This window comes from Rhizobium sp. Leaf371, from assembly GCF_001424045.1.
Taxonomy (GTDB): Bacteria; Pseudomonadota; Alphaproteobacteria; order Rhizobiales; family Rhizobiaceae; genus Ferranicluibacter.
The window spans coordinates 686,754-742,965 of the sequence record NZ_LMQB01000001.1 but is presented as its reverse complement, the minus strand read 5'-3'; the positions used below and the strand labels follow the sequence as shown (position 1 = coordinate 742,965).

Here is a 56,212-nt window from a genome sequence, read left to right as displayed (position 1 = left end):
CTTCGGCCGCCGCCGGATCGATGTCCGCGCAGGCGCGGATCTCAATGCCCTTGAACAAGGGCGCGAGCCGGAAATAGGTGGTGGAAATATTGCCGCATCCGATGATGCCGACGCCGAGATCCTGTGTCATGACGTGTGTTCCCTTGAAAAGGTCGTGCTGTCAGAAGGTCTTGATGGAGGCGATGGAGCGTTCGGCAAGGCGGGCGAGATCGCTCGGATTGTCGTGCTCGACGATGTAGGTCTTGGCCGGCGTCGCGGCGAGACGGGCATAGAGGCCCTTCCAGTCGACCGTGCCGTGCCCGACATCCGCCCAGCCATCCTCGTTCGTGTTCTCGCCGGCCGGCGCGATGTCCTTGACGTGGACGGCGGTGATGCGGTCGGCATAGCGGTCGATCCAGGCGAGCGGATCGGCGCCGCCGCGGATGACCCAGGCGATGTCGGCTTCCCATTCGAGATCCGGGCCGCCTTCGAAGATCAGGTCCATCGGCACGGAGCCGTCCGGCAAGGCCACGAATTCGAAGTCGTGATTGTGCCAGCCGAAGCCGAGACCGGCCGCCCGGACCGGCTCGCCGGCCTTCTGCAGCCGGGCGCCGAACGCCTTCCAGCCCGCGGCGTCCGTCGGACGGTTCTCGGGCAGGACATAGGGGCAGTAGATCGTCTCGATGCCGAGCATCTTCGCCACCTCGATGGCGCGATCCGGCCTGGTCTCCAGCATGTCGAGGCTGAAATGGCCGGTCGGCATCGTCAGGCCGTTGCGGTCGAGATCCGCCTTCAGCGCCTTGACCGCGCTGTCGTCATGATCGCCATAGAGCGCGCCATAGCCCTCGACCTGGCTGTAGCCGGCCTTGGCCACGAGATGCAGGGCATCCGAGAGCGGCGGAAAATTGCGGGCGGTGTAGAGCTGGAAGCTGAGCGGTCTCATGGAACTGTCCTTTTCATGAATGCGGGTCGGTCTTCGCCCTGCTGGAGGCGTCAACCGGCCGAAGATTGCAGATCGTAGGCGGTAAAGACCGGCGTCGGGCCCTCGCCCGGCGTCGATGGCGTAAAGCGCACCGTGCGGCTTGTCCCCGCGGTCAGGTCGAAGGCGTTGTCGCTGAAGCGACCGGAAACGCCCGCCTCGACCATCACATGGAGGGCCAGACCCTTGGCGGAGACCGTGACGTCGATGCCACCGGCGGCATCGCCCGCAACGGCCGACGTGGCGATGGTGAGGCCCGACGGTTCGAGATCGAGCGCCTTGTAGGTTCCGGGAACGTGGTGCCCCTCGCCCCGCGCGCCATCGGACGCCTCGAAGGTCCAGAAGAGCAGCATGCCTTCCGGGATATCGGCGGCGGGAAGCTCGACCAGCGTCGCTGCGCGATCGGCCGGGCAGGTGCCGCTCGCCGCCACCAGCGGACGGCGGTCGCCGGCCAGGGTGACGAGAAACGTCTGGACCTCGATGCTGACCGGGGCGCGGGTGTCGTTGACCATCGATAGCGATAGCGTCTTCCCATCGTCGGACGGAATGGCGGCCACAGCGACCGGCTGGAAGAAGCGGCGCACCATATAGTGCATCGCCTTCCAGCTGCCGCCATAGTCGAGGCTCGACCAGGAAGCGACCGGCCAGGTGTCGTTCAGCTGCCAGTAGAGCGTGCCCATGCAATGGGGCTTCAGCGAGCGCCAGAACTCCACCGCCGTCTTGATGGCGAGGCCCTGCTGGATCTGGCTGAGATAGACGAAGCTCGCGAAATCCTTGGGAAAGCGAAAGTAGCGGAACATGGTGCCGGCGATCCGCTCGTTGCCGCCGGCATTCTTCTGGTGGCTCTCCATCACCGGCGAGGCGATGTTGAGATCCCTGGCCGCCGCGAAGTCGTGGATGACCGGCATCGACGTATAGGACTGGAAGCCGAATTCCGAGCAGAAGCGCGGCCGCACGGTCCGGTAATTGTCGAATGACTTGTTCTCGTGCCAGACCGACCAGTAGTGCATGTCGCCGGCCCCATCGGCGTGCCAGGCGTCGCCGAAGTTCAACGGCCCCACCGCCGGGCTCGACGGCCACCAGATCAGGTCCGGCGCGGCCTTCTTCATCGTCGTCTCGATGGTCCGGTTCAGGCGGTCGTAGGAGACGAGGTAGCGATCGCGATCCCGGCGGCTTTCCTCGAACCAGGTGAGCGCGCCGACCAGCTCGTTGTCGCCGCACCAGAGCGCGATCGAGGGATGCGACGACAGACGCCGCACCTGGTCGTCCACTTCGGCCGCGACATTGTCGAGGAAATCCTGCGTCGAGGGGTAGAGGTTGCAGGCGAACATGAAGTCCTGCCAGACCATGAGGCCGAGCCGGTCGCAGAGGTCGTAGAACCAGTCGGGCTCGTAGAAGCCGCCGCCCCAGACGCGGATCATGTTCATATGCGCATCGACCGCCGACTGCAGCAGATCCTCGACGCCGGCCTCGGTGACGCGGGAAAAGAGCGCGTCGGCCGGGATCCAGTTCGCCCCGCGGCAGAAGATCTCGACGCCGTTGACCCGGAACGCAAAACGGCTGCCCGCCGCGTCCGGATCGGTGAGAAGTTCGATCCGGCGAAAGCCGATGGTCTTGCGGACGCGGTCGCCGCCGACGGACACGACGAGACGCGAAAGCGCCTGCGCGCCGCTGCCGGCCGGCCACCAGAGGTTCGGTTGCCGCACTGGAAAGACATGCTCGACCGTGGTGATGCCCTTCAGGACGTCGACATCGATCGTCCCGACGACGCCATCGAGGTCGAAGGCGACGGACGCGTGTCCTGCCTCGGCGGCGAACAGCGCGGCGGAGACCACGAGATCGACCGAGCCGTCCGCATGCCAATCCTGACGCGTCGTCACATGCTCGATCCGGGCCGCCACGAGGCGCTTCAGCAGCGGCGGCTCGTAGACGCCGAGGGGGGCAATGGCGATGTTCCAGTCCCAGCCGAAATGGCACTGGACCTTGCGCAGCATGCTGCCGTTGGGAATGGGCGAATTGGCCGTGGAATAGGGAATGTAGAACGGTTGTTCGGCCTGCCGCTCGGCGCTCTCGCGGACGGAGGACTTGATGACGAGCTTCAGCCGGTTGGTGCCGGACACGAGTTTGCCCGTGACGTCGGGACGATAGCGGCGGAAGCTGTTGTCGGCTTCAAGCACGAGCGCATCGTTGAGGAAGACGTCGACCACCGTGTCGAGACCGGCAAGGTCGAGATACCAGCGGTCGGTCGAAGCGGTATCGTCGAGATCGAACGTCCGCTCCAGCACCCAGTCCTGCTCGGCCACCCACTGCACGTCGGCCTCGTTGCGCCCGACATAGGGGTCGGGAATGACGCCGGCCGACAGCAACGCGCTGTGGACGTCGCCGGGGACCGGCATGGTCAGCGCATGCGCCGCATCGAGGCTCGACAGGGTCCAGGTGCCGGAAAGATCGGTGGTGATGGTCGGGGTGGTATCGGGCATCTTGTCGTCTCTGTTCGGTCGGGTTTTCTCAGATCGTCGGGTCGCGGAGATCAGGGCCGCCCCTCATCCGGCTGCCGCCACCCTCTCCCCGCTTGCGGGGAGAGGGCCAGGGTGAAGGGCAGCGCTTCTCTCGAAACGTCACGGCACGGTCGTCTTCACAACCTCTGCTCCGTGCCGGCATCAAAGATCGAGGCCATGCTCATGTCGATGCCGAGGCGGACCTGCGATCCCGGGGCGTAGCGGCGCGCGCCGGCGATCCGGACCGACATGGTCTGGCCGGCGAGCTTCAGCCAGAGAAGATTGTCCGCACCCATCGGCTCCTCGATATCGACGACCGCCGCATGCGCGTCGCCGCCGGCGGGCACCTCGTCCACCGTCACGTGTTCCGGGCGGATGCCGAGGACGACGGAGGTGCCGGGGAGGATCGGGCTGCGGGCGGGATAGGCGTCGATGGCGAAATCCACGCCGGAGACGCTGACCACCTTGCGACCGGCCTTCTCCTCCACCGTGCCGCGGAAGAAGTTCATCGACGGCGAACCGATGAAGCCGGCGACGAAGAGGTTTTCCGGCGCGTTGTAGATCGTCATCGGATCGGCCAGCTGCTGGATGACCCCGCTCTTCATCACGGCGATGCGGTCGGCGAGCGTCAGTGCCTCGATCTGGTCGTGGGTGACGTAGATCATCGTGTTCTTCAGCGACTGGTGCAGCCGCTTGATCTCGACGCGCAGTTCGGACCGGAGCTTGGCGTCGAGGTTGGACAGCGGCTCGTCGAACAGGAAGACGTCGACATCCCGGACAAGGGCCCGGCCGATTGCCACACGCTGGCGCTGGCCGCCGGAAAGCTCCGCCGGCTTGCGCTTCAGGAGCGGCTGGATCTGCAGGATCTCGGCGGCACGGGCGACGCGCTTGTCGATCTCCGGCTGCGGCATCTTGGCGACCTTCAGGCCGAAGGACAGGTTCTTCTCGACGGTCATCTGGGGATAGAGCGCATAGGACTGGAACACCATGCCGATGCCGCGATCCTTGGGCTCTTCCCAGGTGACGTTCTTGCCCTTGATGAAGATCTGCCCGTCGGAGATTTCGAGGAGCCCGGCGATGCAGTTGAGCAAGGTCGATTTTCCGCAGCCGGACGAGCCGAGCAGCACGAGGAACTCGCCGTCGCGGATATCGAGATTGAGGTTTTCGAGAACGGTGACTGCGCCGAAGCTCAGCGACAGATCCTGGATGGAAACGCTTGACGTCATGAGGATCAGCCTTTCACGGCGCCGGCGGCGATGCCGCGCACGAACAGTCGCCCGGAGATGAAGTAGACGATGAGCGGCACCGCGCCGGTAAGCAGCGTTGCGGCCATGTTGACATTGTATTCCTTCACGCCCTGCACCGAATTGACAATGTTGTTGAGCTGGACGGTGATCGGATAGTATTCGGGCCGGGTGAACACGACGCCGAACAGGAAGTCGTTCCAGATGCCGGTGATCTGAAGGATCATCGCGACCACGAAGATCGGCAGCGACATCGGCAGCATGATCCGGAAATAGATCATCCAGAACCCGGCGCCGTCGATGCGGGCCGCCTTGAACAGTTCCTCCGGCAGCGAGACGAAATAGTTGCGGAAGAGCAGCGTCAGGATCGGCATGCCGAAGATGGAATGGACGATGATGAGGCCGCTCAGCGTGCCGTAGATGCCCATTTCGCGCAGGATGATGACGAGCGGGTAGATCATCACCTGATAGGGAATGAAGGCCCCGATGATCAGGATGATGAAGAACACCTCCGAACCCTTGAAGCGCCAGTTGGCGAGCGCATAGCCGTTGATCGAGGCAAGCGCGATCGAGGCGATGGTCGAGGGCACGGTGATGCGCACCGAATTCCAGAAGCCGCGCGACAGGCCGTCGCAATTCAGCCCCGTGCAGGCGCTCGACCAGGCTTTGACCCAAGGCTCGAAGGTGATCTCGACGGGGGGCGAGAAGATGTTGCCGAGCCGGATTTCCGGCATGCCCTTGAGCGAGGTCACGATCATCACGTAGAGCGGCAGCAGGTAATAGCAGGCAAAGACCAGCAGCGTGCCGTAGACCATGATGTTGGTGCCGGAGAAGGCACGCGCCGGACGCTTGCCGCGCGGACCGGCCGCCAGCTGTCGCTTGGACGCGTCGATGGCGACGGCCGTGGTGTTGAGGGAGGCGATATCAGCCACGCTTGCGTCCTCCGAATTCGAGATAGGCCCAGGGGATGATGATGATCGCGACGGTGAGCAGCATCATGGTGGAGGCGGCAAAGCCCTGGCCGAGATTCTGGGCCTGGAACATGTAGTCGTAGACGTATTTTGCCGGCACTTCGGAGGCGATGCCCGGACCGCCGCTCGTCTGCGCCACCACGAGGTCGTAGACCTTGACGATGCCGGAGGCGATGATCACGAGGGTGGTGATGAACACCGGGCGCATCATGGGGATGACGATGAAGAGGTAGGTCTTCCAGGCGGGAATGCCGTCGATCCGCGAGGCCTTCCAGATCTCCCCGTCGATGCCGCGCAATCCGGCGAGCATCAGGCACATGACGAGGCCCGTTCCCTGCCAGAGGGCGGCGATCAGGATGCCGTACATCACGAGGGCGGGATCGTAGAGCGGATCGAAGCGGAAGGAGGTCCAGCCGAGCGAGCGGATGACCGACTGGATGCCGAATTCCGGGTTCAGGATCCACTGCCAGACAAGGCCCGTGACGATGAAGGACAGAGCGAAGGGATAGAGAAAGATCGTGCGGAACGTGTTCTCGAAGCGGATCTTCTGGTCCATCAGCGCCGCCAGCAGGAAGCCGATGAGCAGGCTGAAGATCAGCGAGAAGATGCCGTAGATCCCCAGATTGATGATCGACATCGTCCAGCGCGGAGCGGCCCACAGGCGCTCGTACTGGTCGAAACCGACGAAGCTCATCCGCGGCAGCAGCCGGGAATTGGTAAACGAATAGAGCACCGTCCACAGCGTGCCACCTGCGAAGATGACGACCGCGGTCAGGATCATCGGGATCGACGCGATCTTGGCGCTCATATTGCGGAAATACTGGTTGGGCCGGGTGGATTTCCGGACCGGCGTGGCAACTGTCGTTGCTGGAACCGTCATCGGCAGGCGCCTCCTCTTGGCTCTCCCCGACAGGCAGAGCGCGACGAACATGGAGCAAGGGCGGGGCGGTCCCGGGCCTCATCGAGGTCCGGGCGCGGATGCCAAGCGTGATCTGCAGCGGGCATGCCGCCATCCCAGAGGACGGCGGCGACGGGGCGGCAAAGGCCGAAAGCCTTCACCCTCCCTTCGTCCCGCCTTTACTCGGCGGAGGCGATGATGCTGGCGAGGCGCTTCTGCCCGTCCTCGGGCGTCATGGTCGTGCTCGAGAAGAATTCGGAGAACAGGTCCTCCTTCTGCTTCTGGATGTCGGCCGAGAGAAGCTCGTCGGCGCTCTTGACCACATTGCCCTTGGCGAGGATGTCGATCCCCTTCTTCATGCAGTCATTGGTGGCCGACATATCGACGTCGCCACGAACCGGGAGCGAACCCTTCTTGAGGTTGAACGCGACCTGCGTCGCCGGATCGAGGATGGTCTTGGCGAGGACGCTCTGCGCCTCGGCCTTGGCTTCGTCCTTGAGCAGCGGGAAGTAGAACGCGTCGCCGCCGGTCGAGATCATGGCATTGACGCCGAGGCCCGGAAGGCAGGAATAGTCGGTGCCGGCCTTCTGGTTGGCGATCTGGAATTCGCCCTGCGCCCAGTCGCCCATGATCTGCCCGCCGGCCTTGCCGGTGATGACCAGATTGGTCGCCTGGTTCCAGTCCTGGACGTTCGAGCCCTTGGCCATGCGCCGCGCATCGTCGGCCGCCTTGAAGATCTTGGCCATATCCGGGCCGGTCAACGCCGCCTGGTCCTTGTCGCCATAGGCCTTGAGGTAGAAATCCTTGCCGCCGAGCGACAGGAGAAGCACATCGAACAGACCGGCGGACTGCCAGGCCTGACCGCCGAGCGCGAGCGGAACGATGCCGGCTTTCTCAAGCGCCGGGCCGGCCGCCACGAACTCGTCCCAGGTCTTGGGAACCTCGACGCCGGCCGTCTTGAAGGCCGCGTTGGAGAGCCACAGCCACTGCCAGGAGTGGATGTTGACGGGCGCGCAATAGATCTTGCCGTCGATCGTGCAGGCGTCGAGCAGGCTCGCGGGCCGGATGACCTCTTTCCACTTTTCGGCCGTCGCCACATCGGTCAGGTCGCGCATCAGGCCGGCCTGAACGAGCTCCTCGGCCTGACGGCCATGGTTGAACTGCGTGGCGCCCATCGGGTCGCCGCCGGTGATGCGGCTGATCATGATCGGACGCGCCGTGCCGCCCGAGCCGGCGATCGCGCCGTCCACCCATTTGTTGCCGGTGGCATCGAACGCCTTGGCCAGTTCCGCGACCGCCGCGGCCTCCCCGCCGGACGTCCACCAATGCGTCACCTCCAGATCGGTGGCATGAGCCGCACCCAGCGGCAGAACTACACTGGCAGCCAGAATTGCTGCGCGAAACCGTGTCATCATGAGTCTCCTCCCTCACTGTAACGTTGCCGTAAAAACCTAGCGGATGTCGGGAAAGCGCGCAACACGGCAGAGAGCAAATTTCTTGCGATCCACCAATTTCTACTTTAACGCGATCTATTCGCCCATGAGGAACCGCCCCTCCGACCCTTAGGTGCAGTGCACGATCCGCGCCTGAGGCAAAGAAGCCGTTGAAACGATGATGTCATTAGAATGACTGCCTAAAAGAACGTCTGACTGCCGCTCTGCAGTGCAGCAAACGGAAACGACGGGCGGACCGCTCGTGTGACGATTGCAACCGAGCGGGCGTCCCGTAAAATGAACATCGGATCAACTGTATCGTTGCAGATTTTTGGTGTAGGCACGACAGGAGCGAGTTTGGTCAAGCTGCATCGAAGTGGTAGGGATAGCCGGCTTCAAGGGCCGGAATGGAAGGGCAGGCAAGGATGGACGACACGAAACGAACCGGTGGTTCCGCGCCCGTAGCAGCCGAGACAGGCGCCCAGACCGGCAGTGCCCGCCCCGCATCGAGCCTGCCTGCCAACGATCGGCCGACGCTGAAGACGATCGCCTTCATGACGGGACTGGGTATCACCACCGTGTCGCGGGCGCTGAAGGATGCACCCGATATCGGCGCGGAAACCAAGGAGCGCGTCCGTCTCGTCGCGCGGCAGGTCGGCTACCAACCGAACCGCGCCGGCGTCCGGCTGCGGACCGGCAAGACCAATGTCATCAGCCTCGTCCTGTCGCTGGAAGAGGAGATCATGGGCCTGACCAGCCCGATCGTCGTCGGCATCTCCGAGGTGCTGGCGGCCACGCCCTACCATCTCGTGGTCACGCCCTACAGCCCCTCGCGGGACGCCCTCGCCCCGGTTCGCTACGTGCTGGACACGGGCGCGGCCGACGGCGTCATCATTTCGCGCACCGAGCCGAAGGACGCGCGCGTTGCGCTGATGCTGGAGCGCAACTTCCCCTTCGCCACGCATGGGCGCACCGAGATGGGGCTGGCACACCCCTATCACGACTATGACAATGAGGGCTTTGCCTATGCGGCGGTGCGGACGCTGGTGGAGCGCGGTCGCCGTCGGCTGACCCTACTGCAGCCGCCGCCCCACCTCACCTTCCACCGGCACATGCGCCATGGCTTCGAACGCGCGGTCCGCGACTTCGGCGTCGAGACCGTCCCGTTCGACGATGTCGATATCGATCACTCGCTGATCGATATCCGCGCCGCCTTCGAAACGCTGTTGCGCGGCGGCGTCGTGCCGGATGGCATCGTCTCGGGAAGCGGCGCCGGAACGATCGCCCTGATCGCCGCGATCGAGGCAACCGGCCGCAAGATCGGACAGGATCTCGATGTCGTCTCGAAGGTGCCGAGCGACTTTCTCGGCTGGCTGCGCCCCGAGGTGATCACCATGAAGGAGGACATCCGCCATGCCGGCCATGAACTCGCCAAGGCCGTTCTCGCCCGCATCGCCGGGAAACCGGCGGAAGAGCTGCAGAGCCTGAGCGGCGTCGACAGATAGGCCGGCGCTTCGTCAGCCTCGGATCGAGAGAAACCAGAACAGAAAGGGCCGCGCGAGAATGTCGCGCGGCCCTTTTGTTCGTGGAGACGCAGATCGCCGGCTTACGAGCGTTCGGCGACGAGGCCGCTGCCCCAGGGGCCGTGATGCGAATCCTTGCCGTCGGTGCGGTCATAGCCATGGGCGCCGAAATAGTCGCGCTGGGCCTGGATCATGTTCGCCGTGCCGCGGGCGCGACGATAGCTGTCGAAATAGCCGAGCGCCGAGGCGAGTGCCGGAACCGGAAGGCCGCCGAGCACCGCCGTGGAGACGACGCGACGCAGCGGGCCGTCGGTTTCCTTGACCATGGCCGCGAAGGCCGGGGTGACGATGAGGTTTGCGGCATCCGGCGATTCGGTAAACGCCTTGGTGATCTCGTCGAGGAACTGCGAGCGGATGATGCAGCCGGCACGCCAGATGCGGGCGATGGTCGGCATCGGCAGGTTCCAGCCGAACTCGCGCGACGCTGCCGCCATGACGGCGAAGCCCTGCGCATAGGCGCCGATCTTGGCCGCAAGCAGCGCGTTTTCGAGATCGGCCAGGAAGGCCGCCTTGTCGCCGATCGACAGCGGCGGCACGTCCGGCAGTCCGAGAATTTTTTCGGCAGCCTCGCGTTCGGCCTTCATCGACGACAGGCTGCGGGCGGCAACGGCGGCTTCGATGCCTGTGGCCGGCACGCCCATGTTCTGCGCCTCGATCACCGACCACTTGCCGGTGCCCTTCTGGCCGGCCTTGTCGAGAATGACATCGACCAGCGGACCGGAGCCGAGCTGGTCGCCGGCGCGCAGGACGATCTCGGAGATCTCGATCAGGAAGGAGTTGAGTCGGCCCTTGTTCCAGGTCGCAAAGACCTCGGCGATCTCGGCGGCGCTCATCTTCAGGCCGTCGCGCAGGATACCGTAGATCTCCGCGATCATCTGCATATCGGCATATTCGATGCCGTTATGGATCGTCTTGACGAAATGACCCGCACCGTTCTCGCCGAGCCAGGCAACGCAGGGATCGCCTTCGTAGCGCGCGGCGATCGAGGTCAAAACCTTCTCGACGCGCTTCCAGCTTTCCTCCAGACCGCCGACCATGATCGAGGGACCATGGCGCGCGCCTTCCTCGCCACCGGACACGCCCATGCCGATGAAGGTCAGGCCGCTGTCCTTCAGCGTGTCGAAGCGGCGCATCGTGTCGCGGAAATTGGCGTTGCCGGCATCGATCATGATGTCGTGCGCTTCCAGATGCGGCTTCAGGATTTCCATCTGCTGATCGACGGCATCGCCGGCCTTGATCATGATGATGATCGGCCGCGGCGGCTTGATCGCCGCAACGAAGTCCTCGATCGTTTCGCAGGGGATGATGCGATCCTTCAGATCGCCGGCCTCTTCGTAAAATTCTCTCGTGCGCTCCACCGTGCGGTTGAACACCGCGATCGTGTTGCCCTTTTCGGCAATGTTGAGCGCGAGGTTGGACCCCATGACGCCGAGCCCGATGAGGCCGATTTCCGCCTGTGCCACGTGTATGCCTCCGTTAGATCCTGGAACGCGGGGATGCCGGTGTCCGGCAGGCGCTCCATCCATGTGCCCTACCCGCAATGCCGACCGTCGCAGCCGGTTGCCCGATGGGTGAACGCCGCAAGTTTTGGCACCGGAAAGACGGAACCACAAGACATTGTTGAAGTCGCAAGCTACATTTCCGGCGCGACGCCGGGAGAGCGGCGGACGATCGGCAAGCCTGCGAAGACGGCCTCGGCCTGCGCCGGCGCGCAGGCGCATCGGGCCCTGGAGGAGAGCGGAAATGATCCGGAACGTTCAAACGGTCGATGTGGTCATCGCGCGCGACGCGGCTGCGGTCTATGCCTATGCAAGCCAGCCGGAGACCATGCCGCTCTGGGCCTCGGGGCTTGCAAGCGGCTTGCAACCGGCCGGCGATCACTGGATCGCGACCGGCCCTCTCGGCACGGCGAAGATCTTTTTCACCCCGACCAACAGCCTCGGCGTCATGGACCACACGGTGGTGCTGGAGACGGGCGAGACAACCTACAACGCTTTCCGCGTAACGCCGAACGGTGAAGGTGCGGTGGTCGTGTTTACTGTTCTGCAGCAGCCGGGCACCGACGCGCAGAGCTTTCGGCGCGATGTGGAATGGGTCCGCAAGGACCTGATGCAGCTCAAGCACATTCTGGAACCCGGTCTTTAACTCGGGCCCGTCGGGGATCCGGATTCGGCGTTTGACGACGCTCCGTGACGCAAGGCGCGCGGCTTCAGACTGCCGGTTCCCGCCGCGGCGTCAGGCTGCCGCCTCGGCTGCGACCGTGCGGCGGCGGTTGGCCAGTTCCTGATAGACGACGATGGCGCCGATGATCTCGCCCGCATCGCAACGGGCCGGCGTCATGCGGGAGCGGATCACGATCGTTCGCCCGTTCACCTCACGGGCATAGGTGGTGTCCACGATCTCGCCGCGGAAACAGCGCTCGAGACGCGGCTTCAGACTGTCCTCGAAGAATGGCTGCTGATCGGAACGCTCGACCACCGGCCGGCCGACGAGAGACAGGACCTTCGAATCGACCGCCCGCGCATGCAACGCATTCGTGTAGAGATAGCGGTAGTCGGTCGTGATGACGAAGACGTGGTCGGGAAGGCTGTCGAGGACATCCTCGTCCAAAGACGGCTCCTGCGCCTTTTCGGGCGGCGGCGAATCGCAGGTCAGGGAGATGCCCGGATCGCGGATCCGGAATCGCCCCGTTTCCGCCTCGACGAAGTAGCGCTCGGCAAGCCGGGACAAGGTATTGCTGTGCCGGATCACATGGGCGCGGTCGTCGGCTTCCTGCCGCAGGAGATCCAGAAGAAAGTCGAATTGAAGCCGGGCTTCCTCGGCGCTCCTGGCCTGCTTGTTCTCGATGGCCTTGACCAACGGTTTGATTTCACGATCGAGCCCGTCGATCAGCAAAGCATCGCCCTGGTCAACAGCCTCATACAGCTTGGAGTATTTCATCCAGAATAAATCGATCAGCGTCCTCACGCGTCATCTCCATATTCAAGCGTGCCCGGTAAGGGACTGTCGTCTCTCTGCAAGGGCATGAATCAGCATGTCTCATCAATTGCTCGAACCAGTGGGATACGACTTTACACCCGCGGCGACGCCTTTCAACCGATCCCTTACAGTATCGTGAATTTCACATGCCTTTTTTAGAGAGGACACACGCGCTCTGGCCGTTCCTGCACGTTTTTCGGGAGGAGGTCGAGGGACGCTCGCTTCGCTACATTTTCGTCTTGGTCTCGCGGGCAACTCTGCGCTTCACGTGCCAGCGATCATGGTACCAGAGCCATTGGCCGGGATATTCCCGCACCCAGCGCTCCACCGTGTCGTTGAGCAGCTGCGCCGTCGCCTCGACATCGACGCTGCCGCCTTCCTTGCGGGGAATGGTCACGGCGGGCTCGATCTCCAGGCGAAAGCGATTGCCGGGAAGCCGGATGCAGCGGGCGGGATAGACCTCGCAGCCGAACTGCCGAACGAGCTTGGCCAGAAGCGGATTGGTCTTCACCGGCTGCCCGAAGAAGGTCGTCTCCAGACCCTTGCGGAACTTCTGATCGACCAGCACACCGATCCCGTGTCCCTCGTCCAGCTTGCGGGCCAGGGTGAAGGATGAGCCCGCGTGAGAGGGCACGAGCGTTCCCATGCGCTTGGCACGAAACTCGAAGACCTTCTTGGCCATGGTCGCATTGTTCGGCGGGCGGAAGAGGACGGTGACATCCAGGCCGAAGGCCGAGCCCGCCACCGGCAGCATCTCGAAGCTGCCCGTATGGGCGGTAAAAACGATGAAGGGGCGCGGATTGTCGCGCAGATCAAGGAAGATCGGCGCACCGACCACCTCGACGCGGCCGGGCGCGCCGCGTGTCGGATCATAATCGAACAACCGGTCGAGAAAGACATATTCTGCAGCGAGCCGGCCGATCGACCCCCAGCTTTCGAGCGCGATCGCCTGGATCTCGTCGTCGCTCTTTTCCGGATAGGCGGCCCGCAGATTGGCGAGCGTCAGCAGATGCCGGCCGCGCATGAAGCGCGGTCCGGCGAACCGCGAGACGCGATCCATAAGGTTTAGCGCCGTATCCGCCGGCAGCAGCTTCAAAAGCATCAGCGGCAGGAAGGCGAGTTGCGCGACGATCCAGTCCTGGGCGTGCCGGGCAAACAGCACGAGCCGCGTGATCAGGCTGCGCACGGCGGTCAATCCAGCCGCAGGACGATCTTGCCGAACACCTGGCGACCCTCCATGCGCTCCAGCGCGCGGTCGATGTTTTCGAAGGTCACTTCCGTATCGATGACGGGATGAACGAGACCGCGCGCCATCTTTTGCATGGCATCGGCCATGTTCTCCATCCGGCAGCCGAACGAGCCGATGAGCTTCAGCTGCTGCTGGAAGAGCATCATCAGGTTCATGTCGGCCGAAACGCCCGAGGTGGAGCCGCAGGTGACGAGCCGCCCGCCCCGCTTCATGCAGAGCATGGAGCCGGCCCAGGTGTCCTTGCCGACATGCTCGAACACGACATCGACGCCCTTCTTCTTCGTCAGCTTGCGCACGACGCCTTCAAAACGGTCGGTGCGGTAGTTGATGACGTGATCGGCACCGAGCGCCTTGGCCTTCTCGATCTTGTCGTCGGAGCCGACCGTGGTGATGACGGTGCAGCCGATCTTCTTGGCAAGCTGGATCGCCGCCGAGCCGATGCCGGAACCGCCGGCATGGACGAGGATCGTCTCGCCCGGCTCGAGCTTCGCATTGTCGAACAGCATATGCTCCACCGTCCCGAAGGTCACGGGCGCGAGCGCCGCCGCAACCGCATCGATGCCGGGCGGTGCCGGCACGAGAAGGCGGGCGGGAAGATTGACCTTCTCCTGCGCAAAACCGTCGAGGTGGAAGCCGTGAACGCCGCTCACATGTTCGCAGAGATTGTCGCGACCTTCGCGGCACGGGCGGCAGAGGCCGCAGGTTCGGGCGCCGTAGATCGACACCAGCTGTCCGGGAAGAACGTTGGCGACGCCCGGCCCGATCGTCTCCACGACGCCTGCCGCTTCCGCACCGATGACGAGCGGCATCTTGCGCTTGGCAAAGGCCATGCCGCGCCAGCCCCAGACGTCGATGTGATTGAGCGCGACGGCCTTGACGCGCAGCGTCACCTCGCCGGGGCCCGGTGCGTCCGGCTCCGGCAGGTCGGTGACTTCAAGCTTCCGGTCGTCGATCAGTTGCAGCGCGCGCATGGTCTTTTCCTTATCGTTTCCGCGGGTTCGTCTGTCGTCTTCATGCGTGTCAATATCAGGGCGTCAGGCAGGTTCGGCCGTCATGACCAGGCTGGCATTCTGCCCGCCGAAGCCGAAGGAGTTGGACAGCACAGCCGTCACCTGCGCATCGCGCTTGACGTTCGGCACCACATCCAGGGCAATGGCCGGATCGGGGTTCTGATAGTTGATGGTCGGCGGCAGCGTGCCGGTGAGGATGGTCTGCAGCGAGAACACCGCCTCGACGGCACCCGCCGCCGTCAGCGTGTGGCCGATCATCGACTTGTTCGAGGACACCGGGATACGGGCGAGCCCTTCGCCGAAGACGGCCGACATCGCGCCATATTCCATCTTGTCGTTTTCCGGCGTGGACGTGCCATGCGCGTTGACATAGCCGACATCGCTTTCGGCAATGCCGGCATCGGCCAGCGCCGCGCGGATCGACGCGATCGCCGGGCCGCCATCCGGCGAGGACCGGGTGCGGTGGAAGAGATCGGCCTTTTCGCCGCAACCCTTGAGGATGCCGAGAATCTTGGCACCGCGCGCGATGGCGGCTTCGAGCGATTCGAGCACGAGGGTCGCCGCACCCTCGGCGATGACGAAGCCGTCGCGGTCGCGCGTGAACGGCTTGGAGGCCTTCTCGGGCGGATCGTTCTGGGTGGAGAGCGCCGAGAGCAGCGAGAAGCGGATCAGCGCTTCCGCGCTCACCGACCCGTCGGTCGCCACCGTCAGCGCGCGCGTGGTGCGGCCCTGGCGGATGGCCTCGACGCCGAGCTGGATGGCGGTGGCGCCCGAGGCGCAGGCGGTGGACAGCGTCACCGGCAGCCCGCGCGTGCCGAACCGGTCGGACAGGCGCTCGGAAATCGCACCGAAGAGTGCAGCTTCGTAGAACACCGGATCGGCCTTGTCGCGCATGGCGGCGAGGAAGCGGTTATAGGCATCGGCCGGCTTTTCGGACGGGGGCGAACGGTCGGCGAGCGCGAAGCGGGCGCTCCATTCCGGCTCGATCGGCGGCGCGGCGAGAAACAGCGGGCCATCGAAATCGCCGGAGATCCCGGCCTGCGCCAGCGCTTCGAGCGTCGTTTCGCGCGCCATGGCATAGGAGCGCTCGACCGAGTTCTCGTTGGGCACGTCGATAAAATCGACCGTACCGCAGATCCGCGTCGACAGGCCGTCGGTCGGGAAGCGGGTAATGTTGTGGATGCCGGACACGCCGCCGGTGAGCGCGGCCCAGTTGTCCTGCAGTCCCTGTCCGAGCGAGGTGATGACGCCCATGCCGGTGACGGCGATCAGCGGGCGGCCGAGATGGTCCTGATAGGCATTGGTCATGACGAAAGCTCCTCTGCACCGGTTCCGGCATGCGCTGACAGCACGGCGACCCCCTCGCCGCGGCCATGGCCGAGCGTCGTGACGATCGCATGCTTCGGCGCGCGGGTCATGGGCGGCTCGGACGGATCGAACGGCGGCACGACGGCGCCGGCATCGAGCGCAAGCGCCGCCAGCGCGAGGCCGAGCGGAAACTGCGCCTCGATCCCATGCCCGACGGCGCCGCTATAACCGCGCACGGGCGCATCGGGAAACCGCTTTTCAAGCCACGTCCGCTCCTGCGCAGCGAGGGCCGCAAGGCCGCTTGCGCCGGAGAACACGACGGTATCCTCGGCCGGCGCTGCCGCGCTCAACTGGTCGAGCCGCGCCTCCAGCCGTCCGCCGTCGCGCTGGCCGCGGTCGCCGCCGACGGCATCGATCGTCGCATAGATATGCGCGCCGCGGGCCTCCGCATGGTCGCGCGATTCGAGCACCAGGAAGGCGCCGATGGACCCCAGAATGATGCCGCCGCCCTCGCCTTCACCGCGCGACCAGAGCGGATGCCAGGGACCGGTCGCATGGGCCTGCAGGGCTTCCACGAGCAGGATGATATCGAGCCGCTCGGCCGAAAGGGCGCCGCCCACCAGCGTGTGGCTGGACTGGCCGGCCTTGATGCGGGCAAAGGCGGTTTCGACGGCGGAGATACCGGCCGCTTCCTCGCCCATGAAGGTGCGCGACGAACCGGTGACCTTGTGAACGATCGAGATATTGCCGGCCATGAGATTGGAGAGCTGCGCGAGGAACAGCGTCGGACGCAGTTCGGTCGTCAGCTTCTCGTTGAGCAGATGTTCGCGGTCGTTGCGCTTGAGGCCCTCGTCCACGATCAGACTGTCGACCGCAATGTCGCGCTCGCCGCCGCCGGCCGCGACGATCATGTCCATCGTGCCACAGGCCTCCGCATCGTCCTTGAGGCCGGCATCGTCGAGCGCAAGTCCGGCGCTGAAGACGCCGAGGCGCTGCCAGTTCTCCATCTGCCGCTGATCGCCGCGCTTGGCGATCTGGGCCGACCAGTCGATGGCCGGCAGCGGATGCACCGGGTAGGGCGCGAAGCGCTCCGTCTCCACCACGACCGCCGGTGGTTCCCCCGCCGTCAGCATGGCGATATGCGGCGCGACACCCACGCCCTGGCTGGTGACGATCCCCACCCCGGTGATCACGACGTCGTTGGCGGCCTTCATGCGGTCACTCCTGAGACAATTCTGGGGGCAATTCCGGAGAACCCCGGGCGGCCAGCGCCGCCATGAGCCCGACCTCTTCCGCCCGCTTGCGGACGATCGGCGCAAGCGGCACCTGATCGAAGGGGACGGTGCGCAGCTTCAGCTGGGCATCCGCGATGCGCTTGCCGGCCGACGAGATCTTCGCCTTCGTCACCGCAAAGCCCGAGCCGTCATGTTCGAGCACCACATCGATGTCGAGCACGGCTTCCGGCTCCACGAAGGAGCGCATCTTCGCACCATCGACCGTCATCAGGAACGGCATGGCGGCGAAATCGGTGACGGCGAGCACGAGGAAGCCGGACGCCTGCGCCATCGTTTCGATGAGGAGGACGCCGGGGACCAGCGGATAGCCCGGGAAATGCCCCTCGAACACGGGGCTTTGCGTCGGCACGACGGAGCGGGCGCGCAGCGTCTTCGCCGTCATGTCGACGGTCTCGACGCGGTCGATCATCTGGAAATATTCAAGCAGCATAACACATCATCCGCTTACCACCTCCAAGCCTGCGAGGAGCGACCCCGAACCAGAAAGCCCGGAACGGGCGATCTGCAACAGGAAACCTCGACGGGCGGCCCAACACGCGACAGGACCGGTGACGGCGGCACCCGGACATTGCGTTCGAGGCCGTCAGGTAGAAACGGCGATGCCGCCTGTCAAGCGCGCAAGAGCGGCGTCGGGCGGCATCGCGGAACGGGAGCAGGTGAAAGGCCGATCAGGCCTTGGCAGCGCGCAGTTCGTCGATCTTGGCGCAGAGGTTCTTCAGGACGAAGTATTCCTCCGTCGAGGCCTTGCCTTCGTTCACGTCCTGCGTCCACTTTTCCAGCGGAATCTTGATGCCGAATTCCTTGTCGATCGCAAAGACGATGTCGAGAAAATCCAGGCTGTCGATGCCGAGATCGTCGATCGTGTGGCTTTCCGGCGTGATCGTCTCGCGATCGATCTCACTGGTCTCTGCAATGATGTCGGCGACCTTGTCGAATGTGGCTGTCACGCGCAAACCTCTTTGTGTGGCAAGTTTTGCCGAAGCTATAGGGTAACTGCGCAGGAAAAGCCAATGGCCTTGCGGCGGTGCGGGGATTTTTGCGCCGTCCTGTTGCCGAAAGGACCGCGTTGCAGCATCGGCGGGCATCGAACGGCGATGACCCTGTGGATGCGCGTCCTTCCCGCGGGCCGATCGGCGGATGCGGGCTCTACAGAAAAAGCCGGCAGAGTGCGGCGACGAGCACGAGGCCGAGCGCCTGCGTGCAGGCGGAATGGAAGACGCCGACGCCCCGCACGATATCGCCGGCGGTGGCCACCGGACGGCCGGCCGCATTCATCATCGGCTCCTCGACCCGTGCGCCGGCATAGAGACGGGGTCCGGCAAGCCGCAGATTGAGAGCCCCGGCCATCGCCGCTTCCGGCCAGCCGGAATTGGGCGAGCGGTGCAGGCCCTGATCACGCAGCGCGACGGACAGCGCGTTCCGCCCTGCCCCGCGTCCGAGCCGCCACCAGGCACCGCCGGCGATCAGCAGCATCGAGAGCCGGGCGGCCGGCAGATTGGCGACATCGTCGAGCCGCGCCGAGGCCCAGCCGAAATGGAGATAGCGCTCGGTCTTGTGGCCGATCATCGAATCGGCCGTGTTCAGCATCTTGTAGGCCAGAAGCCCGGGCAGCCCGCAGATCGCATACCAGACGAGCGGCGCCACGACGCCGTCCGAAAAGTTCTCGGCCAGGCTCTCGATCGCCGCCCGGCAGACGCCGGCCTCGTCCAGGCTCTGCGGATCGCGCCCGACGATCATCGAGACTGCCCGTCGCCCGCCGGCAAGCCCGCCTTCCCGCAACCCCGCCGCCACCCGCAGGACGTGATCCGACAGGCTTTTCTGGGCGAGGAAGACGGCAACGATCAGGGCTTCGAGCGCCGCACCGACGAGACCGAGCCGCGACAAGGCGATATGGATGACCACCCCGATCACAGCCGACAGGAGGAGAAGGCCGGAGATGGCCACCACGCCGCGAAACCGGCCTTGCGAGGGCGTGAGATCCGGCCGGTTCAGCCGGCGCTCGCAGAACCCGATCGCCATGCCGAACAGAACGACGGGATGCGGCAGGCGGCGCCACAGCCCATCGGGATCGCCGACGATACGGTCGATGAGAAGGCCAGCCGTGAGGATGACGAGGCGCATCAGGCCGCGGCCTTCAAGAGCGCGGAAAGAAGCCGCCGGTCGGATGCCGGATCGGGCGTGAGGCCCAGCCGCAGCCACTGCGGCGCGTAATCGAAGCTGCGGGTGAGGATATGCTGCTCGCAGAGCGCATGCTGCAGGGCGGCGCCGTCGCGAACCGCGATGAGCGAGAAGAGGTGTGTGCCGCCGATCGTGCGGAGGCCCGCGCCCGACAAAGCGCTCTCCAGACCCACTTTCCGCTCCGCGATGCGCGATCGAAGACCGTCGAGATCGCCCTGGAAAAGCGGCGCGGCGACGGCGAGCGCCGGCCCGGAGACGGCCCAGGGGCCAAGCGCGGTCGCCAGGGTCTCCAGCACGGCGGGCACGGCCATGACAAAGCCGAGCCGGATGCCGGCATGACCGAAGAGCTTGCCGAAGGAGCGGAAGACGACGAGGCCGGGATGCACGAAGGCCTCGGCCGCGACGCTGTTTGCGAAAACCTCGTCGCCGAAGGCCTCGTCCACGACCAGCCGCCCGCCTTGCGCCGCCATGCGGTCGGCGAGATCGAGCAAGGTCTGTCGCGGCAATAGGCGGCCGGTCGGGTTGTTCGGATTGACGACGACGGCGAGGCCGTGATCGGGTCGAATGTCGTGCGGATCGGAGACCGGATCGACGCCGAGACCCGAAAGCGACAACACCCGCCGATATTCGCCATAGGTCGGGCCGAGGATGGCGACAGGACGGCCCGGCGTGGCGAATGCCGGCAGTTGCTGGATGACGGACTGCGTTCCGGGAACCGCGAGCGGACGATGGTGCCCGGTGCCGTAGAAGCGCCCAGCGGCGGCCTCTGCGCGTTGCACGAGGTCGGCATCCGGCAGGCGATGCCAGACGGCGGCGGAAATCTCCGGCAAGGGCGGTGGGCAGGGATTGATGCCGGTGGAGAGATCGAGCCAGTCCGCAGCCGCGCCGCCATAGCGCGCCATGGCGCGCGACAGACCGCCGCCATGCTGGATCGGCGCCGTCATGCCGGCACCGCGCAGATGTCGGGCGCGCGATCGATGAGGTGCATGAAAGAGCCCGAGACCGAGCCGACGCGCAGGCCCGCAGTGCCGAGCGAGGTGCCCGCGGCATCCTCCACCGCAAAGAGCGGTGCGGCATCGCCTTCCGACACGATCGTCGCATAGTGAAACTCATGCGCCATCATCGGCCGGAAAAAGCCGGTCTCGTCCAGCGGCCGGACGCGGCGATAGCCGAGATGCCGGCGCCGCTCGGCAAAGCTCGTGGTGAGCGGGAGAAGGCCGAGCATGGCATGGCGCGTCCCCGCGGCATCGATCATCCCCTCGCCGAGCGTCATATAGCCGCCGCATTCGCCGAAGATCCGCGCGTGCCGGTCCGCTGCGGCCTGCATGCCGCTGCGAAAGGTGGACGCTGCAGCGAGCCGGCCCGCATGAAGCTCGGGATAGCCGCCGGGAAGATAGACCGCGTCGCACTCCTCGGCCGGCGCCTCGTCGGCAAGCGGCGAGAAGAAGGACAAGTGCGCACCGGAGGCATGCCAGCCGGCAAGCAGGTGCGCATAGGCAAAGGCGAAGGCGACGTCGCGCGCAATGGCGATCCGGGCACCGAGCGGATCCATGGCCGCAATTTGCCCGTGGACCGGCCCGTGGACCAACCGGGCGGGATGCGCCTCGGCGCCCAAGGCCACGAGCGCGTCGAGATCGCACCCCGCCTCGACGGCATCGGCGGCGTGCTCGATGAAGCGATCGAGACCGCCATGCTCGCCGGCCTGCACGAGGCCGAGATGCCGCTCCGGCAAGGCAAGGGCGGGATCGCGGCCGATGGTGCCGAGCACCGGCATGTCGATGCCCGCCAGCGCGCCGCGCAGCATGGCCTCATGCTTGGGGCTGCCGACCTTGTTGAGAATGACGCCGGCGAGCCGCACATCGGGGCGAAACCGCGCATAGCCGGAGACGAGGGCCGCGACCGACTGCGCCATCCGGCCGCAATCGACCACGAGAACCACGGGCAGGCCGAGCGCTGCGGCAAGATCGGCCGGCGCGCCGGTGCCGTCCATCGCCGCGTCGAACAGCCCCATCATCGCCTCGATGACGAGCAGCCGGCCATTGCGCCGCCCCTGCGCGGCCTGTGCATCGAGCAAGGCGGAGCGCATGGCCCAGGGATCGTAATTGACGCAGGCGATGCCGCAGGCGGCCGTGTGGAAGGCGGGATCGATATAGTCCGGCCCCGCCTTCCCCGGCGACACGGCAACGCCGCGCCGGCGGAGGGCGCGCAACAGGCCGAGCGTGATCGTGGTCTTGCCGGAGCCGGAGGACGGGGCGGCGATGAGGATGCCGCTCATGCTTCCTGTGCCTTTGCAGCGACATCGGCCGGCGCGGCGGCGATATCGGCCTGCGCAGCGGCGGCGCCGAGCCAGTCGAGAACGGGTCGCAGACGCACGACCTCGCCGAGCACGACGATGACGGGCGGCAAGATGCCCGCCGCGGCCGCATCGTCCGCCGCCTGCCCCAGGGTCGTTTCGAGGACGGACTGACGCGTCGTCGCGGCATTGCTGACGAAGGCCAGCGGCTCGTCCGGCGCGCGGCCGGCGGCCAGCAGATTGGCGGTGATCTCGCGGATATGCTTCATCGCCATATACATGACGATGACCGGCGAGCCCTTGGCGACGCTCGCCCAATCGACCCGATCCGGCACGAGACCGGAGGAATCATGACCGGTGAGGAAGGTGACGACATGGGTCAGGTCGCGGTGGGTGACCGGAATGCCGGCATAAGCGAGCCCGCCGATGCCGGCGGTGATCCCGGGCACGACGCGGAAGGGAATGCCGTGCTCGACCAGAACCAGCGCCTCCTCGCCGCCCCGGCCGAAGACGAAGGGATCGCCGCCCTTCAGCCGCAGGACCCGCTTGCCCTCCTGTGCGAGCACGACGAGGCGGAGCGAAATGTCGCGCTGCTTCGGCGACGGCTTGCCGCCGCGCTTGCCGGCAAACTCCAGCACGGCACCGGGCCGCGCCAGCGACAGGCAGGCGGCATCGACCAACGCATCGTGCACGATCACATCCGCCTGACGCAGCGCATTGACCGCATGCAGCGTCAGCAGCCCGGGATCGCCGGGACCGGCACCGACGAGCCAGACCGCACCCGGCGCCATCACCGGCAGGCCTTCGAACAGGGCATCGCTCATCCCGCCAACTCCAGAACGGGAGACGATGATTCACTCTCTGAAGATGCGAGCATAACGGTCGAAGACATCGTCGCAAGCGGTTGATTCGATTCGACGTCCACCACGGCGGCCGTGACCCGGCCGGATGTGCGCTTCGCCACCACCAGACGGCCTCCGGCCTCTGCGGCGGCGAGCGCAGAGGCTTCGGCGACGCCGTGGCACCCCGTCAGGCGAAAGATCGCGGCCGAGGGCGTGGCGATCCGCGGCGTTTCCCTCTCCAGCCGGGCAGCCGCGAAGGTGAGAAGCGGGACGGCGAAATGCGCGGCAAGGGCGAGAAGGGCGGGCTCGGCGGCACGCGCATCGAGCGACGCGACGGCGCGGAGCGGAAGCGCGGGATAACCGGCCTCGGACAGGACGGCCTGCGCAAGATCGAGGACCTCGGCGGCGGCGGTACCCGGTCGGCAGCCAAGGCCGAGAACGAGCCCGCGCTCCATCGTATCACCGCTCATCGTCATCGCGCGCGCTCCACTGCGAACCGCCCATTCCCGCAGATGAGGGCAAGGCAGGTCGCGTTTCAGATCCTGCAACCGGACGGCGGTCGGGGACGACACCGCAGGCAGCAGACGCGCAGACGCCGGGGGGCCGGAGATGTCTCTCCGGTCGAGGCCTCGACAGCTCCGGCATGAGCCCCCGATCAGGGTCGGCCGCACCGGACGCGTTTTCAGCCCGAACCGGGCGCCGTCGCATTGGGATCTCTTACAAGAGATTTGCGCGGACCGGAATTGCTTATGGAGACCCTGTCGCAGAATCATCATGACGAGCGAACAGCGCGATGCGCCCGCCTGGAGAACGCTCGCAAAGCCATTGCCGCCCGAGAACACTTTCCTTTGGCGGCCGGCTCTGCCAAAGAGCGGGCCATCTTCAAACATTCCGCTGCCGGCGCCACGGCGAGGGTCCATCGTGCACGATCTCGCGCTTCATCTGCTTCTCTTCCTCTTCGTGGCGGCCTTCATCGCCGGCTTCATCGACAGCATCGCCGGCGGCGGCGGCATGATCACCGTGCCGGCCATGCTACTGGCCGGCCTGCCGCCGCTCGAAACGCTCGGCACCAACAAGCTGCAGTCGCTGTTCGGCTCGGGCTCGGCGAGCCTTGCCTATGCCAGGGCCGGGCATGTGGACCTGAAAAGCCAGCTGCCGATGGCGCTCCTGTCGCTTGCCGGCGGCGCGATCGGCGCCGTGGTGGCGACCGTGGTTCCCGGCGACGTGCTACGCGCCGTGCTCCCCTTCCTGCTGATCGGCATCGCGCTCTATTTCGCGCTGAAGCCGAACGTGGCCGATCTGGATCGCACCCAGCGCATCACGCCCTTCGTCTTCGGCCTGACCGTCGTTCCCGCCATCGGCTTCTACGACGGCATTTTCGGCCCCGGCACCGGCTCCTTCTTCATGCTGGCCTTCATCGCCCTTGCCGGCTTCGGCGTGCTGAAGGCGACGGCGCATACCAAGCTCCTGAATTTCGGCTCCAATATCGGCGGCTTCCTCGTGCTCGCCGGCTATGGCGTCGTGCTGTGGAAGGTCGGGCTGATGATGGGTGTCGGTCAGTTCGCCGGCGCGCAGGTCGGCTCGCGCTTCGCCATGAAGCGCGGCGCGACGATCATCAAGCCGCTGCTGGTGATCACCTGCATCGCGCTGGCCATCCGCCTGCTCGCCGATCCCGCAAATCCCGTCCGTGTCTGGCTAGGGTTCTGAAGCGCGTCGCGATCTTTCAGAGTCGCTCCTTGCGCTTCAGCTCCTGATCTTGCGCATGTCGTCATCGCAAAACCGCTGCGCACTTTTGCGCGACATGCGTCAGTATTCCACCCCCACCTGCGCCTTGATGCCGGAGCGGAACGGATGCTTGACCAGCTCCATCTCCGTCACGAGATCGGCGATCTCGATCAGTTCCTCGCGGGCATTGCGGCCGGTCAGCACCACATGGGTCATCGGCGGCTTTTCTTCGGTAAGGAACCGCACGACCTCGTGGATGTCGATGTAATCGTAGCGCAGCGCGATGTTGATCTCGTCCAGCAGCACCATCGAATTGGCGGGGTCGCGGATGAGCTCTTTCGAGGTCTCCCACGCCTTCTGCGCCATCGCGACATCGCGGGCGCGGTCCTGCGTTTCCCAGGTAAAACCTTCGCCGAGCGTATAGAACCGGCAAAGGTGCTGGAAATGCGTTTCGATCAGCGTGCGCTCGCCGGTTTCCCAGCCGCCCTTGATGTACTGCACGACGGCGGACGGCATGCCATGGGCGATGTGGCGGAAGATCATGCCGAAGCCGGCCGTGGTCTTGCCCTTGCCCTTGCCGGTATGGACCATGATGAGGCCCTTGCCGTCGGTCTTCGTCGCCATGATCTTTTCGCGCGCCACCTTCTTCTTCGCCATCTTCATGGCATGGCGCTCCAGATCGACCTCGCTTACCGGTGTGTCCTCGGTCATATCGTCCCCCTGAAAGTTCAAGACGCCCTGAGCGTCAGGCTGTTTGAAAGCTCGAAGCGCGCCGAGTTCGAGCGCGGCTGCCAGTAGCCTCGGTCGATCGCCTCGGTCAGCCGCGCCCGCAGATCCCGCAAGGCATGGCCGTTCGCCGCCTCCAGGAAGGCGCGCACCGCATCGTCGAGCACGAAGGCCTGGTAGACCGCCTCGAAATGCTGGCTGCGGACGGCGCCTGTGGTGGCGGCGAAGGCGAAGAGATAATCGACGGTCGCCGCCATCTCGAAGGCGCCCTTGTAGCCGTGGCGCATCATGCCGGCGATCCATTTCGGATTGACCACCCGGCCGTGCACGACGCGGCCGATCTCCTCCTCGAGCGAGCGGATGACCGGCTTTTCCGGCCGGGAATGATCGTTGTGATAGATGACCGGGCGCGTGCCCGAGAGATGCTCGACGGCCGCGCTCATGCCGCCCTCGAACTGATAGTAGTCGTCGCTGTCGAGGAGATCGTGTTCGCGATTGTCCTGATTCTGCACCACCGCCTGCACGCCGGCGAGACGCGTTTCCAGAACGCCGCGCGCCTCGCGACCCTCCGCATGCGCGCCATAGGCATAGCCGCCCCAGGTGAGATAGGCATCGGCAAGCTCGGCGCGCTCCGCTCCGCCCTTCTCGTCCATCAGCGCCTGGAGGCCGGCACCATAGGAGCCGGGCTTGGAGCCGAAGACGCGGTAGGAAGCGCGGCGTTCGGCCTCCGCAGCGCTCAGCCCCTTGTCGCGCCAGTCCGCGCTTTCGCGGCGGATGCGGGCGGCGATCGCATTGTCCTCGTCGTCCTCCTCCAGCGCGCCGATGGCCCGCACCGCGCTGTCGAACAGGGCGATCTGCTCGGGGAAGGCATCGCGGAAGAAACCGGAGACACGCAGCGTGACATCGACGCGCGGGCGGCCGAGAAGCGCCGGCGAGACGATCTCGTAACCCGTGACCCGCCGCGACATCGGGTCCCAGAGCGGCCTCGCGCCGATGAGGGCGAGCGCCTGGGCGATATCGTCGCCGCCGGTGCGCATGTTCGAGGTGCCCCAGGCGGTGAGGCCGAGCGCGGTCGGCCATTCGCCATGATCCTGAAGGTAGCGACGGATGAGCAGATCGGCCGATTTCTTGCCGAGTTCGAAGGCGGCCGGCGTCGGCACGGCACGGCTGTCGACGGAATAGAAATTGCGCCCGGTCGGCAACACATCCGGCCGCCCGCGCGTCGGCGCGCCGGACGGCCCGGGGGCGACGAAGCGCCCGTCGAGGCCGGCGAGAAGGCCCGCGATTTCCGCCGGTCCGCAGGCGACGAGCGAGGGTTTCAGCTGCGTCTCGATGGCGTCCAGAACCAGGCACGTGGCACTCCAGTCATCGGGACAGGCGATTTCGCCATCGACGAATTTTGCCGCGAGAAGCTCGATACGCTCGACCGTGTCGCCTTCGCTGCGCCATGGATCGTCGCTGACGGCCAGCAAAAGAGGCGGGCGCGGCCCCTGCCAGAGCGTCGCCGGGGCGCAGTCGAGCGGATCGAACGCCGCGCTCTCGGCACCCTCCCCGTTGACGAGCCCGCAATCGCGCGCGATCGCCCGCTGCAGGCTGGCATCCCCACCCTCGCCGCTGCCGCGCGGCACGCGGGCGAGCGCCAGCGTCAGGTCGGTCAGAAGCCGCCCCTCCGGCGAGACCCCGAAGACGTGGAGACCGTCGCGGATCTGCATTTCCTTCAGGTCGCAGAGATAGGCGTCGAGCTTCTGCAGCGCTGCATCCTCGCCATCCGTCTCGGCAATGCCGGCATCCGCATCGAGCCCGATATCGCGCACGAGGTGCAGGATCTGGTTCGACAGGAGCCGCAAGCGCCGCGGATCGCCGCCGGCGGCGTCATAATATTCATCGACCAGGCCTTCGAGATCGCGCAGCGCGCCGTAAGTCTCGGCCCGGGTCAGCGGCGGGGTCAGATGGTCGATGATGACGGCGGAGGTCCGGCGCTTGGCCTGCGTGCCCTCGCCGGGATCGTTGACGATGAAGGGATAGAGATGCGGCAGCGGGCCGAAGACGGCCTCGGGATAGCAGGTTTCCGACAGCGCCAGCGCCTTGCCCGGCAGCCATTCGAGATTTCCGTGCTTGCCCATATGGATCACGGCGTGCGCACCGAAGGATCGGCGCAGGAAGGCGTAGAAGGCGAGATAGCCATGCGGCGGCACGAGGTCCGGCGAATGGTAGGTCTCCTTCGGGTCGATCTGGTAGCCGCGCGCCGGCTGGATGCCGATCAGAACGCCGCCGAGACGGGCGAGCGGCAGCGCGAAACGGTCGCCATCGGCGTAAGGGTCGCGCGACGGATCGCCCCAGCGTGCGGTGACCTCCGCTTGAATCCGTTCGGGAAGCGTTGCGAAGAACGCATTGTAATCGTTGAACGACAGCGTTTCGCGGATGTGGCGCCCGTCGCGTGCGGCATTGGTCGGGCCGGCCATCAGATGCCGGATCAGCGCATCGCCATCGGCAGGCACATCGCGCACAGGATAGCCGGCCGCAGCCATCGCGCGCAGCACCTCGATCGTCCCGGCGGGCGTATCCAGCCCGACGCCGTTTCCAAGCCGCCCGTCCCGGTTCGGGTAATTGGCGAGCACGATGGCGACGTTTCGTCCGGACGGAGGCGTGTGGTGCAGGCGCGCCCAGTTGGCCGCGAGTTTCGCGACGAAGGCCACCCTGTCGGCCAGCGGCGCGTGGCCGACGATGTTGGTCTCGACCGCCTCGTCATAGATCGCGGCCGCCTTGAACGAGACGGCGCGGGAGAGAATGCGCCCGTCCACCTCGGGCAGCGCGACGTTCATCGCGAGATCGCGCGCCATCAGGCCTTGCGACGAGGCCTCCCAGGCCTGCCGCGTCGAGGCGGAGAACAGCACCTGGATGACCGGCGCACCGCCGGCATCGAGCACGGTGCCCTTGTGATCACCGCCCGGCGCGGACACCGCAAAGCTGGTGGCGTTGAGGACGACATCGGGCTTGAACCGCGCGAAGATCGCCTCGACGGTGCCGACCGAGAGCTTGTCCTTCAGGCTCGAGACGAAGACCGGCAGCGCCCGCATGCCCTCGGCGGCGAGCGCCTCGACCAGGGCAGCGACTGGCCGGGTCTCGCCGGACTGGACGAGCGCGCGATAGAAGCAGAGCGCCACGATCGGCTGCTCGCCCCCGTGCGTGCGCCCCCAGTCGTCCGCGCCGATGATGCCTTCGTCCGGCGACCAGAGGCCTGCTCGCAGCAGAGGCGTTGCCGCGGCCGGCCGCTCGCGCGCATCGATGACGGCTTCGGCGTAGGCCAGAAACCGCTGCATGTTCTCCGGCCCGCCTTCGGTGAAATAGCCAAGCATCTCCGCCCGGTCCTCGGCCGACACGGTGGAATAGGCGTCGAGCGCCGGATCCGGCTTGTCGTAACCCGGGAGGACTGCGATTTTTGCGCGATGGGTAACGGCCGTGGCGTGGAGGGCCTCCAGCACATATTGGAAATAGGAGGCGCCGCCGAGCGCCCGCACGACGATCAGCTTCGCATGCCGCGCCGTGCGCTCGACATAGGTATCGACCGACATCGGATGTTTCAGCGACAGGAGGCTCGCCGCCCGCACGGTCCGCCCGCTGGACGCGGCTTTGCAGGCCGCGGCGATGGAGGAGAGCTCCGTATCGGCCGCGGACAGAAACAGGATCTCGCCCGGCGTCTGTCCGAGGTCGATGGCCTCGTCCCCGTCCGAGATCGTGCCTTTCTGCGCAAGAAGAAGATGCATCCGCCGCCGGTCCCGCCTGCTATGCCGCTGCCGCGACGATGGCCGTGCGGACGGCCGCCTCGTCCAGATGATCGAGCCCGATGACGACGAGGCGCGTGCGCCGCGCTTCGCCGGCCGCCCAGGCACGGTCGAAATAGGGGTCGATCCGCGTTCCCACGGCCTGGATCAGGAGGCGCATCGGCTTGCCGGGAACATCGGCAAAACCCTTCAGCCGCAGCACGTCGTGTGCGGCGACGACCTCCTTCAGCTTGGCCACGAAGCCGGTGGGATCGGCGATGGGGCCGAGCTCGACGACGAAGCTCGAAAACTCGTCATGATCGTGCGCCTCGCCGGCCGCGTGCTCCATCTCGTGATGGGACTTGCGATTGGCGATGTCGTCTTCGGTGCCGACGCCGAGGCCGAGCAGCACGGAGGCTGGCACGGCGCCATTGGCGGCCTCGATCATCCTCGGCTTGCGCGTGGTGCGCGCGGCGACCTCGCGGCGGACGGTTTCGAGACCGGCGGCATCGAGCAGGTCCGTCTTGTTGAGAACGATGAGATCGGCTGCGGTCAGCTGGTCCTCGAACAGTTCCTCGATCGGGCTCTCATGGTCGAGATTGTCGTCCTCGGCGCGCGCGGCATCCACCCTGTCGTGATCGTCGGCAAAACGCCCGGCGGCGACGGCCGCGCTGTCCACCACCGTGATCACGCCGTCCACCGTCACCTGCGTGCGGATATCGGGCCAGTTGAATGCGGCGATCAGCGGCTGCGGCAAAGCGAGACCCGACGTCTCGATGACGATATGGTCCGGGCGGCCCTCACGCTCCAGAAGGCGCGTCATGGTGGGGATGAAATCGTCGGCAACGGTGCAGCAGATGCAGCCATTGGTGAGCTCGATGATATCGTCCTCGCGGCAGGCTTCGGCCCCGCAGCCCTTCAGGACGTCGCCATCGACGCCGAGATCGCCGAACTCGTTGATGATCAGCGCGATCCGCCGGCCGTCGGCGTTTTCCAGAATGTTGCGGATCAGCGTCGTCTTGCCCGCACCCAGAAATCCGGTGATGACGGTTGCGGGGATCTTGGCGCCCGATGGTTTCCGGTCGCCGGCTTTGGAAGCCGGATGAGAATCTGTCATGGTTCAGCCTTTCATCTTGAGCGGCAATCCTGCCGCCACGAAATAGACGTCGCGCGCTTCGGCCGCGACCTGTTGGTGGAGCCGGCCGGCATGATCGCGGAAGTCGCGCGCCATGCGGTTGTCGGGGACGATCCCGAGGCCCACCTCGTTGGAAACGAAGATGACGGAGGCGCGGAGCGCGGGAAGGCTCGCGACAAGGCGCGCCGATTCCGCGGCGACATCGCGCTCGTCCAGCATAAGATTGGTGAGCCACAGCGTCAGGCAATCGACCAGCACGACGCAGCCGACCGCATCGATGGCCGCGAGCTGGCCGACGAGATCGACCGGTTCCTCATGCGTCGTCCAGAGATCGCCGCGCGACATCCGGTGCGTGTCGATCCGCGTGCGCATCTCGTCGTCGAAGGCGCGGCCGGTGGCGATGTAATGCCGCACCAGACCGGTTTCCGCGGCCAGGCGCTCGGCAAAGTTCGACTTGCCGGAGCGTGCGCCACCGAGCACGAGCGTGGTACCGTGAAGGGGAGATGTCATGATCGCGCGGCTATCCCGCTGATATGATACGGAAAACGCGCGGGCGATCCGCCGCGGCCGCGTGCAGCAGCCGGGCCAAGATCACGTGGGCCAAGATTGCATGGGCCACAATCGCATGCGTAAAAATCGCCGGCCCGGATGACCCGGTGGGCGAACGTTTCGTGTGCCACGACAACCTCCGTGCTGGCGCTGGAACGCTGCATCATGAGGACGCGGCGCGGTGTGGCTGGCAGGTCTCCTGGCTCACGGCGTCACGCAGGGCAAGGGCCCTGAGAACGGGTTCGCCTCGCCTTCCCGAAACAGTGTGCCCGGCGTCTGACGACCGGATCGATGTCGAAGAGGTGGACGATTCGTAGATAAGGAGGCGTCCGACCCCGGTTGCTCGCATCGCTGCTTCAGTGGCTTTTCCGGCTGCACCCTCTGAGCGACGCCAGCCGCACCACGCGGCATGATCCGTCGTCCATCGGACGAGACCGGATGGCGAACCCTGACCGTTCTACAGTCGCGGGGTCGGCTGCGATGAGGATGCCCTGTCTGGGTCCATCCCTTCGCATTCCCATTTACTCCCGAACGACACGCGCCGCACGGGAACCATCCATCACTCAAGATTAGGCGCGTCGCTGGATCAAGTCAATCATCCGCGCTATGTCCGGCCCTTCGACCGAACCGAAGCTCAGTGCGTTCACGACTGTTGAGCGCCCGACGAGATCGCGCCTGAAATGTTTGACGTCCTGAAATCGCTGACCCTTGCCCGCGTGAAGCGCATGGCGCTGAAATCCGTGAGTTTTTCGGAGTGGCGCATCTTCGCCCGCCGCAGCGAGATCGGGCTGCTCGTCGCCGGCATCGTCGTCGGCCTCACCTCGGGACTGGCGGTCATCGCCATGAGCTTCGTCTCGCTGCAGCTTCACAAGCTGATCTTCGGGATTTCCGACTATGAGCGCGTCAGTTCCGCCGACCTCAAGGGCGAGATCGCGGTGCTCATGGCACCGATCGTCGGCGGGCTGCTGCTCGGCCTCCTGATGATGGGCCTTTCGCTCTGGCGCAAGAAGGCGATGGTCGACCCGATCGAGGCCAACGCCCTGCATGGCGGGCGCATGTCGCTGACCGACAGCATCGTGGTCGCGGTGCAGAACCTCGTCTCCAACGGCTTCGGCGCGTCCGTGGGTCTGGAAGCCGGATACACGCAGCTTGCCTCCGGCCTCGCCTCCAAGATCGGCGTGAACCTGAAACTGCGGCGCAACGATCTGCGCACGCTGCTCGGCTGCGGTGCGGCCGGCGCCATCGCTGCGGCCTTCAATGCGCCGCTCACCGGCGCCTTCTATGCTTTCGAGCTGATCATCGGCTCCTACACCATCGCCTCCCTCACCCCGGTCGTCGTTTCCGCGCTCGTCGCCAATCTCGTCACGCGCCTGCTCTGGGGCGACGAATTCACCATCGACATCGGCGCTTTCGGCGATGTCGTACCCGGCGACTACGTGCCGGCCATTCTTCTCGGCGCCCTGTCGGCCGGCGTCGCCATCCTCATCATGAAAGGCGTGTCGCTGACCGAAGAGGTGGCGCGCAAGAGCGCCATCCCCGCCCCCATCCGTCCTGCCATCGGCGGCACGGTGGTCGGCCTGCTCGCGACGATCTCGCCGCAGGTCCTCTCGGGCGGTCATGGCGCGCTGCATCTCAACCTCGCGCAGACGACGCCGATCGCCATGCTCGTCGGCCTCTTCCTGCTGAAATCCGTGGCGACCGCCGTTTCCATCGGCTCGGGCTTTCGCGGCGGGCTGTTCTTCGCCTCGCTGTTCATGGGCGCGCTTCTCGGCAAGGTCTTTGCCGACCTCGTGCCGTATGTCTTCGGCGACACCACGCTGACGCCCGTCATCTATGCCGTCGTCGGCATGAGCTCGCTTGCGGTCGCCATCATCGGCGGACCGCTGACCATGACCTTCCTCGCGCTGGAGATCACCGGCGACTTTCCGATCACCGCGCTGGTGCTGGCCGCCGTCATCACCTCGTCGCTGGTGGTGCGCACCACGTTTGGCTACTCCTTTGCCACCTGGCGCTTCCATCTGCGCGGCGAGAGCATTCGCAGCGCCCACGACGTCGGCTGGATCCGCAACCTCACGGTCGGCCGGCTGATGCGACCCGATGTCCGCACCATCAACGCCAAGGCGACGCTGGACGAGCTGAAGGCGGAGTTCCCGCTCGGCTCGGCCCAGCGCGCCATCGTCGTCGACGACACCAACCGTTATGGCGGCGTCATCCTCATTCCCGAGGTCTATGCGAGCCCGGTGGAAAAGGACGCCACCGGCAAGGGCATCGAAGACTATATCAAGCTGTCAAACGATTTTCTGCAGCCGAACATGAATGCCCGGCAGGCCGCCGCCCTGTTCGACAAGACCGAAAGCGACGCACTCGCCGTTTGCAACAACCTGATCGAGCGCCGCGTCGTCGGCGTGCTGACGGAGAGCTACACGTTGCGCCGCTACAGCGAGGAACTGGATCGCCGCCGCCGCGAGGCATCGGGAGAATTCTAGTGCACCGTCAACGACAAGAGAGGTAACTCTCTACCGACGCATTAACCCGTCGAGCCAGCGGGGATCGAGCACGGCTTCCAGCTCTGCCGCGACGGCATCGAGCGCGGCATCCACGGACCCGCGATAGTCGAAGGCCTCCGCCTCGATGCCGAAGCTGCGCAGCAAGGCCGCGCGATAGGCGTCGCTGGCAAACAGGCCATGCAGATAGGTGCCCATGACGCGGCCATCCGGCGACAGCGCGCCGTCCGGCCGGCCGTCGATCGTGACCGCAGGACGCGCGCAGTCCGGCCCGGTCGTCTGGCCGAGATGGATCTCGTAGCCGTCGAGCGCCACGTCATATTCGGTGGAACGGGCGCCGCTGTTGCGGACCACTTTCTCGCGGGCCATCTCGGTCTCCACATCGAGCAGACCGAGACCGTCGATGGCAGCGCCTCCGCCTTCGATGCCGAGCGGATCGGAGATGCGATGCCCGAGCATCTGGTAGCCGCCGCAGAGGCCGATCACGCGGCCGCCACGGCGCAGATGCGCGGCAAGGTCCCTGTCCCAGCCGGCCGCCTTCAAGGCCGCGAGATCCGCGATCGTCGCCTTCGATCCGGGAAGGATGACGAGGGCCGCCTCTTGCGGCAGACGCTCGCCCGGCCGGATGAAACGGAGATCCACAGAGGGTTCTGCGGCCAGAGGATCGAGATCGTCGAAATTGGCGATGCGCGGCAGGACCGGCACGGCGATCGTCAGCGCGCGGGCCGTGCCCTGCGAGAGGCGTTCCAGAACCACGGAATCTTCCGCCGGAAGCTGGCGGGTCGCCGTCAGCCAGGGAACGACGCCGAAGCAGGGCCAGCCGGTAAAGCCCTGGATGGCGCTCAGCCCATCGTTAAACAGGGTGACGTCGCCACGGAACTTGTTGATCAGGTACCCGGTGACCATGGCCCGGTCTTCGGGCGCGAGCACCGCATGCGTGCCCACCAGCGATGCGATGACGCCGCCGCGATCGATATCGCCGACCAGCACCACGGGCACGCCCGCGCGCGTCGCAAAGCCCATATTGGCGATATCGCCGGCGCGAAGGTTGATTTCGGCCGGCGAGCCGGCGCCCTCGACCACCACGAGATCGCAGCCGGCCCGGATGATCTCGAAGCTTTCCAGCACCGCGCCGAGCAGTTTCGGCTTCATCGCCTGATAGTCGCGACCGCGCGCCTGTCCGACGACCTTGCCCTGCACGACGACCTGGCTGCCGGTCTCCGATTGCGGCTTCAAGAGGACCGGATTCATGTGGATCGAGGAGGGAATGCGGGCGGCGAGCGATTGCAGCCACTGCGCCCGGCCGATCTCGCCGCCGTCCGTGGAAACGGCGGCATTGTTCGACATGTTCTGCGGCTTGAAGGGCGCGACGCGGTAGCCGCGATTGGATGCGATCCGGCAAAGACCGGCCACCAGCACCGTCTTGCCGACATCCGAACCTGTTCCCTGAAGCATGATCGTGTTTGCCATGCGGCCTGATAGCATCCGGGAAGAGCATGCGCCATCGATCGCGACGGACGCGGCACGCGCGAAAACCGCAGCAGCCGGGGCCCTGCGGTTTTCCGTCCTCGACGCCGAAAGACGCACGGCGCGGGGCGGGCAAGCGGACGGCATCGAACGGATGCCGACAGGCTGGCCGACCGCCGGGACGCAAAACCTGATCCGGCAGAGCCGCTGTTACCAGCCACGCCACCATCCTTAGGCCGAGACAGTTACCAGAGCGTTACCTTGCGGACATCGGATCACGTTTTTGTCAGTGCACAGCCGCGCGAGACCACAGCCGCGCAAGACCACAGCCGCATAAGTGCGGCGGCCTCTGACCAGGACGCGCAAACGGACGAGGACAGACCGGCGAGATGTTCGCCACAAGGCACACTTGGAAGAGAAGACATTCAAGGGGTTGTGAAGCCATTGCGATCGGACCGACCGAGAACGGCGTTGATTTCTGCTTGAGAGCTTCTAGGCTGCACCGCAGACGACGGGACGATCCGGAACACGGGATCGCCAACATGTCGAAAACAATCATCGTGGATACGCATGCAGATGCGCCGGAGGCGTCGGCCTGATGAAGACAGTTCGCGACATCTTTCGGAAGGCCGGGAGGAGGAGGTTCCTCGGCGCGTGTTTTGCGATGGCAATCGGACTGTTGGCAGGCAGCGGCTTTCTGGCCTCGGGCACGCCGGCACGGGCCGAAGGTTGCGGCGCGCTGTCGATTGCCGAGATGACCTGGGGGTCGGCCGCGGTCACCGCCCATATCGACAAGTTCATCCTGGAAAAGGGCTTTGGCTGCACGGTCGCGCTGGTGCCCGGCGACACGATGCCGACCTTCGCCTCGATGGATGCCGACGGCCGGCCCGATATTGCCCCGGAAATCTGGGCGGCATCGCTGCAGCGGCCGCTCGATGAGGCGCTGCGGGACGGCCGGCTGATCGAAACCACGCGCGTCCTGACCGATGGCGGCGTCGAAGGCTGGTGGATCCCGCGCTATATCAGCGAGGCCCATCCCGACATCAAGACCGTGCAGGATGCGCTGAAACATCCGGACCTGTTCCCCTCGCCGACCGATGCCGGGAAGGGCGCCGTCCACACCTGTCCGTCGGATTGGAACTGCCAGATCCCGACTGCCAACCTCTACCGCGCGCTGAAGGGCGACGAAGCCGGTTTCGAGCTGATCAATTCCGGCTCGGCGGCAGGCCTCGACGGCTCCATCGCGCGGGCCTTCGCGGAGAAGAAGGGCTGGCTCGGCTATTACTGGGCGCCGACCGCCGTGCTCGGCAAATACGAGATGGTCAAACTGTCTTTCGGCGTCGGCCACGACCGCGCCGAGTGGAACCGCTGCACCGCGGTGCCGGATTGCAGCACGCCTGTCGTCAACGGCTATCCGACCACCGATGTCTACACGATCGTGACGAAAGGCGTGCCGGAAAAGGCCGGGCCCGCCGCGATGGACTATCTGGCAAAGCGCCAATGGGACAACCAGACCGTCAACAGCGTGCTTGCCCATATGGACCAGACGAACGGGGGCCGGGATGAGGCGGCGCTGTTTTTCCTCAGGACGTTCGAGCCCGTCTGGAGCACCTGGCTGCCGGCGGACGTCGTCGCGAAGGTCAAGGCGGCGCTCTGAGCGCGTGGCCGGCCACGACGCTCCAGTCCGGCTTCAGCCTCGCATGCCATGAAGGCGCGACAACCGGCTTGAGGGGACCCCGATGAACACGCACGCCACGATGAACACCACGAGCAGCCCGATGCAGCAGACGACGCCGACGGACCGCGATGCGGTTGCCGATGTCATCGAGCGCCTGCAGGCTCCCGACACGGCCTTCCTGTCGCTCATGATGGACAACCCGAAACAGGATGATGCCCTGATCGACGGTCTTCACCGCTTCCTCGACCGCTCGGCCGGTGCACGCTTCCTGCACACGCTGAAGCTGGAGCAACGCGGCCTCTGGCTCGGCCATACCGCCCCTGCCCGGCTGCAGATCCGCCTGACGGAGGCGGCACGCTCGTCCCAGCACGCGGCTTATCAGGCCTTCCGCACCGGCCTCACCAAGTCCGGCGGGTTGGAACGGGCTTTTCCGAAAGCCTGAATCTCAAGCTTCAGCGCTAGTCTTCAACTCTGGAAGAGCCTGCACCATGCCACATGGGCGTGGTCACCGCGATAATCGGTCCCATCGGATAGGTTTCGTCGATGCGGCCGATCTCCGGCGCGTAGAGACTGGAGATGTGACCATCGAGAAACAGCGCATTCGGGCAGCCGAGGGCGTCGCGATAGAGCGTCGCGACATCGTGAAACCGCACCGGTGACAGCGAGATCGCGAAATGCACGATGCCCTTCTCATCCACGCCGACACCGTTGCGGATCTGGAGGCTGTCGCTTTCCGGCTTGGAGGCGGGGTGAACGGCCCCGTCGATGACCAGCATCGGCCCGGACTGGGTGGCAAAATCCGGCGTCGCCAGGACCGAGCGCCGATAGGCCTCCGTCTCGCGCACGATGGCCTTGCCGTTTGAGAGCGCGAAGACGCCGTTCGGAAGCAGATAGAAATTGCCCCAGCCCTCGCCTGTCGCGATCGGCTTTCGCTCCACGCCATCGATGACCAGCAGCCCGACCGGCGACAGGTCCTTCTCGTACATGCCGCCATTCATCGCAAAGTCGAGACGCGTCTGATCGCGCAGCAGGTCGGTTTTCAGAGCGGTGAAGCCGCCATAGGCGCGACCGGTCTCGTCGGCATGAAAGATGGAGAGTGTCGAGGAGGCGGGATCGACATCGCAGACGGCGTAATCCGTTCCGAGGTGCCGGACAATGCGACACGCGGCACGAGAATCTTGAGCGACGGTGAGCATCAGCAAAAACGCCAGACAGAGTTTCGGGATCATAGGCTGCAGACTATTCGATCGCGCCGAGATGGCGAGACACGAAAACGCCGGCGGACACGAGGTCGCCGGCGTTTTCCAACCACGAAAGGTCGATCAGATCACTTGGCAGCGCGTTCGACGTTGCGGCCCGCGTCCTGCGTGGCATCGACGGTGTTGGCCGTGTCCTTGCCCATGCCGCGAATCGTGTTGCCGCAAGCGGACAGAGAAACGAGAGAAACGAGTACGATGCCGACGGTAGCGATGGTCTTTGCGGTCATGGCTTGGGTCCTTGAATAACGCCAGATGGGGAAAGACAGATGTCTTCGGCCTCACAACGCGCGAACACCGGAAAAGTTCACCGCATCGGGAAGAAAATCGTGAACAGGCCGGCGTCGGCAGGCTTCTGTTTTCCGACGCCGGAAACGACGCAGACCGCGGGAACTTCCACGCTGCGATCTAGTTCATCAGCCATCGTGGACCAGATCACAGCCTCCATCGCCGCTTCGGTCGGCAAGAAACGCGACACGGGACAGCCCGAGGGCACGCCGACCCCCGAGCTCGTCTATCTCTCACGCCTTGACGAGGGCATCACCCGCAAGCAGGGCAAGAACGGCTTCCTCTATTACGGGCCGAACGGTTCACGCATTACGGATACGGGCGAAGTCGATCGCATCGCGGCGCTGGCCATTCCCCCCGCCTATACCGAGGTGTTGATCTCGCCCGATCCGCAGACGCATCTTCAGGCGATCGGCAAGGATGCGCGCGGCCGCAAGCAGTATCGCTACCACCCGGACTGGCACGCCGAGCGCGGCAAGGCCAAGTTTGCCCTGCTGCCGTCCTTCGCGTCGCGCCTGCCAAAGGTCCGCGAGCGTGTCGATCACGACCTGCGCATGCGAACGCCCGGCATGGAGAAGGCGCTCGCCACCATCGTCTGGCTGCTCGACCATCTGTTCATCCGCGTCGGCAATACGGTCTATGCCGAGGAAAACGGCTCCTACGGTCTGACGACCCTGAAGAACCGGCACGTCAAGGTGTCCGGATCGAGCGTACACTTCCAGTTCAAGGGGAAATCGGGCAAGGAATGGCGCCTCAGCCACAGCGACCGCCGGATCACCCGCATCATCCGCTCGCTGCAGGAACTGCCCGGCCAGCAGCTTTTCCAGTATCTCGACGAAGACGGCGACCGCCACCAGATCCGCTCGCAAGACGTCAACGCCTATATTCGCGAGGCGACCGGCGGCGAGTTCAGCTCGCGCCAGTTCCGCACCTGGGGCGCGACCCAGATGGCCGCGACCGCACTGTCGACGGTGGAGCCCGCGGAGACTGAGCGGCAGCGCAAGCGCCAGATCAACGAGGCGGTCGATGGTATCGCGGCCGCCCTCGTCAACACCCGCGCGGTCTGCCGCAGTTCCTATATCCACCCGAAAGTGTTCGAGGACTTCGAGAACGGCGACCTGCAAACGTTGCGCGCCCAGCGCAAGAGCGCGAGCGAGACGATGACGCGCTGGATGAACGACGACGAAATCCGCGTGCTGCGGTGGCTGAAGAAAACCACCGACAGCGCGTAACGGACCGCCTCAGACGAGGGCGAGGCAGGCGGCGCGCACATGCTCGGCCACGGCCAACACCGGCGCCGAGGCGTCCTCGATCGTCTGGATACCGATATTGTAGGTGCCGAGATCCGGCAGGCTTTCCAGCGGGCCCAGCTCCACCAGCTCGCCCTGCACGAGGTAGCGCGGCAGCGGCGCGATCGCGAGATCCGCGAGGATCGCCGCTTTCTGGCCTGTCGTGTGGGCGCTGAGAAAGGCCACGCGGTGGGCGCGTCCGGCCTTGTTCAGCTTGTCGATCGCGTCGGCGCGCCAGACGCAGCCGTCCTCCCACATCGAGACCGGCAGCGGCTCCCGCAGATGCGCGGTGCCGCAGCGCCGCCCCACCCAGACAAGCCGTTCCTGCATCAGCACCTCGCCCTCCCGCAGCGTTTCGCTCGGAAAGCTGTTGTAGATGACGATGTCCATGCGCCGTTCCTCGACGCGTTTGCGCATGACGTTGCTCTGCCCGATCATCACATCGACCGTGACGTTCGGAAACGTCTCGCCGAACCGCTTGAGCACATCGGGAAGGATGCGCTCGCCGAGATCCTCCGGCGCGCCAAGCCGGACGACGCCCTGCATATCCGGCATCAGGAAGCGCGTCACGGCCTCGTTGTTGAGCGCCAGCATCCGACGCGCAAAGCCCAGCAGCACCTCCCCCTTCGGCGTCAGCGAGACCGAGCGCGCATCGCGCAGGAACAGCGCGCATCCGAGCAGTTCCTCCAGCTTCTTGATCTGCATGGAGACGGCCGACGGGGTGCGGTAGACCGCCTCGGCCGCCGTCGTGAAATTGCCGGTCTCGGCAATGGCGACGAAGGTCTTGAGGACGTCGATTTCAAGCATCGGCAGCGCGTGCCGCATCATCATGTTCATGACGACTCCATCATCAGAAAAACTGAACGATACCGTGAGTTCTATTCGTTTGAATGAACCTCTGATGGCGCGCATTGTCAAGGTGCAAGCAGACACGATGCAAAGATGGGAGCAGCCGCCATGAACAGCAATGTCGTTTTTCTGGACGTGCGGGAAACGCCGGTCGCGACGACCCCGAAACGCGCTTCCCTTCACGCATTCCTCTCCGCGGTGCGGAAGGCGATCGATCGGCAGAAGCTCGTGGCAGCGCGGCGGGCCACCCGCCGGCAGTTACAGGCACTGCCGACCGTGGTGCGCCGGGATGTCGGCCTCTCCGATCGTCCGGGCATCAAGAATACTGAACTGACGCATCAATTCTATTCGTTGGATTGATGGACAAGGTTGCGACATTCTCACCTCGTGGTCGCGACCTTTTGAGAAACCTCATCAAAAGGAACCAGTGCAATGTCTATCTCAGGATTTTCCCCTTCCCTCTCGTCGCCCTCGTTCGGGTCGCGTGCACGCGCAGGCGTTTCCACGCTCGCCCATCGGATCGTCAAGCGCTGGCAGGACAGGCGCGCGGAACGCGCTCTGGCGTCGCTGTCCTATGACACGCTCAAGGATATCGGTTTCCCCTCCACGACCGATCCGCGGAACACGCCCACGTCATGATCGCAGCCGCCAGATGGCCGAGACAACAGGCCAATGCCGGACGGGCGGCGAGCGGCCCGCCGTGTCGAGGAACCGATAGTCAGATCAAAAGGGCGTTTTGCCAGACGGCAAAGCGCCCTTTTTGCGTGCGGCATCCGGATGGTTCGATCTGCCTGTTTCCGACAAAGGCACGCGGGGGCGCCAGCGTCGCAAACAGAGAAGTCTGAGCGGGCGGGAGCGGCCCTGCCCGACTTCGGACCTCTCCTACCAATGCTGCAAAGCAACATAATGAGGCGTTTGCACCATCGGCGGATGCTTTTTCAGGCATCGTGCGGAATGTCGCAAATTTATTCTCTTGGCAGTCGCGACCATCCATGCCAGTGTCGCATTCAGGCAAGCTCGGCGGCCGTGTCCGCGCGACGAATAGCCATCCGCCCCGCATGGAGATATCGCTCGTGAACAAGCCGCTCACCGCCAAGCGCTCGCTGGTCTTCTTCCTTGTTCCCAACTTCTCGCTCCTGCCGTTTTCGGCGGCGATCGAAACGCTGCGGATCGCCAACCGCATGCTCGGCTACGACGCCTATTCCTGGCGGCTCGCCTCGACGGACGGGGCGCAGGTGGTCTCGTCCAGCGGCATCGCGCTCGAGGTCAACTCCTCGGTCGCCGACGAGCGCAAGCATCTGGGCGGCGAGAGCCGGCCGTCGATGGTGCTGGTCTGTTCCGGCGTCTTCGTTGAGGACTTCCAGAACAAGTCGGTCAATGCCTGGCTGCGCGAGGTCTATAATCGCGGCGTCGCGGTCGGCAGCCTCTGTACGGGCGCCCATGTGCTGGCCTCGGCCGGCCTGCTGACGGGCAAGCGCTGCGCTATCCACTGGGAGAACCTGCCGGGCTTTGCCGAGGCCTTTCCGCAGGTCGATGTCTTCGCGGATCTCTACGAGATCGACAGCAATATCTACACCTGTGCCGGCGGCACCGCCTCGCTCGATATGATGCTCAACCTGATCGATCAGGATTTCGGAGAGAACCTCGTCAATCGCGTCTGCGAACAGGCGCTGACCGACCGCGTCCGCGGCCCGCACGATCGCCAGCGCCTGCCGCTGCGCGCCCGCCTCGGCGTGCAGAATGCCAAGGTCCTGTCGATCATCGAACTCATGGAAGGCAATCTGGCAGAGCCTCTGTCGCTCCTGGAACTGGCCGACAGCGCCGGTCTCTCGCGGCGCCAGATCGAGCGGCTCTTCCGGCAGGAAATGGGCCGGTCGCCGGCGCGCTACTATCTGGAGATCCGCCTCGACCGCGCCCGCCACCTCCTCGTGCAGTCTGCCATGCCGGTGGTCGAGGTGGCCGTCGCCTGCGGCTTCGTCTCCGCCTCGCACTTCTCCAAGTGTTATCGCGAACTCTACAATCGCTCGCCGCAGCAGGAGCGTGCCGACCGCAAGGTGACGCTGGCGCAGACGGCGCGTTCCGCCTGACGCTGCGGACGGGACGGCCCGTTTCTCCGACGGGCCCGGCGTTTCCGCATCAGGACGCCATCGTGTTGATCATCGTCAGTTCGGAGACGATCCGGTTTCGGCCGGCATGTTTTGCCATGTAGAGAAACTGGTCGGCGGCGTGCAGGTAGTTGTCGAACACCTCGCGCTGCTCGATCGGGGCAAGGCCGATCGAGACCGTGATCGAGAGATCCTCGTCGTCGGTGACAACCTGCGTGCGGGCGATCGTTTCGCGCAGCTGCTCGCAATAGAGCGTGGCCGCCGTGATATCCAGGCCGTCGAACAAAACGCCGAACTCCTCGCCGCCGAGCCGCGCCAGCAGATGATCGTTGCCGACGAAATTGCGCAGGGTCCGCGCCACCGCCTTGAGCACGAGATCGCCGACCTCATGGCCGAACGTGTCGTTCAGGCGCTTGAAGTGGTCGATATCCAGGATAGCGATCGACGATCCCGCCTTGTTGCGAAAGCACTTCTCGACGATGCGCGGCCCCTCCTGAAAGAAGAAGCGCCGATTGTAGAGATCCGTCAGATAATCGCGTGAGGCGAGTTGCTGCAGGGCGGTGATGCGGCGGTGAACGACAATCGAGCGATTGACACGGCTGACGAACTCGTCGCGGTCGAAGGGTCGCTCGATGAAATCGGCACCGCCTGCCTTGAGAAACCGTGCAGCATCGCCGCGCGCGGCCTGCGACGCCACCGCGATCACGGGCACGGCCGTCTCGGCCTCGTAGGATCGCATGCCGATGAGAAGCTGCTGCGCGGAAAGGTCGCCCGCCACATATTCCGATACCACGAGATCGACGGACCCTTCCGTTACCGCGCTGAGAACGTCCTCAGCCGCCTCCGCCTCCATGACCTGGAAGCGCTGCTCGCGCAGCATCAGGGCGACGGCGTGGCGACGCTCCGGATCGTGATCGGCCACGAGCACGGTCGTGCCGGCATTGCTCAGCACGCGATTGACGGCCGCCACCACGGCGGCGACCGACTCGCGCTCGTTCTTGATGATGCAGTCCACCACGCCCCGCGCCATGACCCGCTCGCGCGTGCTGTCGTTGAAGCTGCCGGTGAAGACGATGGCGGGAATGCCGTGCGACAGGACGAGGTCGAGCGCTTCGCAATTGGGCGCATCCGGCAGGTTGAGGTCGAGCACGGCGACATCGACATTCTGGCACTCCAGCGCCCGCTTGGCCTCCTCGAGGGATGCGCAGTGCGTGACCGTGGTGACGGGGCCGTTCTGGATCTCGTGTCGGATGAGCGTCGAGAAGACGCGCGAGTCTTCGATCAGCAGAAGGTGCCTGCCGCTGGCTTTCGGCGCGGCATCCCCCTTCGGCTCTTGCTTGCTGAACGTCAAGGTTCCCACCCTTTTCGAGCAGGCGACCGCGTGACGGTTCTGCTCCTCCCAGATCCCAGCCGTCGAAAGTGCGCGGTTACGATCTATTCTGTTTCATATGGCTTACCATGAAGCCTTTTGTGATCCGTTAACGTCACCCCTAAAAGGAGGTAGCGAAACGGTAATTTTCGAAAAGGCTGCAGCGGGAGCTTCTGGCCGACGGCATGAAACGACAAACGCCCGAGACCGGGCGTTTGCAACGTCGTGAGGATGTGCGGGATCTGCCCGGATGGGCTCAGGCGCTGAGCGCCATCTGCGAGCCGAGCGTGCGGATCTTCGTCAGCGTGTCCAGGTTCTGGTTGACCCGGCAGTAGAATTCCTCGTTGACGAACGGCCGCATGATGAAGTCGTTGCCGCCGGCCTTGAGGAACCGTGCCGAGAGCAGGCGGTTGGTGGAGGAGGACACCCCGATGATCCGCAACTGATGCGGGCCGTAGGCGCCGCGAATGCGGCGCGTCAGCTCGAAACCGTCGATATCCGGCATGTTGTAGTCGGTGATGACGAGGCCGATATCCGAGTGGCGCTTCAAGAGTTCGAGCGCGGTCGCACCGCAATCGGCCGTGCTGACGCGGAAGTTGAACCGCTTGAGCTGCGACGTCAGCAGCGCCCGCGCCGTCGGACTGTCGTCCACGATCATGACATGGTGGCGGTGATTGGTGAGGAAACGGCAGACCGATTCCACCAGCATATCCACCGCGAAGACGCTGTCCTTGATGATGTAATCGACGATATCCCGGGCGAGGATCGATTCGCGCGTGCTCTCCTGGAAGGTGCCAGTGAAGACGATCGTGGGAACGCTCATATCGACCAGATAGGACAGCGCCTCGCCGTTCTCGGCACCCGGAAGATTGATGTTGGAGATGGCGAGCGTCGCCGGGAAGGAGGCATTCTCGATGGCGAAGGTGACTTCGTCATAGTCCTTGCAGACGATGACGTCGATATCGAGAAGTTCCTTGAGGCGCTTCGACACCATCGCCGCGAACAGATTGCTATCTTCTGCGAGCACGATACGGTGCTGTTGCAGGGACTCTCCGGAGTAATACATCCCCGACACACCGAAAAACGACATTGAGCGCTCTCTTTTCTGAACTGAAAAGAACGGTAGCAACAAAGGTTTTCGCAGTCGTTAAAGGTCGAGACCTTTATATCTGTTTTTCATCAATAACGGGAGAAAGCCGGCGGCATCTACACCATCTCCTCCGCCAGCTTGCTTTTCTCTCCTCCAGACCTCGAACGATCAGCGCGTCCGGCCGGGTCGCCTCTTGCGCGCGCCGGTGGTCGGGGCACCCGGCCCGGTCTCGGGATCGACATCGCTCTTCTGCACCGGCGCTGGCGAGACCTGCGACGGCGGGGCGGACACGGGCGGCTTTACGTCGGCGCGCAGTTCCTCTCCGCGCAGCGCATCGTTGCGCCCGCTTTCCGAGGAATCCGGGATGTCGTTGCTCCGGCTGTCCGGCGGCTCGGCGCCCGGCTGCTCCACGTAGCCGCCGGCATCTCCCGGCAGTTGGGTCGAGGCGCGGCTGCCTTCCGACGACCGCGTGCCCTGGAAGAGAGCCGAGAGGACTTCGGCGTCCTCGGGGGAGATCTTGATCGGCACTTCGGGAGCCGCGGGCCCGCCAAGCGTGATGCCGTCCGCTTGGAACCGTTCGAAAACGGCCATGCGGACATCCGTGCGGACGGAGACGCCCTGCAGGATATCGGCGAGGAAGACGCGCACCTCGAATTCGAGTTCCGCGGCCGTAAATCCCCGGAAGACGATGATCGGCTCGGGATTGCGCAGGATGTTCGGCAATCCGGTCACCGCGGCCCGCAGCGATTCCACGACCTTGCGCGGATCGTTGGAGGAATGGGCGGTAAAGGTGATGTCCACGCGCCCCAGCTTGTTCCTGTGGGTCCAGTTGCCGACGGAGGCATTGATGAAGAGCGAATTCGGAACCATGATGGTCTGCCGCTGGAACGTCTCGATCTCGGTCGCGCGCACCGAAATGCGTTTGACGAAGCCCTCGGTCGTGCCCGAAATGACCCAGTCGCCGACCTTGAACGGTCGTTCGACCAGCAGGATCAGGCCGGAGACGAAGTTGGAGACGATGTTCTGCAGGCCAAAACCGACGCCGAGGGACAGGGCGCCGGCCACCAGAGCGAGGCTCGACAGGTCGAGGCCGGCCGCCGAGATGCCGATCAGCCCGGCAATGCCCACGCCGAGATAGCCGATGCCCGTCTTGACCGAGTTGCGCACGCCGAGATCGACGCGGCTGCGCGCAAGCACGCTGCCGTCTATCCAGCGCTGCAGCCAGCGCGTGATGACGAAGCCGAGGATGAAAAGCAGGATCCCGGCGAAGATGCCGACCAGCGAGATGGTCATCGTGCCGATGCGGATCTCGGTGAAGATCCGGTAGGCCCAGGCCTCGATATCCGCGATCTTGAAGCCCCATTGCAGAAGGAGCAGCGGCACGAAGAACATGATGACAAGGAGATAGATGCCGAGCCCGACCGCAAGGCCGATCTGGTCGAGCGCCATCGGCTCCAGCCGGTAGCGATGCGAGAGATAGCGGCCGCCGACGGTCTTGGCGAGCGCGTTCTGCTTGGCCAGCGCCTTGCCGGTGAGGATGCCGATATACATGGTGACGAAGATCGCGCCGGTGACGACGATCTGCGTGGCGATGAAGCGGGCGAGCCCGACATAGCCGGAAAGCGCCGCGGTGATCAGCCCGAGGCCCGCCAGCAGCAGCAGGATGGAGATGGCGCGGGGCCACGGTCGCCCCTGCCCGTCCAGCGGCTCGCCCTGCGGAATGACCGGACGGATCAGCGCGATCGCCATCAGCAGCAGGCCGATGATGATCGAGGCGATCAGGCTTTTTGCGACGGTCAGCACCAGAGGCGAGCCGAGCGTGACGCTGATCGTCTCGAGGAGGTAATCGAACAGGTTGGCAAACGCCATCGCCATGATGAGGGCGACCAGCAGGCGCGCGCCGCGATCCGAGACGCGCACGAGCCGCCAGACGGCCTGGCCCGGCGCGAGAACCGCCGTCGAGATCGTCCAGACGAACTGCAGGGCGACGCAGAGCGCCAGGAAGGTCGTCACGACAGGGGCGATGTCCTGCCGCAGCACGTTGAAGGACTGCAGGAAGAAGAAGGCCGACGTTGCGAAGGTGGCGGCGGCGATGGTCGGAACCAGCGTCGAGCCGAAGGCGCGCGACAGGCGGGCGATATAGGTCGGATGAAGATCGCGCACGGAGCGTCGCAGCAGCGGCGCGAAGAGACGGTGCGTGCCGGCCAGAAGCACGAGCGCCGAGCACAGCGACAGAAACAGCGCCGACATCAGGGGCACGCGCTTAAAGGTGAAGACGAAGGTCAGCCAGCTGCCGATGTTGCGGGAAAAGGCCCGCGCCTCGACCACCAGCGCCTGCCCCGCATCGACCAGCATGTCGACATTGATGTCGGTGTGCCGGAGCAGCGTGTTGGAAAACAGCACGCGGCGCTTTTCCGTGATCGTCGTCGACAGCGCATTGGCGTCGGCCACCAGCGTTTCCGCCGTACCGGTCACCGCATTCAGCGCATTGCGCTCGCTGATCAGGCGGCTCCGTTCTTCGGTGACGACGGACGCTTCCGCCTCGGCACCGGCGGCCGGCGGATCGCCGATCTCGGTCAGGCGCCCCTTGATCTGCTCGATGCGCGTGCGGGCCGCATCCATCTGAGCGGCCACCTGCTGCGACAGGTCGTCCACCTGTGCCTTGATCTCGGCAAGCCGGTTGTCGGCAGCATTGGCATTGTTGGCCTGGGTGGAACGCGCGGTCTCCGCCGCATTGGCATTGTCGACCTGGGCGGCCAAAGCGTCGAGCCGCTTGCGCGCCGCATCGAGCTGCTGCGCCGTGTCGGCCTGCGCCTCGTCGGTCCGATCGCGCGCCGACCCGCCATCGGCTGCACCTTGCGGCCCCGTCACAGCCGGGGCTGCGGCCGGGGCGGTCGATGGTTGTGCGGTCGATGGTGGCGGGGTCGAGGGGGCAGTGGCTGGCTGGCTCGGTGCCGGCTGGCTGGGTGCTGGCTGGCTCGGTTCCGGCTGACTGGGTGCCGGCTGGCTCGGTGCCGGCTGACTGGGTGCCGGCTGACTGGGTTCTGGCGGATTTGCGGCCGGTTGCCGGGCGAGGACCGGCGACAGGCTGGACACAAGAATGAGCAGGATGGCGAGGAGACGGTGCATCGCGGGGGAACATGCTTTCACGTTTGGATCCGTCTTCTCCCAACGGACAGGGCCGAAAGGCTTTCGAGAGGATCACGGCCGAGGATCGCGGTCGAGGATCTCGGTGCGACCGAAGAGAATCAGGCGAAGGAAAACGCCCTGCGCGTTCCGGTTGACGGCTCGGTATGGCGAATTTTGGGCCTTGGCCCGCCGATCAGAAGCGGGAACCGGGCTGCAGCAGGAAGGCTTCCTCCTGCGGGCTCGGCAGGCGACCGAGGATTGCGTTGCGATGCGGGAAACGTCCGAAACGGGCCACGATCTCCCGGTGACGCACGGCGAAATCGAGAAGCACCGGATCGCCGAGCGCGGTAAACAGCTGAACCGCGAGATCCTGATCGGGCATCGCCTCGGAGTGTTCGAACGGCAGGTAGAAGAACGCGCGCCGCACCGGCTCGACCGCCTGGTCCGCGCCGGCCTCCAGCGCCAGCCGGGCTTCGCGGCGCGCCAGACCGTCCGTGGCGAAGGCGAGCGGAGACCCGCGATAGATGTTGCGCGACATCTGGTCGAACAGGATGAGGGTCGCAAGCCGCCCCTCCGGCGTTTCCCGCCAGGCCGGAGGCACCTCGCGCGAGAGCGCCAGATGGCTTGCGCGGAACCGCCGGTCGCACTCCGCGTCGAGCGTCGGATGCGCCTTGTACCAGTTCTCCGGGTCGATATCCTCGAACCAGAACGAGAGGACGTCCTGAGGTTCGCACAGCGTTTGGGTCATGGACATTTCCTTCTCTTCCGGACGTGATAGCGCCTTGTTGCATCAATCTTGCGCAAGCGGGAGACCTGACGGCAGGACTTTTCTCCAAACGGTGCCTCCAGCGCAAACTTCTTCGTTACCCCAATCGACAGACCGGCTAGACTGCTCGCGACAAGACGGAGGTCGAGAGCGATGAACGCAAAGCGTATAACCCGATTTTTCACGGTGGCCCTGCTGGCCACCAGCATTCAGGTTGGGGGTTTGGGCTTTGCCTATGCCGACCAGACGATTCTGAACGTGTCCTACGATCCGACGCGTGAGCTCTACAAGGACTTCAACGCCGCCTTCGCCGAGAAGTGGAAGACCGACACCGGGGAAACGGTGACGATCCAGACTTCGCATGGCGGCTCGGGCAAGCAGGCCCGCTCTGTGATCGACGGTCTCGAAGCCGATGTCGTCACCTTGGCGCTCGAAGCCGATATCGACGCCATTGCCAAGGAAAGCGGCAAGATTCCCGCCGACTGGAAGACGAAGTTCGACAACAACAGCGCGCCTTATACCTCGACGATCGTCTTCCTCGTGCGCAAGGGCAATCCCAAGGGCATCAAGGACTGGGGCGATCTGGTCAAGGACGATGTCCAGGTCATCACGCCGAACCCGAAGACCTCCGGCGGCGCGCGCTGGAACTTCCTCGCCGCCTGGGCCTGGGCCCGCGCGCAGAACGGCGGCGACGACGCCAAGGCGCAAGCCTATGTCGGCCAGCTGTTCAAGCACGTCCCGGTTCTCGACACCGGCGCCCGCGGCGCGACCACGACCTTCGTCCAGCGCGGTCTCGGCGACGTGCTCATCGCCTGGGAAAACGAGGCCTATCTTTCGCTGGAAGAGCTTGGCCCCGACAGCTTCGACATCGTCACCCCCTCCATCTCCATCAAGGCCGAGCCGCCGGTGGCCCTGGTCGATGGCAATGTGGACGCGAAGGGAACCCGCAAGGTGGCGGAAGCCTACCTCCAATATCTCTATTCCGATGTGGGGCAGAAGATCGCGGCCAAGCATTATTATCGCCCGTTCAAGCCGGAAGCGGCCGATCCGAACGATATCAAGCGATTTGCCGACGTGAAGCTCTCGACCATTGACGAATTCGGTGGTTGGAAGGAAGCTCAACCGAAATTCTTCGGAGACGGGGGCGTCTTCGACCAGATCTACAAGCCGGGGCAATAAGATTACATGACCGCAAGCCTCCCTCAGCGGTGGCAATTTCGACAGCCGAGCGTCATCCCGGGATTCGGGTTGGCGCTCGGCGTCACTTTGTCATGGCTCATTCTCATCATACTCATTCCGCTCTCGGGCCTCGCCTGGCGATCGAGCGCGCTCGGCTGGAGCACGTTCTGGACGCTGGCGACAGACCAGCGGACGCTGAACGCGCTGAAGATCAGCTTCGGCACGGCCTTCGTCGCAGCGCTCGCCAATGTCGTCTTCGGCGTGCTGCTCGCCTGGGTGCTGGTGCGCTACCGATTCTTCGGTCGGCGCGTCATCGACGCCATGGTCGACCTGCCCTTCGCCCTGCCGACGGCCGTGGCCGGCATCGCGCTCACAACGCTCTATGCTCCGAACGGCTGGATCGGCAGTCTGCTGACGCCGCTCGGGATCAAGGTCGCCTTCACGCCGGTCGGGATCGTCTTCGCGCTGATCTTCGTCGGCCTGCCCTTCGTGGTGCGCACCGTGCAGCCGATCATGGAAGAGATCGATCGCGAGGTCGAGGAAGCCGCAGCGACGCTCGGCGCGTCGCGCTTCCAGACCGTCAGCCGCGTGCTCCTGCCGGGGCTCGCCCCCGCTGTGCTGACCGGTTTCGCGCTCGCCTTCGCCCGTGGCGTCGGCGAATACGGCTCCGTCATCTTCATTGCGGGCAATCTGCCTTACGTCTCGGAGATCGCACCACTGCTCATCGTTATCCGGCTGGAGGAGTTCAACTATCCCGCCGCGACCGCGATTGCCGCCGTGATGCTGATCCTCTCCTTCGTCATGCTGCTCGTCATCAATTCCATCCAGGCCTGGAGCCGGCGGAGGTATGGTTATGGCACATGATGCCCTCGCGCCCGCATCTGGCAACACCTCCGAAATGGTGCGGTCGGCAACCTCGGAAAGCCGCCTTGCCCGCTACGGCCTGATCGCCCTGTCGCTCGCCTTCGTCGGCCTGTTCCTCGTGATGCCGCTCGCCATCGTCTTCACCGAGGCCCTGCGCAACGGGCCCGGACGGTTCTACGAAGCGCTGGCCGACCCCGAGACATGGGCGGCAATCCGGCTGACGCTGCTGGTGGCCGCGATTGCCGTGCCGCTCAATCTCGTCTTCGGCATCGCCGCTGCCTGGGCCATCGCCAAGTTCGAGTTCAAGGGCAAGGCGTTCCTGACGACGCTGATCGACCTGCCCTTCTCGGTATCTCCGGTCATATCGGGCCTCGTCTTCGTGCTTCTGTTCGGGTCGCACAGCCTGCTCGGGCCCTGGCTTTCCAGCCATGGCATCAAGGTTCTGTTTGCGGTGCCGGGCATCGTGCTCGCCACGGTCTTCGTCACCTTCCCCTTCGTCGCCCGCGAACTGATCCCGCTGATGCAGGAGCAGGGCACGAGCGACGAGGAAGCGGCGCTGTCGCTCGGCGCCAGCGGCTGGCAGACCTTCTGGTACGTCACGCTGCCGAACATCAAATGGGGCCTGCTCTATGGCGTGCTTCTCTGCAACGCTCGCGCCATGGGCGAATTCGGGGCCGTTTCGGTCGTCTCGGGCCATATTCGCGGCATGACCAACACCATGCCCCTGCAGGTCGAGATCCTCTACAACGAATATAATTTTGTCGGCGCCTTCGCGGTGGCCACGCTGCTGGCGCTTCTGGCGCTGGTCACGCTCGTCATCAAGTCGCTGCTCGAATTCAAGTTCAGTGCGCAGATCGCCGCCGCACGCAAGCACTGAAAAAGGTACAGGGTTTTATGGAAGTACGCGTTCAGGACATTCGCAAGGAATTCGGCCGGTTTCCGGCTCTCGAGAAAGTGTCGCTCGATATCCGCTCCGGCGAGCTCATCGCCCTGCTGGGCCCGTCCGGGTCCGGCAAGACGACGCTGCTGCGGCTGATCGCAGGGCTCGAAAGCCCGACCGACGGCACGATCTTCTTCGGCGACGCCGATGCCTCGAAGAAGACGGTGCAGGAGCGCAATATCGGCTTCGTGTTCCAGCATTATGCCCTCTTCCGGCATATGACCGTGATCGACAACGTCGCCTTCGGCCTGAAGGTGCGCCCCGCCGCGCGCCGCCCCTCGGCCGCCGACATCCGCAAGCGGGCCGAAGATCTGATCGAGCTCGTCCAGCTCGGCGGCATGGAGAAGCGCTATCCCGCCCAGCTTTCGGGCGGCCAGCGCCAGCGCGTGGCGCTCGCCCGCGCCATGGCGGTCGAGCCGAACGTGCTGCTGCTCGACGAGCCGTTCGGGGCGCTGGATGCGCAGGTGCGCAAGGAGCTGCGCCGCTGGCTGCGCGAGATCCACGACCGCACCGGCCACACCACCGTCTTCGTGACGCATGACCAGGACGAGGCGCTGGAACTCGCCGATCGCGTCGTGGTCATGAGCAAGGGCCGGATCGAGCAGGTGGGAACGCCGGACGAGATCTACGACACGCCGAACTCCCCCTTCGTCTTCGGCTTCATCGGGCAATCCAACACCCTGCCGGTGCGCGTGGAAAACGGTCAGCTCTGGCTCGAAGATCGCTCGATCGGCGTCAGCGCGCCGGGGGAGCCGCAGGGGCCGGCCGAGCTTTACTTCCGTCCGCACGACATCGACCTGCTCGACGGTTGCGGCGGCTGTCTGGCCGGTGTCGTGACCATCAGCCGGCGGGTGGCCGGCACGCGTCACGTCGAGCTCGACATTGCCGGCAGCACGCGCCGGATCGAGATCGAGCTGCCCGCGGACGTCGCCGCAGCGCCCGGCACGCGCATCGCCTTCCGGCCCAACCGCTGGAAGCTCTTCCGGTCCTGAGACATCGCGGCGGAAAGGCTTCGTCGCGGGATTTCATCCCGAAATCGATTGTGATTTAAGGGATGATCAGGGAGCCTTTTTCGCGGCGGATCGAGCATCCGCCGCGTTCTGGTTTCCGTATACGTCCGTCTCGCAGCCCCCTGATCCGAGTTCCATGCAGCACCGACCTGAAATCGATGGCCTCCGGGCCGTGGCCGTCGTCCCGGTCATCCTCTTCCATGCCGGCGTCGCCTGGTTTTCCGGTGGCTATGTCGGTGTCGATGTCTTCTTCGTCATCAGCGGCTACCTGATCACCACCATCATCGCGACGGCGCAGGACAAGGGCGCCTTCACCATTCTCGGCTTCTACGAGCGACGCGCGCGGCGCATCATGCCGGTGCTCTTCACCGTCATTCTCTGCTGCCTGCCCTTTGCTTGGGCCTGGATGCTGCCGGCGCAGATGACGAGCTTTGCCGAAAGCATCATTGCCGTCTGCCTGTTTGTGTCGAACGTGCTCTTCTGGCAGGAAAGCGGATATTTCGCCGCCGCGGCCGAGAAGCAGCCATTGCTGCACACCTGGAGCCTGGCGGTCGAGGAGCAGTATTACGTCGTCTTCCCCCTCCTGTTGATGGGTCTCCACCGGTACGGCGCCCGGGTGCGTTTCGCGACCGTCCTGCTGGCAGCGCTCGTCAGCTTCGCCCTTGCGGTCTATGGCGCCGTCGCATTTCCGAACGCCGCCTTCTACCTGCCCCACACACGCGCCTGGGAGTTGCTGGCCGGTTCGCTCTGCGCGCTCCTTCTTCTGAAACGCCCGCAGCCCGGCAATAACGTCCTCTCGCTGATCGGCATCGTGGCGGTTCTGGCCGGCATGTTCCTCTATGACGAAGGCACACCGTTTCCGTCGGCCTGGACGGTGGCGCCTGTGGGGGGCACGGCCCTCATCATCCTCTTTGCCGGCCCCGGCACGCTCGTGCACCGGTGTCTGTCGCTCCGGCTCCTCACCGGCATCGGCCTGATCAGCTACAGCCTCTATCTCTGGCACCAGCCTCTGTTCGCCTTCGCCCGCATTCGCAGCCTGACCGAGCCGACACCGCTTGTGATGACGATCCTGACGATCGCAGCCGTCCTTCTGGCCATCCTCTCCTGGCGCTTCGTCGAGACCCCGTTCCGCACCGGCCGCATCACGCTGCTCGCCAGCGGCCCGCGCATTCTCGGCGCGACGGCGGCTGTCGCGGCCATCCTGATGGCGATCGGTGCGGTGGGCCGGCTGGACGAGGGATTGGCGTTTCGGCTGCCGCCGGAGGCTTTGGCCGCGCTCGACGTGCAGGCGCATCCCGATCCGGCCATGGCCACATGCCTCTTCGACAAGGGCGAGGCGACGTTGCCGCATCCCGTCCGCGCCTGCATGACGCCGGACATCGACAAAAGCGACACGATCATGATCGGCGATTCCCATGCGGGCGCGATCACGGGCGAGGCTCTCAGAGCCTTCACGGCAGCAGGGCTCGACCTTTACGCCCTCTCCCACTCCTCCTGCGCCGGATTTTCCGGCCTCGTCGTTTCGAATGCGAAATACCGCCTGCGCTGCAACAGCTTCTTCAAAGGCGTCGAAGACTATATCGCCGCGAACGACATCCGGACGATCATCATGGTCAGCCGCTGGTCGCTCTATCTCGACGGAACGGCCTTCGACAATGGCGAAGGCGGCATCGAGGCGCTGAAGCCGACCTATGCCGACCTCTACGCCCGGCGCGACGACATGGGCGGCGAGACCGACCCGGCCCGCAAGGACCGCGTGCTCGCGGCTTTCCTCGCAGACATCCGCGCCTATCTCGATCATGGCTACAATGTCGTGCTGGTCTATCCCATACCGGAGGCCGGCTGGAACGTGCCGGACCTGTTGGCGCGCGCGGCGATGACCGGAACGGATGTCGAGCCGCTCGGAACATCGGCGGACCGGTATCGTGCGCGCAACGCGGCTGTCATCGCCGCCTTCGACACGCTGGAACATCCCCGTCTCGTCAAAATCCGGCCGGATGCGATCTTCTGCGACAGCTTCGTTGCGGCGCGCTGCGTCAACAGTCTCTCGACGGACAGGATCTTCTATTTCGACGACGACCACCTGTCGGATGCCGGCGCCGCTCTGCTGATGCAACCGATCATCGACGCGGTCCGCCACCTGACCGCCAGCACGACGACGGCCCCGTGAGCGGCGGTTTTGTCGTCAGCGACCTTGGCCTTACGGAAAAATTTGCCGTCTCAGCTCCAGGCTGACCTTGCCGACGCAGACCCTGGCTTCATCGAGGACCTCGACCTCAAGCCGCCCGAGAGGTCCCTGCGGCAGACCGTCGAGCGCCATTTCCGCCAGCACGATCTCCGCTTCGACCAGCGCCGTTGCGACATCCGGAAAGGCATAGGCCTCCTCGCCGCCCGAGAAGCCTTCGTGATCGAGAAGGTTGAAATAGAAGTGAGGCATGGTGACCGCCTTGACGACACATTCGCGCCTGTGGAGCACGCGAGAGAGAAAACATGAATAAGCAGCTCGACAGCAAGGGCGGCGACCGCGTGCGATCGTTCGAACGCGGGAACTTAATTTCGTTCTTACGGACTCTGTTCTGCTGCCTTTTCCGGCGCGACGACCAGCGGGTCCGGCGGGGTGGTGGACTGATCGCCGGATTTTCCCTCCAGACGCTGCACGACAACGACGCTGAGGATGGCGGCGACGACGAAGCCGATCACACCGAGCATAAGATAACGGACGGGCAAGACGCGCTCCTCGACAAGATTTCGGCGCGACAATGGCCGATACTGATGACGCCGGTTCTGGGGAGTCCGGATCGCCCTCGTCTCCCTTCGCGCCCGCCTCATCCGATGAGGACGGCGACCGGACAGTTTGGCGTTCGAACCCACAGGCTTGGCGCTCCCTGAACCACAATGCGGAACGCATATTCCTGTTCAATGTTCCGCTGAACGATGCAAAGGGCCTCGCATCGATCATCAGCAGGAAAGGATTCGAAAAGCAGACGCTTCTGAAACGAAAAGAGCCTGCTGCGGGAGGAGGTGCAGCAGGCTCTCAATTCCGGTTGGCAGCTCGGGAGGAGAAGAAGCTGCAACCAACACTGACGATCCCGGGAGGAGGATGGGAGCGTCAAGATCATCGAAGCTCTGCGGAGGAGGTGCATCGCTTCGATAGGTTCATCATACAATGATCCCGGAGCCGAGCGAGCGACGATATTGCAATGCAGCTATGTGTTTCGCACATGCGAAGAGGTCGCATCGCAGACTGCATGACCGATCCGCGGACGGGAAATAGGGATGTGCGCGGGAGCGAAGTTGCCTTAAGGGATCGGTAACGAGGCGATAGAGCTTCGATGGCACAGGAGAGACGACCGAGATGAGCGAGACGACACCGGCGAAGTCGAACATTGCCATTGCCAAGCAGCGTGACGGTACGTGGAGTTTTATCCTGACCTTCCGTGGCGTGACCCACCCTGCCACGGGCAAGTTCCCGTCCCAGCTCCAGGCGCAGACGGCCGGCATGGCGGCTCTGAAAGCCCTGGAGGGGCGTTCGCGCGGCTAAGCGGGACATCACCGCGATCCCGGTTGGAAATCCGGACCGTTCAGGGAACTTCGGCGGAATCGAGGCGTTCACAGGCGAGAGTGCGGATGCGACTTGCAAGGGAGCGGTGACATGACGGATCTGAAGGGAATACGAGGAAAGACGGTACGCGGGGAATCCTGCACGCTGGAGGAGTTTCAATCGCGCTATGGTCTGCAGACGGAGGAGGCGAAACGTCTCTATGAACGCTTCGGGCCGTCTTCGACCGAACTGG

Annotated in this window: 52 protein-coding genes, 2 pseudogenes and 1 riboswitch (2 of these 55 only partly in view); of the genes and pseudogenes, 20 read left to right on the top strand and 34 right to left on the bottom strand. The window is 65.1% G+C overall.

Going from position 1 to position 56,212, the window contains the following annotated elements; genetic code table 11:
- The 7 genes from ASG39_RS03275 to ASG39_RS03245 all read right to left on the bottom strand — a co-directional run.
- Nucleotides 1–130 carry the 5' end (the start) of a Gfo/Idh/MocA family oxidoreductase gene (locus ASG39_RS03275; RefSeq protein WP_062592742.1) on the bottom strand. Its footprint begins 1,004 nt before the window's first position, so only the first 130 of its 1,134 coding nucleotides appear in the window; it begins with the start codon at nt 128–130; its stop codon lies off the left edge, out of view.
- A gap of 30 nt (nt 131–160) precedes the next feature.
- Complete coding sequence (locus ASG39_RS03270; protein WP_062592740.1) at nt 161–922, bottom strand: sugar phosphate isomerase/epimerase; 762 nt, start codon at nt 920–922, stop codon at nt 161–163.
- A 50-nt stretch (nt 923–972) separates the two neighbouring features.
- Entirely contained in the window at nt 973–3,438 is a 2,466-nt protein-coding gene (locus ASG39_RS03265) for a glycoside hydrolase family 2 protein (RefSeq protein WP_062592738.1), read from the bottom strand.
- 155 nt (nt 3,439–3,593) lie between these two features.
- On the bottom strand, nt 3,594–4,682 hold the full coding sequence (locus ASG39_RS03260) for an ABC transporter ATP-binding protein (protein ID WP_062592736.1): 1,089 nt from the start codon (nt 4,680–4,682) through the stop codon (nt 3,594–3,596).
- Nucleotides 4,683–4,687: 5 nt separating this feature from the next.
- On the bottom strand, nt 4,688–5,632 hold the full coding sequence (locus ASG39_RS03255) for a carbohydrate ABC transporter permease (protein ID WP_062592733.1): 945 nt from the start codon (nt 5,630–5,632) through the stop codon (nt 4,688–4,690).
- The gene (locus ASG39_RS03250) at nt 5,625–6,551 is read right to left on the bottom strand and encodes a sugar ABC transporter permease (RefSeq protein ID WP_062592731.1); all 927 of its coding nucleotides are present in this window, start codon (nt 6,549–6,551) and stop codon (nt 5,625–5,627) included. The genes ASG39_RS03255 and ASG39_RS03250 overlap by 8 nt, the downstream gene beginning before the upstream one ends.
- 197 nt (nt 6,552–6,748) lie before the next feature.
- A complete protein-coding gene (locus ASG39_RS03245; RefSeq protein ID WP_062592728.1) occupies nt 6,749–7,984 on the bottom strand; it encodes an ABC transporter substrate-binding protein in 1,236 nt (411 codons plus the stop codon).
- Nucleotides 7,985–8,427: 443 nt separating this feature from the next.
- Here ASG39_RS03245 and ASG39_RS03240 point away from each other — a divergent pair, with 443 nt between their 5' ends.
- On the top strand, nt 8,428–9,507 hold the full coding sequence (locus ASG39_RS03240; protein ID WP_082476878.1) for a LacI family transcriptional regulator: 1,080 nt from the start codon (nt 8,428–8,430) through the stop codon (nt 9,505–9,507).
- Nucleotides 9,508–9,608: 101 nt separating this feature from the next.
- On the opposite strand, the gene gndA is transcribed toward ASG39_RS03240, so the two are convergent.
- A complete protein-coding gene (gene gndA, locus ASG39_RS03235; protein ID WP_062592727.1) occupies nt 9,609–11,048 on the bottom strand; it encodes an NADP-dependent phosphogluconate dehydrogenase in 1,440 nt (479 codons plus the stop codon).
- 280 nt (nt 11,049–11,328) lie between these two features.
- Here gndA and ASG39_RS03230 point away from each other — a divergent pair, with 280 nt between their 5' ends.
- Nucleotides 11,329–11,730 (top strand): SRPBCC family protein, encoded by a 402-nt coding sequence (locus tag ASG39_RS03230; protein ID WP_062592726.1) that lies wholly within the window; start codon nt 11,329–11,331, stop codon nt 11,728–11,730.
- 90 nt (nt 11,731–11,820) lie between these two features.
- Here ASG39_RS03230 and ASG39_RS03225 read toward each other — a convergent pair whose 3' ends face one another.
- From ASG39_RS03225 to ASG39_RS03170, 12 genes are all read right to left on the bottom strand, one after another.
- Complete coding sequence (locus tag ASG39_RS03225; RefSeq protein ID WP_156467995.1) at nt 11,821–12,552, bottom strand: PAS domain-containing protein; 732 nt, start codon at nt 12,550–12,552, stop codon at nt 11,821–11,823.
- Between the two features lie 238 nt (nt 12,553–12,790).
- Nucleotides 12,791–13,759 (bottom strand): lipid A biosynthesis lauroyl acyltransferase, encoded by a 969-nt coding sequence (locus ASG39_RS03220; protein WP_156467994.1) that lies wholly within the window; start codon nt 13,757–13,759, stop codon nt 12,791–12,793.
- On the bottom strand, nt 13,756–14,784 hold the full coding sequence (locus ASG39_RS03215) for a zinc-binding dehydrogenase (protein ID WP_062592724.1): 1,029 nt from the start codon (nt 14,782–14,784) through the stop codon (nt 13,756–13,758). The genes ASG39_RS03220 and ASG39_RS03215 overlap by 4 nt, the downstream gene beginning before the upstream one ends.
- A gap of 63 nt (nt 14,785–14,847) precedes the next feature.
- Nucleotides 14,848–16,131, bottom strand: coding sequence for a beta-ketoacyl-ACP synthase (locus ASG39_RS03210; RefSeq protein WP_062592722.1), 1,284 nt, complete (start codon nt 16,129–16,131; stop codon nt 14,848–14,850).
- Entirely contained in the window at nt 16,128–17,345 is a 1,218-nt protein-coding gene (locus tag ASG39_RS03205; RefSeq protein ID WP_062592720.1) for a beta-ketoacyl-ACP synthase, read from the bottom strand. The genes ASG39_RS03210 and ASG39_RS03205 overlap by 4 nt, the downstream gene beginning before the upstream one ends.
- A 4-nt stretch (nt 17,346–17,349) precedes the next feature.
- Complete coding sequence (locus tag ASG39_RS03200) at nt 17,350–17,856, bottom strand: 3-hydroxyacyl-ACP dehydratase FabZ family protein (RefSeq protein WP_062592718.1); 507 nt, start codon at nt 17,854–17,856, stop codon at nt 17,350–17,352.
- 238 nt (nt 17,857–18,094) lie between these two features.
- On the bottom strand, nt 18,095–18,379 hold the full coding sequence (locus tag ASG39_RS03195) for an acyl carrier protein (RefSeq protein WP_132532573.1): 285 nt from the start codon (nt 18,377–18,379) through the stop codon (nt 18,095–18,097).
- Nucleotides 18,380–18,572: 193 nt separating this feature from the next.
- Nucleotides 18,573–19,547 carry an adenosylcobinamide-phosphate synthase CbiB gene (gene cbiB, locus ASG39_RS03190; protein ID WP_062592713.1) on the bottom strand — a complete coding sequence of 325 codons (975 nt, stop codon included), beginning with the start codon at nt 19,545–19,547 and terminating at the stop codon, nt 18,573–18,575.
- Complete coding sequence (cobD, locus tag ASG39_RS03185) at nt 19,547–20,548, bottom strand: threonine-phosphate decarboxylase CobD (protein ID WP_062592711.1); 1,002 nt, start codon at nt 20,546–20,548, stop codon at nt 19,547–19,549. The genes cbiB and cobD overlap by 1 nt, the downstream gene beginning before the upstream one ends.
- Entirely contained in the window at nt 20,545–21,879 is a 1,335-nt protein-coding gene (locus ASG39_RS03180) for a cobyrinate a,c-diamide synthase (RefSeq protein ID WP_062592709.1), read from the bottom strand. The genes cobD and ASG39_RS03180 overlap by 4 nt, the downstream gene beginning before the upstream one ends.
- Nucleotides 21,876–22,721 (bottom strand): uroporphyrinogen-III C-methyltransferase, encoded by an 846-nt coding sequence (gene cobA, locus ASG39_RS03175; RefSeq protein ID WP_062592708.1) that lies wholly within the window; start codon nt 22,719–22,721, stop codon nt 21,876–21,878. The genes ASG39_RS03180 and cobA overlap by 4 nt, the downstream gene beginning before the upstream one ends.
- On the bottom strand, nt 22,718–23,215 hold the full coding sequence (locus ASG39_RS03170) for a cobalamin biosynthesis protein (RefSeq protein WP_156467993.1): 498 nt from the start codon (nt 23,213–23,215) through the stop codon (nt 22,718–22,720). The genes cobA and ASG39_RS03170 overlap by 4 nt, the downstream gene beginning before the upstream one ends.
- Nucleotides 23,216–23,660: 445 nt before the next feature.
- Between ASG39_RS03170 and ASG39_RS03165 the strand changes: the two genes are divergently transcribed.
- Complete coding sequence (locus tag ASG39_RS03165) at nt 23,661–24,446, top strand: TSUP family transporter (RefSeq protein WP_062592706.1); 786 nt, start codon at nt 23,661–23,663, stop codon at nt 24,444–24,446.
- 99 nt (nt 24,447–24,545) lie between these two features.
- Here ASG39_RS03165 and cobO read toward each other — a convergent pair whose 3' ends face one another.
- Genes cobO through cobU form a run of 4 tightly spaced genes read right to left on the bottom strand, consistent with a single transcriptional unit; the run spans nt 24,546 to nt 30,596 of the window.
- The gene (gene cobO / locus ASG39_RS03160) at nt 24,546–25,175 is read right to left on the bottom strand and encodes a cob(I)yrinic acid a,c-diamide adenosyltransferase (RefSeq protein ID WP_062592704.1); all 630 of its coding nucleotides are present in this window, start codon (nt 25,173–25,175) and stop codon (nt 24,546–24,548) included.
- Between the two features lie 17 nt (nt 25,176–25,192).
- Nucleotides 25,193–28,954 carry a cobaltochelatase subunit CobN gene (gene cobN, locus ASG39_RS03155; RefSeq protein WP_062592702.1) on the bottom strand — a complete coding sequence of 1,254 codons (3,762 nt, stop codon included), beginning with the start codon at nt 28,952–28,954 and terminating at the stop codon, nt 25,193–25,195.
- Between the two features lie 19 nt (nt 28,955–28,973).
- A complete protein-coding gene (gene cobW / locus ASG39_RS03150) occupies nt 28,974–30,068 on the bottom strand; it encodes a cobalamin biosynthesis protein CobW (protein WP_062592700.1) in 1,095 nt (364 codons plus the stop codon).
- Nucleotides 30,069–30,071: 3 nt separating this feature from the next.
- Complete coding sequence (gene cobU, locus ASG39_RS03145) at nt 30,072–30,596, bottom strand: bifunctional adenosylcobinamide kinase/adenosylcobinamide-phosphate guanylyltransferase (protein WP_062592697.1); 525 nt, start codon at nt 30,594–30,596, stop codon at nt 30,072–30,074.
- Between the two features lie 210 nt (nt 30,597–30,806).
- A riboswitch (cobalamin riboswitch) is annotated at nt 30,807–31,207 on the bottom strand.
- Nucleotides 31,208–31,360: 153 nt separating this feature from the next.
- Here cobU and ASG39_RS03140 point away from each other — a divergent pair.
- The gene (locus ASG39_RS03140; protein ID WP_062593384.1) at nt 31,361–33,121 is read left to right on the top strand and encodes a chloride channel protein; all 1,761 of its coding nucleotides are present in this window, start codon (nt 31,361–31,363) and stop codon (nt 33,119–33,121) included.
- Between the two features lie 30 nt (nt 33,122–33,151).
- Here the strand turns inward: ASG39_RS03140 and ASG39_RS03135 are convergent, their stop codons facing one another.
- Nucleotides 33,152–34,609, bottom strand: a complete 1,458-nt coding sequence (locus ASG39_RS03135; protein WP_062592695.1) for a cobyric acid synthase — start codon at nt 34,607–34,609, stop codon at nt 33,152–33,154.
- A gap of 661 nt (nt 34,610–35,270) precedes the next feature.
- On the opposite strand from ASG39_RS03135, the gene ASG39_RS03125 reads away from it, so the two are divergent.
- Together ASG39_RS03125 and ASG39_RS03120 are read left to right on the top strand one after the other, a co-directional pair.
- Entirely contained in the window at nt 35,271–36,263 is a 993-nt protein-coding gene (locus tag ASG39_RS03125; protein ID WP_062592685.1) for a glycine betaine ABC transporter substrate-binding protein, read from the top strand.
- 82 nt (nt 36,264–36,345) lie between these two features.
- Nucleotides 36,346–36,726 (top strand): hypothetical protein, encoded by a 381-nt coding sequence (locus tag ASG39_RS03120; RefSeq protein WP_244481106.1) that lies wholly within the window; start codon nt 36,346–36,348, stop codon nt 36,724–36,726.
- Between the two features lie 16 nt (nt 36,727–36,742).
- On the opposite strand, the gene ASG39_RS03115 is transcribed toward ASG39_RS03120, so the two are convergent.
- Nucleotides 36,743–37,480 carry a phosphodiester glycosidase family protein gene (locus tag ASG39_RS03115; RefSeq protein WP_244481105.1) on the bottom strand — a complete coding sequence of 246 codons (738 nt, stop codon included), beginning with the start codon at nt 37,478–37,480 and terminating at the stop codon, nt 36,743–36,745.
- A 131-nt stretch (nt 37,481–37,611) separates the two neighbouring features.
- The gene (locus ASG39_RS03110) at nt 37,612–37,770 is read right to left on the bottom strand and encodes an entericidin (protein WP_062592680.1); all 159 of its coding nucleotides are present in this window, start codon (nt 37,768–37,770) and stop codon (nt 37,612–37,614) included.
- Nucleotides 37,771–37,869: 99 nt separating this feature from the next.
- On the opposite strand from ASG39_RS03110, the gene ASG39_RS03105 reads away from it, so the two are divergent.
- Complete coding sequence (locus tag ASG39_RS03105) at nt 37,870–39,060, top strand: DNA topoisomerase IB (RefSeq protein ID WP_347360150.1); 1,191 nt, start codon at nt 37,870–37,872, stop codon at nt 39,058–39,060.
- A 9-nt stretch (nt 39,061–39,069) separates the two neighbouring features.
- Here ASG39_RS03105 and ASG39_RS03100 read toward each other — a convergent pair whose 3' ends face one another.
- Nucleotides 39,070–39,954 carry a LysR substrate-binding domain-containing protein gene (locus tag ASG39_RS03100; protein ID WP_062592678.1) on the bottom strand — a complete coding sequence of 295 codons (885 nt, stop codon included), beginning with the start codon at nt 39,952–39,954 and terminating at the stop codon, nt 39,070–39,072.
- Between the two features lie 120 nt (nt 39,955–40,074).
- Between ASG39_RS03100 and ASG39_RS03095 the strand changes: the two genes are divergently transcribed.
- The 5 genes and pseudogenes from ASG39_RS03095 (at nt 40,075) to ASG39_RS24375 (ending at nt 42,053) form a co-directional block, all read left to right on the top strand.
- Nucleotides 40,075–40,326 carry a hypothetical protein gene (locus tag ASG39_RS03095; protein WP_156467992.1) on the top strand — a complete coding sequence of 84 codons (252 nt, stop codon included), beginning with the start codon at nt 40,075–40,077 and terminating at the stop codon, nt 40,324–40,326.
- Nucleotides 40,327–40,398: 72 nt separating this feature from the next.
- A complete protein-coding gene (locus ASG39_RS03090) occupies nt 40,399–40,605 on the top strand; it encodes a hypothetical protein (protein ID WP_062592674.1) in 207 nt (68 codons plus the stop codon).
- 353 nt (nt 40,606–40,958) lie between these two features.
- Nucleotides 40,959–41,531: pseudogene (locus ASG39_RS24385) on the top strand (AraC family transcriptional regulator); the annotation flags it as partial.
- Nucleotides 41,444–41,803 (top strand): annotated as a pseudogene (locus ASG39_RS24755) (hypothetical protein); the annotation flags it as partial. The pseudogenes ASG39_RS24385 and ASG39_RS24755, both read left to right, overlap by 88 nt.
- A complete protein-coding gene (locus ASG39_RS24375; protein ID WP_347360152.1) occupies nt 41,736–42,053 on the top strand; it encodes a helix-turn-helix domain-containing protein in 318 nt (105 codons plus the stop codon). The pseudogene ASG39_RS24755 and the gene ASG39_RS24375, both read left to right, overlap by 68 nt.
- A 49-nt stretch (nt 42,054–42,102) precedes the next feature.
- On the opposite strand, the gene ASG39_RS03080 is transcribed toward ASG39_RS24375, so the two are convergent.
- The 4 genes from ASG39_RS03080 to ASG39_RS03065 all read right to left on the bottom strand — a co-directional run bounded on the left by ASG39_RS03080 (nt 42,103) and on the right by ASG39_RS03065 (nt 48,413).
- On the bottom strand, nt 42,103–43,422 hold the full coding sequence (locus tag ASG39_RS03080) for a diguanylate cyclase (RefSeq protein ID WP_062592670.1): 1,320 nt from the start codon (nt 43,420–43,422) through the stop codon (nt 42,103–42,105).
- Between the two features lie 274 nt (nt 43,423–43,696).
- The gene (locus ASG39_RS03075; protein WP_062592669.1) at nt 43,697–44,530 is read right to left on the bottom strand and encodes a response regulator; all 834 of its coding nucleotides are present in this window, start codon (nt 44,528–44,530) and stop codon (nt 43,697–43,699) included.
- 168 nt (nt 44,531–44,698) lie between these two features.
- Complete coding sequence (locus ASG39_RS03070) at nt 44,699–47,680, bottom strand: mechanosensitive ion channel domain-containing protein (protein WP_244481104.1); 2,982 nt, start codon at nt 47,678–47,680, stop codon at nt 44,699–44,701.
- 172 nt (nt 47,681–47,852) lie between these two features.
- Entirely contained in the window at nt 47,853–48,413 is a 561-nt protein-coding gene (locus ASG39_RS03065; protein ID WP_062592664.1) for a DUF924 family protein, read from the bottom strand.
- Between the two features lie 165 nt (nt 48,414–48,578).
- Between ASG39_RS03065 and ASG39_RS03060 the strand changes: the two genes are divergently transcribed.
- The 5 genes from ASG39_RS03060 to ASG39_RS03040 all read left to right on the top strand — a co-directional run bounded on the left by ASG39_RS03060 (nt 48,579) and on the right by ASG39_RS03040 (nt 54,588).
- Entirely contained in the window at nt 48,579–49,604 is a 1,026-nt protein-coding gene (locus tag ASG39_RS03060; protein ID WP_062592662.1) for a sulfate ABC transporter substrate-binding protein, read from the top strand.
- A 6-nt stretch (nt 49,605–49,610) separates the two neighbouring features.
- A complete protein-coding gene (cysT, locus tag ASG39_RS03055) occupies nt 49,611–50,468 on the top strand; it encodes a sulfate ABC transporter permease subunit CysT (RefSeq protein ID WP_062592660.1) in 858 nt (285 codons plus the stop codon).
- The gene (gene cysW, locus ASG39_RS03050) at nt 50,458–51,345 is read left to right on the top strand and encodes a sulfate ABC transporter permease subunit CysW (protein ID WP_062592658.1); all 888 of its coding nucleotides are present in this window, start codon (nt 50,458–50,460) and stop codon (nt 51,343–51,345) included. The genes cysT and cysW overlap by 11 nt, the downstream gene beginning before the upstream one ends.
- Before the next feature lie 17 nt (nt 51,346–51,362).
- The gene (locus ASG39_RS03045) at nt 51,363–52,400 is read left to right on the top strand and encodes a sulfate/molybdate ABC transporter ATP-binding protein (RefSeq protein ID WP_062592655.1); all 1,038 of its coding nucleotides are present in this window, start codon (nt 51,363–51,365) and stop codon (nt 52,398–52,400) included.
- Nucleotides 52,401–52,554: 154 nt separating this feature from the next.
- Nucleotides 52,555–54,588, top strand: coding sequence for an acyltransferase family protein (locus tag ASG39_RS03040; protein ID WP_062592653.1), 2,034 nt, complete (start codon nt 52,555–52,557; stop codon nt 54,586–54,588).
- A 30-nt stretch (nt 54,589–54,618) separates the two neighbouring features.
- Here the strand turns inward: ASG39_RS03040 and ASG39_RS03035 are convergent, their stop codons facing one another.
- Nucleotides 54,619–54,855 (bottom strand): hypothetical protein, encoded by a 237-nt coding sequence (locus ASG39_RS03035; RefSeq protein WP_156467991.1) that lies wholly within the window; start codon nt 54,853–54,855, stop codon nt 54,619–54,621.
- Nucleotides 54,856–54,980: 125 nt separating this feature from the next.
- Nucleotides 54,981–55,145, bottom strand: a complete 165-nt coding sequence (locus ASG39_RS23620; protein WP_156467990.1) for a hypothetical protein — start codon at nt 55,143–55,145, stop codon at nt 54,981–54,983.
- A gap of 32 nt (nt 55,146–55,177) precedes the next feature.
- On the opposite strand from ASG39_RS23620, the gene ASG39_RS23615 reads away from it, so the two are divergent.
- From ASG39_RS23615 to ASG39_RS03025, 3 genes are all read left to right on the top strand, one after another.
- Nucleotides 55,178–55,588, top strand: a complete 411-nt coding sequence (locus ASG39_RS23615) for a hypothetical protein (RefSeq protein ID WP_156467989.1) — start codon at nt 55,178–55,180, stop codon at nt 55,586–55,588.
- 185 nt (nt 55,589–55,773) lie between these two features.
- A complete protein-coding gene (locus ASG39_RS03030; RefSeq protein WP_062592649.1) occupies nt 55,774–55,959 on the top strand; it encodes a hypothetical protein in 186 nt (61 codons plus the stop codon).
- A gap of 111 nt (nt 55,960–56,070) precedes the next feature.
- Nucleotides 56,071–56,212 carry the 5' portion of a hypothetical protein gene (locus ASG39_RS03025; protein WP_062592647.1) on the top strand. It continues 41 nt past the right edge of the window, so the window shows 142 of its 183 coding nt (coding positions 1–142); the start codon lies at nt 56,071–56,073; its stop codon lies beyond the right edge, outside the window.

What these genes read in the sequence shown, in the direction of transcription:
- ASG39_RS03135 (WP_062592695.1), bottom strand. Translation starts at nt 34,609, where the DNA reads ATGGCAAACACGATCATGCTTCAGGGAACAGGTTCGGATGTCGGCAAG.
- ASG39_RS03260 (WP_062592736.1), bottom strand. Translation starts at nt 4,682, where the DNA reads ATGACGTCAAGCGTTTCCATCCAGGATCTGTCGCTGAGCTTCGGCGCA.
- ASG39_RS03110 (WP_062592680.1), bottom strand. Translation starts at nt 37,770, where the DNA reads ATGACCGCAAAGACCATCGCTACCGTCGGCATCGTACTCGTTTCTCTC.
- ASG39_RS23615 (WP_156467989.1), top strand. Translation starts at nt 55,178, where the DNA reads ATGGCCGATACTGATGACGCCGGTTCTGGGGAGTCCGGATCGCCCTCG.
- ASG39_RS03210 (WP_062592722.1), bottom strand. Translation starts at nt 16,131, where the DNA reads ATGACCAATGCCTATCAGGACCATCTCGGCCGCCCGCTGATCGCCGTC.
- ASG39_RS03180 (WP_062592709.1), bottom strand. Translation starts at nt 21,879, where the DNA reads ATGAGCGGCATCCTCATCGCCGCCCCGTCCTCCGGCTCCGGCAAGACC.
- ASG39_RS03265 (WP_062592738.1), bottom strand. Translation starts at nt 3,438, where the DNA reads ATGCCCGATACCACCCCGACCATCACCACCGATCTTTCCGGCACCTGG.
- ASG39_RS03140 (WP_062593384.1), top strand. Translation starts at nt 31,361, where the DNA reads ATGGCGCTGAAATCCGTGAGTTTTTCGGAGTGGCGCATCTTCGCCCGC.
- ASG39_RS03065 (WP_062592664.1), bottom strand. Translation starts at nt 48,413, where the DNA reads ATGTCCATGACCCAAACGCTGTGCGAACCTCAGGACGTCCTCTCGTTC.
- cysT (WP_062592660.1), top strand. Translation starts at nt 49,611, where the DNA reads ATGACCGCAAGCCTCCCTCAGCGGTGGCAATTTCGACAGCCGAGCGTC.
- ASG39_RS03125 (WP_062592685.1), top strand. Translation starts at nt 35,271, where the DNA reads ATGGCAATCGGACTGTTGGCAGGCAGCGGCTTTCTGGCCTCGGGCACG.
- cysW (WP_062592658.1), top strand. Translation starts at nt 50,458, where the DNA reads ATGGCACATGATGCCCTCGCGCCCGCATCTGGCAACACCTCCGAAATG.
- ASG39_RS03120 (WP_244481106.1), top strand. Translation starts at nt 36,346, where the DNA reads ATGAACACGCACGCCACGATGAACACCACGAGCAGCCCGATGCAGCAG.
- ASG39_RS03030 (WP_062592649.1), top strand. Translation starts at nt 55,774, where the DNA reads ATGAGCGAGACGACACCGGCGAAGTCGAACATTGCCATTGCCAAGCAG.
- cbiB (WP_062592713.1), bottom strand. Translation starts at nt 19,547, where the DNA reads ATGCGCCTCGTCATCCTCACGGCTGGCCTTCTCATCGACCGTATCGTC.
- cobD (WP_062592711.1), bottom strand. Translation starts at nt 20,548, where the DNA reads ATGACGGCGCCGATCCAGCATGGCGGCGGTCTGTCGCGCGCCATGGCG.
- ASG39_RS03115 (WP_244481105.1), bottom strand. Translation starts at nt 37,480, where the DNA reads ATGCTCACCGTCGCTCAAGATTCTCGTGCCGCGTGTCGCATTGTCCGG.
- cobU (WP_062592697.1), bottom strand. Translation starts at nt 30,596, where the DNA reads ATGACATCTCCCCTTCACGGTACCACGCTCGTGCTCGGTGGCGCACGC.
- ASG39_RS03200 (WP_062592718.1), bottom strand. Translation starts at nt 17,856, where the DNA reads ATGCTGCTTGAATATTTCCAGATGATCGACCGCGTCGAGACCGTCGAC.
- ASG39_RS03045 (WP_062592655.1), top strand. Translation starts at nt 51,363, where the DNA reads ATGGAAGTACGCGTTCAGGACATTCGCAAGGAATTCGGCCGGTTTCCG.
- ASG39_RS03035 (WP_156467991.1), bottom strand. Translation starts at nt 54,855, where the DNA reads ATGCCTCACTTCTATTTCAACCTTCTCGATCACGAAGGCTTCTCGGGC.
- cobN (WP_062592702.1), bottom strand. Translation starts at nt 28,954, where the DNA reads ATGCATCTTCTTCTTGCGCAGAAAGGCACGATCTCGGACGGGGACGAG.
- ASG39_RS03270 (WP_062592740.1), bottom strand. Translation starts at nt 922, where the DNA reads ATGAGACCGCTCAGCTTCCAGCTCTACACCGCCCGCAATTTTCCGCCG.
- cobW (WP_062592700.1), bottom strand. Translation starts at nt 30,068, where the DNA reads ATGACAGATTCTCATCCGGCTTCCAAAGCCGGCGACCGGAAACCATCG.
- ASG39_RS03215 (WP_062592724.1), bottom strand. Translation starts at nt 14,784, where the DNA reads ATGCGCGCGCTGCAACTGATCGACGACCGGAAGCTTGAAGTCACCGAC.
- ASG39_RS03075 (WP_062592669.1), bottom strand. Translation starts at nt 44,530, where the DNA reads ATGTCGTTTTTCGGTGTGTCGGGGATGTATTACTCCGGAGAGTCCCTG.
- ASG39_RS03245 (WP_062592728.1), bottom strand. Translation starts at nt 7,984, where the DNA reads ATGATGACACGGTTTCGCGCAGCAATTCTGGCTGCCAGTGTAGTTCTG.
- ASG39_RS03230 (WP_062592726.1), top strand. Translation starts at nt 11,329, where the DNA reads ATGATCCGGAACGTTCAAACGGTCGATGTGGTCATCGCGCGCGACGCG.
- ASG39_RS03240 (WP_082476878.1), top strand. Translation starts at nt 8,428, where the DNA reads ATGGACGACACGAAACGAACCGGTGGTTCCGCGCCCGTAGCAGCCGAG.
- ASG39_RS03250 (WP_062592731.1), bottom strand. Translation starts at nt 6,551, where the DNA reads ATGACGGTTCCAGCAACGACAGTTGCCACGCCGGTCCGGAAATCCACC.
- cobO (WP_062592704.1), bottom strand. Translation starts at nt 25,175, where the DNA reads ATGACCGAGGACACACCGGTAAGCGAGGTCGATCTGGAGCGCCATGCC.
- ASG39_RS03060 (WP_062592662.1), top strand. Translation starts at nt 48,579, where the DNA reads ATGAACGCAAAGCGTATAACCCGATTTTTCACGGTGGCCCTGCTGGCC.
- ASG39_RS03205 (WP_062592720.1), bottom strand. Translation starts at nt 17,345, where the DNA reads ATGAAGGCCGCCAACGACGTCGTGATCACCGGGGTGGGGATCGTCACC.
- ASG39_RS03095 (WP_156467992.1), top strand. Translation starts at nt 40,075, where the DNA reads ATGAACAGCAATGTCGTTTTTCTGGACGTGCGGGAAACGCCGGTCGCG.
- cobA (WP_062592708.1), bottom strand. Translation starts at nt 22,721, where the DNA reads ATGAGCGATGCCCTGTTCGAAGGCCTGCCGGTGATGGCGCCGGGTGCG.
- ASG39_RS03100 (WP_062592678.1), bottom strand. Translation starts at nt 39,954, where the DNA reads ATGAACATGATGATGCGGCACGCGCTGCCGATGCTTGAAATCGACGTC.
- ASG39_RS03170 (WP_156467993.1), bottom strand. Translation starts at nt 23,215, where the DNA reads ATGACGATGAGCGGTGATACGATGGAGCGCGGGCTCGTTCTCGGCCTT.
- ASG39_RS03090 (WP_062592674.1), top strand. Translation starts at nt 40,399, where the DNA reads ATGTCTATCTCAGGATTTTCCCCTTCCCTCTCGTCGCCCTCGTTCGGG.
- ASG39_RS03040 (WP_062592653.1), top strand. Translation starts at nt 52,555, where the DNA reads ATGCAGCACCGACCTGAAATCGATGGCCTCCGGGCCGTGGCCGTCGTC.
- ASG39_RS24375 (WP_347360152.1), top strand. Translation starts at nt 41,736, where the DNA reads ATGGAAGGCAATCTGGCAGAGCCTCTGTCGCTCCTGGAACTGGCCGAC.